Origin of the sequence: Caballeronia sordidicola (assembly GCF_001544455.2) — a bacterium.
GTDB classification, from domain to species: domain Bacteria; phylum Pseudomonadota; class Gammaproteobacteria; order Burkholderiales; family Burkholderiaceae; genus Caballeronia; species Caballeronia sordidicola.
The window spans coordinates 114,951-172,621 of the sequence record NZ_FCOC02000012.1 but is presented as its reverse complement, the minus strand read 5'-3'; the positions used below and the strand labels follow the sequence as shown (position 1 = coordinate 172,621).

Sequence of the window (57,671 nt, the reverse complement as noted above, 5' to 3'; positions counted from 1 at the left end):
CGAAGCGCGTGTTCTTCTCGCTCTGCGACGGCTATTTCGGCTTCGGGGAACGCAGCCGCGAATACCTGATGTCGCTCGGCGCGAAGCAGGAGAAGATTTTTATCCCCTGCCAGGCCGCAGCGCTGCCGCGCTCGTTCTCGCCCGAGCGCGCGCTGTCGGACCGGATGCATTACCGGGCGGGATCCAAGCCTATCTTCGTCTACGTGGGACGCTTGTCGCCGGAGAAGGGTATTGGCACGCTGATCGAGGCATTCCGGGGCTTGAAAGAACGCATTCCCGACGCCTTGCTGCGCATTGTCGGCACCGGTCCAATGGGCGACGAACTCAAGGCCAAGGTAGCGGACCTGGGCCTCACGGATTCGATCACGTTTCTTGGCAGCCTGCAGGACGAGCCGCTCTCGGTCGAGTACTTCAGCGCGACCTGCATGGTGTTGCCAAGCATGAGCGAACCGTGGGGTCTCGTTGTCAACGAGGCGTTGAGCCATGGCTGCCCGTCGATTGTGAGCGAGAGTTGCGGATGCGTGCCCGAGCTGGTGATCGATGGTGTATCGGGGTATGCATTTCCGGCCGGCGACGTGCCTGCCTTGCAGCGCACGATGCTCAAGTCCATTGAAGCGTTCGCCGATACGGCCGGGACGGCCAGGCGCTGCATGGATGTGATCCAGCGTTTCGATCCGCCTTCGGCGGCTGCAAACATTGCAAGGGGCTGCGCAATGATGCTCAGCGACTGACTGCGGCAACCGCTTCTATTTTCACTCCAACAACCAAGAGAGCCACGCATGGTCCCCGCGGCGCACGCGCGCCGCGGCTAATCCCGTGAGTGATGTTTGCATAAATCCGTTTCGCCGGATTGCGCTTGTCCGGCGAAAGTGGAGGCACGATGAGAATCCTAATCTACGGGCTGAACTACGCGCCCGAGCTGACGGGTACGGGCAAGTACACCGCCGAGATGGCGGAGACGCTGCAGCAGCACGGCCACGAAGTTCATGTCGTGTGCGCGCCTCCGTACTATCCGGAATGGAAAATTGCCAAGGACTATTCGGCATGGCGCAACGCGTGCGAAACGCGCAATCATGTGCGGATCTGGCGTGCGCCATTGTGGGTACCTGCACATCCGAGCGGTCTCAAGCGCATGATTCATCTTGCTTCGTTTGCGGCGGCTTCATTGCCCGCGCTCCTGAAGCAGGCATGGTGGCGTCCCGACGTGGTAATGACCATCGCGCCGACCATGCTCAACGCGCCTGCCGCATTGATGCTCGCAAGAATGACCGGCGCTCATTCGTGGCTGCATATTCAGGATTTCGAAGTAGATGCTGCGTTCGAACTTGGTTTGCTGAAGAGCGAACGCGCTGGGCGGATCGCGCGATTCATGGAGCGCGTGTTGCTGCGTCGCTTCGACATGGTTTCCACGATCTCCGACAAGATGATCGAGCGTGCGATGACCAAGGGCGTGTCGTCTTCCAGGATCTTCCGGTTGCCGAACTGGGTCGACATCAGCGCGATCTATCCAATGCAGCGCCCGAACAAGTTTCGCGATGAACTTGCCATTCCGGAGCACGCAAAAGTCGTCCTGTACGCGGGCAACATGGGATCGAAGCAGGGCTTGGAAGTGCTTGCCGGCGCGGCGCAGGCGCTTGCCAAACGCGATGACATCACGTTCGTTTTCTGCGGCAACGGCGCGACGAAGGTCGATCTGGAGAAATGCTGCGAGAGCCTGAGCAATTGCCGGTTCATCGCACTGCAGCCGGTCGAGCGGCTCAACGAACTCCTCAATCTCGCCGATATCCACGTCCTCCCGCAACGCGGTGATGCCGCGGATCTCGTGATGCCGTCCAAGCTCACGGGCATGTTCGCCAGCGGTCGCGTAGTGATTGCAATGGCGCGTCCGGGCACGGAACTGTACAACGTGGTTTCGACGCGTGGCGTAGTCGTGCCGCCCGAGAACGTGGATGCGTTGGCGGCTGCTATCGAAGAACTGGTGGCCAACCCGGAACAACGTGCGGCGCTTGGCGCTGAAGGCCGTGTTTTCGCGGAACTGCATTTGTCGCCGGCGTGGGTATTGGGACGGCTTGACGACAAGTTGCGAGCACTCAGAGGAGACCGTGCGGGCGACCGGGTGGGCGCGCATGCGGTGGAGCGCATGGACGTCAAGACGGGAAATTCAGGGGCCGCTGCCACGCCCAAAGCGAGTGCTGCGGTGACGATGGTGGAGATCGAGAAGATCGATTGAAGCATTGCCAAACCATACGGCTCTCTTGCAAGCCGCCCGATGCATACGTTGCCGGGCGGTTTTTCCTTTGGCGCAGCTCGTTTTCGTTTTCAGTAAGGTGACTTGTAGATTTCCAGCGGTTTCTTCGCGGCCTTCACGCCGTTCGCGCCGTATACCGACTGGGCAGCGGCGTCGGGCGTCGCAACCAGCTTCCCGTTGGCGTCCCGCACGCGCGCACCGCGCTTCATGACGACCGTGCCCGGCTTGACGAATGACGCGTTGGTCTGCGCCGGGTCTGCGTTGTTGTTCATCATGTTCTCGGCGGAAGTGGTGGCGGCGCCTTGTTTCGCACCGTTTTTGGCTCCGTTGCCGTTGGCGTTCGGCGCCTGGCCGTAGGGGTCGGCATACCCTGCGTACGAAGAGGGACCTCCCAATAACTTGTCTTCAGCGGCATAGTCGCGCGCGCCCGCGTCGCCTGCGGCAGCATGGGCGCATGGCAACATGGACCACGCTGCACCAGCAACAAGCATCGCCAATACGCGATGCAATACATGACGACAGGCCAGCCGGTGAATGGATGATTTCATGACGCACTCCGATGTATCGCCGATATGAAGATTGATTGTTATCCCAAAGTTGCAGCGCTGTCGAGCGGCTGGCACCCCTTGTTTCAAGGTAGCAAATCTTTCGTGGGGCGGTCATGCGGATGCCGCCAAAAGTCTTTCCCTTGCGGCCATTAGTGGGCTGGCACACGAGAACCACAGCACTCATCGCCCATAATCGGTTTCATGCGGCGTTGCAATGCATTCGCCGCTACGGGCTCGGGGGCCGGCAATCATGCACAGAACAATCGACGAACATTGCATTGAAGAAGATGTTGCCAGGGATGCGGGCGTTCGCAACGCTGCGCCGGGCGCTGTATCGGCCCAATCGGACGGCGGCGCGCGGGTCATTGATCTTAGCCTTGCGGGCAAGGGCAATTACGTAGCGAAGCGCAGCACGCTTATAGAGCTTGTGTGGTTCTTCCTTGAAGCCGCAATCATCAATAACAAATTCATACCGGTGTCCGCCATACGTGTCTGGCTGTTGCGCCGCTTTGGCGCGCGCATTGGCACGGGTTGTCGCATGCCGCACCCGATCCGCGTGAAAGCGCCGTGGAATCTGCAAGTGGGTGACAACTGCTGGTTCGGCGTGAATGCGTGGATCTACAACCAGACATCGATTCGTATTGGCTCGAATGTCTGCATCTCACAAGACGCGTTTCTCACAACCGGTTCACACGATCTCGCGACGAACATGGATCTGCATGTCAAGCCGATCGTGATTGAAGACGGGGTGTGGATCACATCGAAATGCGTTGTGCAAATGGGCGTGACCATCGGTCGCTCGGCAGTGGTGACTCCACTGTCGGTGGTGCATCGGTCACTGGAAGCAGAGGGTGTATATGGCGGTAATCCGGTACGGTTTATCAGAAAGCGGTTTGATGCCTGAACCGAAACGGGGCCGCATTGAAGCATGAGGTGGTTCGCCGGGCCGGGCGCGTCGACCAGCGCGCTTTGGCCGCATGCGCCTTTATCTTGGCGGGTAACGAAGCGCGCGTCCTACGACTATTACACGCAGGTAAGGCTGGCATGAGCGCCTGAGCGCATGTGGATTGTTCGGACCCGCCTGGTGTTTCGTTAGATGAAAGATGGACGGCTTCTGTCCGGGCGTTGGCGGCACAGTGAACCGCGCGACGCGCCACGGCAGCGAAGCGTTTCAATAACGGGTGGCGACAGCGGATAAGCCGACAATACGATTGGGCGAACCGCTGCACACGAGAAGGAGCACGGGGAATGTTCATTGACAGCCGAAATGTAGAGCAGGGCGCGGTGGTGAAGACCACGGTCTGCATCATCGGGGCAGGCGTCGCGGGTATTACGCTCGCGCTCGAAATGGATAAGCACGGGATCGATACCGTCCTGCTTGAAAGCGGCGGCTATAAGCCAGACGACGCCACGCGCGATCTGTATCGCGGCGAGAACGTCGGTATTCCATACACCTATGCGGACGGCAGCCGCAGCCGTTTCCTGGGCGGCAGCAGCAATTGCTGGGGCGGGTGGTGCCGCCCGCTCGATTCATGGGACTTTGAAAAACGCGATTGGGTGAACGACAGCGGCTGGCCTTTCGGGCTCGACGAGTTGCGCCCATACTATGCCCGCACGCATGCGTTGCTCAAGCTTGGCGAAAACAATTTCGAACCTGCATATTGGGAAGCTGCCATTGGCCGTGATGATGTAAAACGTCATCCGCTGCCAAGCGGCACGGTGCGCGACACGATCTCGCAGTTCAGCCCGCCGGTGCGTTTTGGCAAGGTGTACAAAGCCGTGCTCGGCGCGTCGTCGCACGTGCGTGTGTTCCTCAACGCCAACGCAATGAACATAGGCACCGACAGCGAAGCGAAGCACGTATCGCAAATCGATGTCGGCACGCTGAGCGGGCGGCGCTTTTCCGTTTCCGCGAAGCTATTCATCCTGGCTACAGGCGGGATTGAGAATGCGCGCCTGCTGCTTGCGTCGAACAAGGTGCAGGCAGAAGGACTGGGTAACGGCAACGACATTGTCGGCCGCTATTTCATGGACCATCCGCGCACCATGCAGGGCAGCATCAAGTTCAAGAAGCCGTGGGCGCGCAACAAGCTTTATGACATCAAGTATCACTATCAGAATGCGTCGGTGTCGGCGCATGGGCAGTTCATCTCGTCTCAGTTCGCGCTGACGCAAAAGGTGCTCGAGCGCGAGCGTCTGCTCAATGCGCGCGTGTGGTTCTATTCGGTGTTTCGTGGCGAGAACACGGAAGGCGCGGAGGCGCTGATCCGTTGCAAGCAGGCTGTTTTGCAGAAGGATCAGCCTGGCTGGAATTTCTCGCAGGACCTGCTCACCATGGCAATGCATCCGGTCGATACCGCTTGCTTCGGTCTTGCACGGCTGTTGCAACCGCGTCCGCTTATCACCGACGTCAAGTTTCAGACCATCGTCGAAGCCGAGCCGAATCGCGATAGCCGCGTCACGTTGTCATCGCAGAAAGATGCGCTCGGCATGAATCGCGTGAAGGTCGACTGGCAATTGACCGAACTGGTCAAGCGCACGTTCGATCGTACCGTCACGCTGCTGGCGGAAGAAATGCAGCGCACGGGTGTGGCTGACGTTCAGCTTGATGAGCCGCTGGAAGGCAAGCCGTGGCCGGCGCAACTCGAAGGCACGTGGCATCACATGGGCACGACGCGCATGCATGATTCGCCCAGGCAAGGCGTGGTCGATCGCAACTGCCAGGTGCATGGCATGAGCAACCTGTATGTGGCGGGCAGTTCGGTATTTCCCACGGTCGGGGCGAATTTCCCGACCATCACGATCGCGGCAATGACCTTGCGGCTGTCGGAACATATTCTGAAGGCGTTGCGGGGCGAAGTTGCGCCGCTGGCATCGGTGACATCGATAGGGGCCGGCGCCGAGCGGCGCGTGTCCGTTTCCGAAGAGCCGATGCCGTTTGCTGCATCGTCGCTGCATGCGCCTTCGGATCTTGCCTTCATGGCGAAGAAGTAGGGCGGCTTGTTTGCCGGAAGGGGTGGTTGCCCTTTTGGTATTCGTAGCCGGGTTTTAGAGCCCGCCGGTGGGGACATCGGCGGGTTTTCTTTTTGTTTTGCGCGGCGCGTTTGGGGCCTGCTTCTTGGGGTTTGGTGCGGTTTGTTTTAGCTGATCTTTTTAGCACTGTTAGCCACTGTCCGTGGCGGGACTTCATTTCTTTTTCCAACGGCGAAAAAGAAACGAAGCAAAGAAAACGCCTTCCAACCGCCAATTCTTAAGTAGCCCGAGCGTGCAATTAAATCTGCTTGGGACTTCAAAAGAACCGTTGCCGCCATAACCACCAACACTTGAAACCCTCCCCCTCCGTATCCCTACATCCACACGCTTCGCCACCAGCGCTCTCGGGCAAGCACACAACCCAACGGAACCAGTTCGGCCAAACACCGGTCGCAGCGAAGCGTTGCGCGGGCCGCGCTTTCCTGTTTGAGGGCTACCCACACTGGTGGCGAAGCGTGTGGGTAGCTGGAAACGGAGCGGGAGGGGTTCAACTGTCCAGGGTTTTACGCTGAGCGTTCTTTTGAAGTCCCAAGCAGATATCAGTGCACGCTCGGTCCACTTAAGAACTAGCGGTTGGAATGCGTTTTCTTTGCTTCGTTTCTTTTTCGCCGTTTGGAAAAAGAAATGAAGTCCCGCCACGGACAGTGGCTAACAGTGCTAAAAAGGAACAACGAACAGGGAACGCGCGAAGCCCTCAAAAGCAGGACCCCCACCCCTACCCCCAGCGCCCCTCCTCGTGAATTTCAAACGCTGGCCCTTGCACAAAATTCACATCGAATTGCTGAAGTGCGTCGAACTGCGCCTCGTCCGCCACGTTGCTGAAGATCAACGGAATCCTCAACCGGTGCGCATACCCGACCAGCGGTTTAACAACAGAATCCCTCAACGCGGCCCCCGCATCCATCTTGATGAAATCAAGCCGCGCCATATCCGACACCGCCATGATCTGCCCCGCATTCGCCAGATTCCCCGCGACCTTGAACCCATACTTCTGGTAACTCTTGACGAGATACCCAAGAAACGTCCGATGCGCAACCGCCGCCGACGGCAACTCAATCACAACACGCGCCGGATTCAATCCGAACTCGATCAACACTGAAGAGAAGTGCTTGCCATGGTCGTACTTCACACTCTTCAGCAAGCGCTCATGAACACGCAAGAACAACAAGCCGGGCCGCTGCGCGCCAAAAAAATTGAACGCGTGCAACGCACGTGAAAGACGATCGAGCGCAACCAGCCGCGGGTCATCGTCGAGTTGCGCGAATGGATCGAACGGCGCACCACTAGCAGTGAGCGTCAACGCCTGGAAACCTAATTCATCGCCGAAACGCTCCGCACTTTCAACCGATGCCGTCAGCGACTGCGGCAAGCCTCGTGTGCTGATATCGAAAATAGGCTCGTAGGCGCTCGCCAGCGCGAAACCATCGTAGAACGCAATCGCGGATTCCGCACGCGCGCCCTCGCCCATGACAATGCGCGCGCCCGGAAACGGATAGTCCGAGGCGCGCAATACAAGTTGCTGAACAGTCGGCGCAGTCATCAGGTGAGGCTCTTTTGCAATGTAGCGTCGATGGTAGCAGTGCCACGCATGACGCTTTGCACAAAATCCACATATCGATATGCATCGGTATCAATGCGCGACTACATGCCTAGGGTTAACAATAGTTTTACGTATCGTAATTAGTTTTACCATGCGTAATCAATCACGACCGATCAGGAGACTCGCATGGCGGCTGAAAAGAAATTCGCGTCCCAAGCCGATCTGGCCGAAAAGAAGGTCACGTTCGAACGGCTTTCAGAACACGCGTATGCATATACGGCCGAAGGCGATCCGAACACGGGCATCATCATTGGCGACAACGGCGTGCTCGTCGCAGATACGCAAGCCACGCCCGTCATGGCGCAGGATGTGATTCGCCGGATCCGCGAAGTCACCGACAAACCCATCAAATACATCCTGCTCACCCACTATCACGCGGTGCGCGTGCTGGGCGCATCGGCGTACGGCGCGCAGGAAATCATCGCGAGCGAGGACACGTACGACCTGATCGTCGAGCGCGGCGAGCAGGACATGAAAAGCGAGATCGAACGGTTTCCGCGCCTGTTCAACGCGGTGGAGTCGGTGCCCGGCCTAACCTGGCCGACACTGACATTCAAGGGCGAAATGACGCTCTGGATGGGCAAGCTCGAAGTGAAGATCATGCAACCCGGCCGCGGCCATACGAAGGGCGACACGGTACTCTGGCTGCCCCAGGAGAAAGTGATGCTCTCGGGCGATCTGGTGGAATACGGCGCAACGCCTTATTGCGGCGACGCGTATTACCAGGACTGGCCGGCCACGCTCGATGCGCTCGCCGCGTTCAACCCGGAGAAGCTCGTGCCGGGTCGCGGCGCGGCGCTCAAGACGCCGCAGCAAGTGGCGGACGGCATTGCCGGGACGCGGGCGTTCGTGAGCGAACTGTTCAATCAGGTGAAACTCGGTGCGGCGGCCGGCAAGGATCTGAACGAGATCTACAAGCTGACGTACGCGGCGCTCAAGCCGAAGTTCGGCGACTGGGTCATCTTCGATCACTGTATGCCATTCGATGTCACCCGCGCCTTCGACGAAGCCACCCAGTATCGCGATCCGCGCATCTGGACCGCGCAACGCGACAAGGAAATGTGGCAAACGCTCGAAAGCTGAAACGATCATGGCTTTCGATAGCGACTTTCAGACGCCAAACTTCGAATATCGGCGCTCGGCGGATCAGGACGGCGATCCGCCGCTGCATCCGGTTGCCGTGATCGGCGCGGGACCGGTGGGTCTGGCAACGGCTATCGATCTGGCGCAGCAGGGCACGCCGGTCGTGCTGCTTGACGATGACCACGCGTTGTCGCCGGGATCGCGCGCCATCTGCTTTGCAAAACGCACGCTGGAAATTTTCGATCGTCTTGGTTGCGGCGACGCCATGGTGGCGAAAGGCGTGAGCTGGAATGTGGGCAAGGTGTTCCTGCAAAACGATCTGCTCTACACGTTCGACCTGTTGCCCGAAGCGGATCACGAACGGCCGGCATTCATCAACCTGCAGCAGTATTACGTCGAAGCATATCTGGCCGGTCGTGCTCGAGAGTTGCCCTCGCTCGATGCACGCTGGCAGAACAAGGTGACGGATATCACGCAGTCAAAAGATTGCGTGACGCTGCAGGTCGATACACCCGATGGCCCTTACACGCTGCATGCACGCTACGTCGTTGCCGCGGATGGCGCCCGAAGTCCCGTGCGCGCGCTGATGCATCTCGATACTCACGGCCGCACGTTCAAGGATCGCTTCCTGATCGCGGATGTCCGCATGAAAGCCGCCTTCCCGAGCGAGCGCTGGTTCTGGTTCGATCCGCCGTTTCATCCGAATCAGTCGGTGCTTTTGCATCGGCAGGCTGACAACGTCTGGCGTATCGATTTCCAGTTGGGCTGGGACGCCGATCCCATCGCGGAGAAGGCGCACGCGCGCGTGACTCCGCGCGTGCGTGCGCTGCTTGGACCCGACGTCGAGTTCGAGCTCGAATGGGTGAGCATCTACACGTTCCGATGCCAGCGCATGGACACGTTTCGCCACGGCCGCGTGCTGTTCGCGGGCGATTCCGCGCATGGCGTGTCGCCCTTTGGCGCGCGTGGCGCGAACAGCGGCGTGCAGGACACGGACAATCTCGTATGGAAACTGAAGTGGGTGATCGACGGTCTCGCGCCCGATACATTGCTGGACACGTATGCCACCGAACGCGAAGCCGCCGCCGATGAAAACATCCGCCACTCCACACGTTCGACCGATTTCATCACGCCCAAGAGCGACGTATCGCGTGTGTTTCGCGACGCCGTCTTGCGCCTCGCGAAGGACTGCGCGTTCGCGCGGCGGATGGTGAACAGCGGGCGCTTGTCGACGGCTTCCGTGCTGCACGACTCCCCGCTCAGCACACCGGATTGCGATAGTTTCGAATGTTCGCTTTTGCCCGGCGCGGTCGCCGCCGACGCGCCCATACGTTTCAACGGCCGCGACGACTGGTTTTTGCGGCACATCGGATCATCGTTTGTGGGTTTGCTGTTTGGCGAATCGTCGGACGCGCTCGCCGCGCTGCGCGATTTGGACCCTGGAATAAAGCTGGTTTTGATCGTGTCGGCGGGTTCGTTGGTCAAGGCGTGCGAGGAGATTGAGGTAATCGAAGACATCAAGGGTTTGCTCGCTCAACGTTTCGATGCACGTCCCGGCACGTTCTATCTTCTGCGCCCGGACCAGCACATTGCCATGCGCGCGCGTTGCCTAGAACCCCGAGCCGTGCGCAATGCATTCGCGCGCGCCACATGCGCCGTGGCTGAAACGCAGCCCGCATAATGAATGATCATTGAGCCATGCCATGCTTGACACCAACCTGCGCCTAGCCGATCCCGACGCCTTCTATGAAGCACTGATCGATATGCATCGCGATCTTGGCGACGACGAAAGCCAGCTCGTCAACGCAAAGCTCATCCTGCTGCTTGCAAACCACATTGGCGACATGAACGTGCTGCGCGAAGCGATGTCGATCGCGCGCCGCGACGTCGCGCAAGAACGTGAAGGGACAAATCCATGAAACCAGAATCGCCCGGCGTTTTTACTAGCCATACCGATGCAAGCCGCCATTATCAATCGGGCTTCGCCGCCGACTTCGCGACCGAGGCCCTGCCCGGCGCATTGCCGCTCGGACGCAATTCGCCGCAGCGCGTGAACTACGGTTTGTACGCCGAGCAGCTTTCGGGCACGGCGTTCACCGCGCCGCGCGGGCATAACCGGCGCTCGTGGTTGTATCGGATACGGCCGGCTGCCGTGCATCAGCCGTTCACGCAAATCGAAGGGCAGACCCGGCTGGTCGCGAACTTTGCCGACGTGCCGCCAACGCCGCCCAATCAGCTTCGATGGGACCCGTTGCCCATGCCTCAGGCACCGACTGATTTTATCGATGGCTGGGTGACAATGGCCGGCAATGGCGCCGCCGAGTCCATGCAAGGCTGTGCGATCCATCTGTACGCCGCGAACAGGCCGATGCAGGATCGCTTCTTTTATAACGCCGATGGCGAGTTGCTGATCGTGCCGCAAGACGGGCGCTTGTCCATAGCAACGGAACTTGGGCGGCTCGATATAGAGCCGTTTGAGATCGCGGTCATTCCGCGCGGCGTGCGTTTTTCCGTCACGCTTCCCGATAACAGCGCGCGCGGTTATATCTGCGAGAACTTCGGCGCGTTGCTGCGCTTGCCTGATCTGGGTCCAATCGGATCGAACGGTCTCGCGAACCCGCGCGATTTTCTTACGCCGCATGCATCGTATGAAGATCGCGAGGGCACATTCGAACTCGTCGCGAAGATGAACGGCGTATTGTGGCGCGCGGACATTGACCATTCACCGCTCGATGTAGTCGCGTGGCACGGCAACTATGCGCCGTACAAATATGATTTGCGCCTGTTCAATACCATCGGCTCGATCAGCTTCGATCATCCCGATCCGTCTATCTTTCTCGTGCTGCAATCGCAGACGGATACGCCAGGCGTGGACGCAATCGACTTCGTGATTTTTCCGCCGCGCTGGCTGGCAAGTGAGAACACATTCCGGCCGCCGTGGTTTCATCGCAATGTGGCGAGCGAATTCATGGGCCTGGTCCACGGCGTGTACGACGCGAAGTCAGAAGGTTTCATGCCCGGTGGATCGAGCCTGCACAACTGCATGTCGGGACATGGACCCGATGCCGGCACGTTCGAGAAAGCGTCGAACGCGGATACATCGAAGCCCGTGAAAGTGGGCGACACAATGGCGTTCATGTTCGAAACACGCACGCTGATCAAGCCAACGCGCTTCGCGCTTGAAACCGCTCAATTGCAGGCGCATTACTACGAATGCTGGCAGGGACTCGCCAGGAATTTCAATCCGGAGCAGCCGTAGGCGCGTTGCCTCAAACCGCCTGCCCGACGCCCATACGCCGCGCGCGTTTGTCGAGCGTTGCCGAAAGCAGTGTCAGGCCGAACGCGCCGCACGCCATTACCACGCCGACCCACGGCAACATGCTGAGCGACGCGCCCGCGCCTATTGCCATGCCGCCAAGCCACGCGCCCGTGGCATTGCCGAGATTGAATGCGCCCTGGTTCAGCGTGGAGGCAAGATTGGGCGCATCGCTCGCGCGATTCACAATCAACATCTGCAACGGCGGCACGATCCCGAACGCAAGCACGCCCCAGATGAAGATGGTGATCATCGCGGGAATCGCGGCGTGCATGGTGGCCGCGAAAATCGTTTGCACGACGATGATCGAAACCAGAAACGTCAGCAGCGAGCGCAGCAGTTTCCAGTCGGCGAGCTTGCCACCGAGCGTGCTGCCAACCGTCAGTCCAAGTCCGAATAGCAACAGCACGAGGGTGACCGCGTGCGGCGAGAGACCGGTCACGTCTTCGAGAATCGGCGTGATGTAGGTGAAGACAGAAAACAGGCTCGCCGACGCCAGCACGCTGATGCCCAGCACCATCAGCACTTGCGGATTCTTGAGCACCCTGAATTCGCGCAGGATGCTGGATTCGCGCATTTCGATGTGCTTTGGCAGGCAGACCCACAACGCGCCGGCAGCCGCGAGGCCGATCAGCGTCACGACCCAGAACGTGGCCCGCCAGCCGGCAGCCTGACCGAGCGCGGTGCCAAGCGGCACGCCGAGCACGTTCGCGAGCGTGAGGCCGGTGAACATCAGCGCAATGGCTTGCGCGCGGCGGTTCGGCGCAACGAGATCGGCAGCCACGACCGAGCCGATGCCAAAAAACGCGCCATGGCAAAACGCGGTCGCCACGCGCGCGGCCATCAGCACCCAATATCCTGGCGCAATGGCGCACAGCATGTTGCCGACAATGAACACGGCCATCAGGATCATCAGCGCTTTCTTGCGCGGCATTTTCGCGGTGACGATGGCGAGAATCGGCGCGCCGATGGTCACGCCGAGCGCATAACCGGACACGAGCATGCCCGCGGCCGGAATGGACACGCCGAGATCGCGCGCGACGTTGGGCAGCAAGCCCATGATCACAAATTCGGTCGTGCCGATGCCAAATGCGGCAATGGCGAGGGCAAGAAGGGGCAAAGGCATGGCGTGCGCGGGCTATGAGCCTGCCGGTCGCGCGTTATCGGGGTGAAGACGCTGGCTCGGGCGGGCTGAAGGGATCAAATTGTACCGAACGTTTTCGGGTTTGATCGGTGGAAACCCTGAGATTTTGAGTGCCGATTCAACGAGTTGGGATTTTTATCGGTTGAACGTGCATGTATGTTGCTTTTCCCCTTCGCCCGGTCTAGCTTGCGGAGTGCCATTTCCACAAGGATGTTCGATGAACCTATTCCGGATCGTTTTATCGCTGCTGTTTGCCGCCCTCACCGTATCTCACGCATTCGCCCAGGAAGCCGATTTGAGCGCCGGCCCTGTGCGCACTACGGCTGGAAGCGTGACATTCGTGCAGCAGGGAAATGGCATCGATGCGCAACTCAACGGCAACACCTTCGACCGGATCACCGCGCGCCGTATCGCGCATTTCGATGAGCCGTCCGGGGCGCGAATGATCGTCGAAGCCTTCGATGAAGGCGCGCCCGAACTCCTGCTTTACGATTTCACGAAGCGCCCGCCCGCGGTCGAGCGCCTGGGACGGCGCATGAAGCTCACCGGCGTGTTCTGGCAGCGCGACGAGGTCGTGCTCAAAAGCGCCGAAGGCTGGTACAGGTTCCAGCGCGGGACGTTGACCAGGCTCGTGTCATCGAAGACGATTTATCACTGAGGTTCGGGCCGCACCGCCATCACGCGCTCGCCCGCGATCACGAAAATCCGCTCGTTGCGGGCGTTTTCATTCACCTCATAACCGCCCGTGAACGCGCCGAACGCGGGCAGCACACCGGCATCGGCGGCGAAGCGGAAACACGGCAGGCGCACACTGTCGCGCCGGGCCGCCACGCGATACACCGGATGCTCATGCCCCGCGAGCGCGAATGCGCCCGCCACACGCTGCGGATAATGGCACAACGCCCACGGCCCGGTCCTGTAGGGCTCGTCCACAACTTCCATTTCCAGCGCCTCGGGCGGCCCGCCCGCATGGCGATCGTGATTGCCTTCCACCAGGATCAGCCGCAAGCCGGCATGCCGCAAACGCCATTCGGCAAGCGCGCCGAGCGTCGCTGCCGCGTGCGATTCCCGCGCGTGCAGCAGGTCGCCAAGAAAGATCACGCTGACAGGACGATGCATCGCGATCAACGCATCGAGCCGTGCGAGGGTCTCGGCGGTCGAACCTTCGGGCACCGGAATACCGCGCGCGCGAAATACGGCGTCCTTGCCGAAATGTGCATCGGCGATAAACAACGTTTTCAGCACCGGATCGAACGCCGCCCGCGCCGCCGATAAAACCAGCGCATTGCCGCCGACATCCACCGTCAACGCCTCGATCATCGGATGTTCGCCGCTTTTTCCAGATCGGCGAGCATGCGCGCCACACGATCCGAGAGTTTCTCAGTGCTCACCTTTTCGCGAAGCCGCGCGATGATCAGCGGAAACGCAAACGGCGTCGGCTTCTTCGGATGGGTGAGCGCCAGCCGGCTCGTGCTCATGGTTTGAAGCGCGGCGCGCATGCGTTCAAGTTCGAGTTCCTGCAACATCACTTCTTCCTCGGCCTGCGCGAGCAGCAGGTTGTCGCTGTCGTGCCGGCGAAAAACTTCATAGAACAATCCGCTCGATGCCTGCAATTGCCGCGCGCTTTTTTGCTGGCCCGGATGGCCCTGGAAAATCAGCCCGGACACGCGGGCGATCTCGCGAAAACGGCGCGCCGCGAGTTCCGACGAATTGAGGCTCGCGAGAATATCGTGTTCGAGATTATCGGGCGAAAAAAGCCCTTCCTGTATGAGCGTCTCCCAGTCGAACGGTCGCGCCGACAGCAACTCGAAACCGTAGTCGTTCATCGATATGGAGAACGTGCTCGGTTGATCGCGCGCGACCCGCCAGCCAATCAGCGACCCAAGGCCAATATGCGCCATGCGTCCCGCGAACGGATAACAGAACAGATGATGTCCCTCGCGCGAACGGATCATTTCGACCAGCAGCACGCCGGGCTCCGGCAACGCCGACCACTTCGCCTGCAGTTCCAGCAGCGGACGCACGGCCTGCATCTCGGGTTCGTCGTAGACGCCGTTGACGGCGCGCGCGAGCATCATCAGCGTGGCCTCGGCGAGTTCGGACGAAAGCGGCATGCGGCTGCCGGCCCATTGCGGCATCGCGCCGCGCGAGGATGTCGCGCGCTTCACGTAGGCCGTCATGTCGCGCACGCGGATGAGTTCGAGCGCGCGGCCGCCGAAGGTGAAGACGTCGCCAGGCTTCAGCCGCGAAATGAACGACTCCTCCATTGCGCCAATCCGGCCGCCCGTCATGTACGCCACGTTGATGGTCGCGTTCGCGACAATCGTCCCGACGTTGTTCCGGTGACGCCGGATCAAGTCTTCGCGCGGCACGCGATACACGCCGTTCGCGTCAGGCGTCACGCGATGAAAGTCGGGATACGCCGCAAGCGACGCGCCGCCGTGTTCCACGAACGTCAGCGCCCAATCGAATTCCTGCTGCGTGAGGTCGCGGTAAGCGTAGGTCGTGCGGACTTCGTCGAAGAGTTCCGGCGCCTTGAAGCCGCCGCCGATGGCGATGGTTACAAGATGCTGCACGAGGACATCGAGCGGCTTGTAGGGCATCTCACGGCCTTCTATGTGCCGTTCTTCCACCGCCCATCGTGCGGCGGCTGCTTCCACGAGTTCGAGCGCATGCGTGGGCACGATGGTCACGCGCGACGCGCGTCCCGGCGCATGGCCCGAGCGTCCCGCGCGTTGCATCAGCCGCGCGACGCCTTTGGGCGAGCCGATCTGGAACACGCGGTCGACCGGCAGGAAATCGACGCCAAGATCCAGGCTCGATGTACACACCACCGCTTTCAACTGGCCGTTCTTGAGACCGAGTTCGACCCACTCGCGGACTTCCTTGTCGAGCGAGCCGTGATGCAGCGCGATCAAACCGGCCCAGTCCGGCCGCAATTCCAGCAGCGCGCGATACCAGATTTCGGACTGCGAACGCGTGTTGGTGAAGACGAGCGAACTTCGCGCATGATCGATTTCGGCCGCGACCGGTTCGACCTGCCGCACGCCGAGATGACCGCCCCACGGAAAACGTTCGATGGTGCCGGGAATCAGCGTATCGACGATCAGCGTTTTCGGTTGCGCCCCGCGCACCGCGACGCGTGGTGTTTTCACGGGTGCGAGCAACGCGTCGCGGGCGAGGTCGAGATTGCCGAGCGTCGCCGATAAACCCCACACCTGCAATTCGGGCCGCCAGCGCGTGAGACGTGCGAGCGCGAGTTGCGTCTGCGTGCCGCGCTTGTTGCCGAGCAGCTCGTGCCATTCATCGACGACTACGAGGCGTACGTGTTTCATTTCATCGTCGGCATTCGCGCGCGTGAGCATCAGCGTGAGGCTTTCGGGCGTGGTCACCAGCGCCGAGGGCATGCGCTTGTTCTGGCGCGCGCGCTCGGCGGATTGGGTGTCGCCGGTACGCAAGCCAATGGTCCACGGCACCGCAAGCTCCGTCACGGCGCTCTGCAATGCACGGGCGGTGTCGGCAGCAAGAGCACGCATTGGCGTGATCCACAGGACCGTGAGCGGCGCGGCCGTCTTTTGCTCGCGTGCTTCGCTCGCGTAGGCCGCCAACGCGCCAAGCCATACGGCCCACGTTTTGCCCGCGCCCGTGGTCGCGTGCAGCAAGCCGCTCGAACCGCCCTGAATCTCCTTCCAAACCTCGCGCTGGAACGGAAACGGCTGCCATCCATTGCGTTCGAACCACGCGTTCAAGCGTGTATCGAAGGGCGTGTTTGCAGCGTCGGGATCGACCGTCATGGGCGCCGGCCGGAACAATTCGGCGACCGCATCCGCCTTCGCTTGCGCCGCGCGCGTTTTCGGCACGCGGCGCGGACGCGGCGCACGACGCCTGGCGTCAGCGGGCGTGCTCATGGTGCGACTCCATCGAGGAAACCCTTGAGCATGGCGAGCGTATCGGCGGCGTCGATCTGCTTGTCCGTGCGCCATCGCAACATGCGCGGGAATCTCACCGCAATGCCTGATTTGTGGCGCGGACTCGCCTGGATGCCTTCGAAGCCGATCTCGAATACGAGCGTCGGCGTGACGCTTCTCACAGGCCCGAATTTTTCGATGGTCGTCTTTCTCACGATGGCATCGACCTTGCGCATTTCTTCGTCGGTGAGGCCCGAATAGGCCTTTGCAAAAGGAACCAGCGTGCGCACGCCGTCGGCTTCATCCCACACGGCGAAAGTGAAGTCGGTGTATAGACTCGCGCGCCGGCCGTGGCCTCGTTGCGCGTAGAGAAGAACGGCGTCGATGGCATACGGCTCGATCTTCCACTTCCACCACGTCCCCGATGCCTTCGTGCGGCCGACGCCGTACATCGAATCGCGGCCTTTGAGCATCAAGCCTTCCACGCCGCGCCCGCGGCTTTCCTCGCGCAACGCGGCCAGTGCGTCCCAGTCGCCCGCACTCACCGCCGGCGATACCCGCAGCAAATCCACGGCGAGGTCGCTCGCCAATGCATCGAGTTGCGTGCGGCGGTCCATCAACGGCGTCATGCGCAGATCGCGGCCACCCGACTCCAGCAGGTCGTAGGCGAGAAACGTCGCGGGCGAATCCGCCAACACCTTCTTCGATAACGTCTTGCGCGTGATCCGCGGTTGCAGCCGTGCGAACGGCAAGGGTGTATCGGCGCCAGGTTCCCACGCGAGGATTTCGCCATCGATCACGGTGCCGTCGGCAAGCGCCTCGCCCAACGCGGCGATCTCGGGAAAGCGATCGGTGATCAGATCCTCGCCGCGCGACCAGAGCCACACGCGCCCGCCACGCTTCACGAGTTGCGCGCGAATTCCGTCCCACTTCCATTCGATAATCCACTCCGATGGCGACCCAAGCGTCGCCGGATCGGCCTGCAACGGATGCGCGAGAAAAAACGGATAAGGCAGGCCGATATCGCTTTCGTGCGGTGCGGCGGTTTCGTCGTCGGCGGAAGCTTCGGGGGCGATCAGCCGGAGATAGCGTGCAGCCGAAGGCGCTTGCCGCGAGTCGGTCCAGCCGACCATGCGTTGCGCGATGCGCTTGTGATCGACACCCGCAACTTCCGCCAGCGCACGCACCACAAGCTGGCGCGCCACGCCAACCCGAAAGCCGCCGCCAATCAGCTTGGTCAGCAAGAAGCGCTCGCCCCAGTCGAGTTCGTCCCAGTAGCCGAGCAAACGCGTACGGAGTTCGTCGGGGTCGAGGCCGCGCAAGGTCAGTACGCGCCCTTCGATCCATTGCGCGAGGCCGAGTTCGGACGTGCGTTCGGCCGGCGGCAGGATATGCGCGATGGTTTCGGCCAGATCGCCGACGGCCTGATAGGACTCGTCGAAAAGCCATTCGGGCAGACGGGCGCGCTCGCGGGCGAACTCGGTGAGCAGGCGCGTAGGCACGGACTGGCGCGGCTTGCCGCCGCTCAGGAAATACGACGCCCATGCCGCGTCTTCGGGTTCGGCCGCCGAGAAGTACGCGATCAGCGCTTCGAGTTTTTCTTTTGTCGAAGTCGTGCCGTCGAGTGCGGTGTATAACGCGGCGAAGCGCTTCATTGAGAAGCCGTGTCGGGTTCGGCCACGTCCGCTTCGATCGCGTCGTCGCCGTATTCGGTCGTGAATGCGCCCGCTTCGAGCCCTTGTTCGCGCAGCCATCGCACCATGGGTTCGATCTGGCCGTGCGTGACGATCACGCGCTCGGCCCCTGTCGCGCCAATGGCCATTTGCAAGCCTGGCCAGTCGGCGTGATCGGAAAGCACGAAGCCCCGGTCGAGCCCGCGTCGGCGGCGCGTGCCGCGCAGGCGCATCCAGCCCGAAGCGAAAGCGTCGCTATAGTCGCCGAAACGCCGCATCCACGTGCTGCCTTGCGCCGAAGGCGGCGCGACGACCAGCGCGCCCTTGAACACGCTCTTGTCCTTCGCGGCGATATCGCTGACAAGACGCGTCTCGGGCAACGCCACGCCCGACGCGCGATACGCCCGGTTCAGCGGTTCCACGGCGCCGTGGCAAAAAATCGGCCCAATACCGGCGTCGACTCCGGCGAGAATCCGCTGCGCCTTGCCGAACGAATAGCAAAACAGCACCGAAGCACGTCCTTCCGAGGCGTTATGCCGCCACCATGAATCGATGCCGTCGAAGATGACGCGAGACGGTTCCCATCGATAAATCGGCAAACCGAATGTGGACTCTGTAATGAAGGTATCGCAGCGCACGGGTTCGAACGCCGCGCAGGTCGGATCCGGGTCGACCTTGTAGTCGCCGGAGGCCACCCAGACGCGCCCGGCGTGTTCCACCCGCACCTGCGCCGAGCCGAGTACGTGGCCGGCGGGGTGCAGGGAGACGGAAACTCCATTTATGAGGAGCCGCTCACCATAGGGAATGCCTTGCAAATCAATACCGGGTAAACGGGAGAGCAACACGCCAACGCCCATTTCGGCTGCCAGATAGCGTGCGTGGCCAAACCGGGCGTGATCGGCATGGGCGTGCGTAATGATTGCCCGTTCGACGGGACGCCATGGATCGATAAAAAAATCGCCCGGTGGGCAATAAAGGCCTTCCGGCCTCGCGACAATCAGGTCTTTTGTTGTATCCAACCCGCCACCTGCCTGGAGAAAGCCAAAAACGGCCGAAAACAGCCGACGCAATTCAGCTCAAGCAGATGCTGTGCCTATTCAAAAACCGAGGCCATCGTCATAAAATCGTATTTGTATGACGAATACAAAATAAATATAAAATGTCCGTACTAATCAATTGACCGGTATCAAATTATCTTATTGAATTAAGTGATGTTATTGCACGCCCACTGAATGAACGAAATTAGAAATGAGTCTGATTACGCGGTGAACCGTCGAACCATGCTTTTACATTACCAAGGGTTGTATTTGCGATCTCGCTCAATGCTTCACGCGTGAAAAACGCCTGGTGTGAAGTAACGATCACGTTCGGAAAGGACAGTAACCGCGCAAGCACATCATCCTGCAAAAGATGATTCGAATGATCTTCGAAGAAAAGTCCGCCCTCTTCTTCATAGACATCGAGACCGAGATGACCTAGCTGGCCGCTTTTCAATGCATCGACAAGTGCGCTGCTGTCGATTAACCCGCCGCGTCCTGTATTGATGAGCATTACGCCGCGTTTCATCTGTGCGAGCGCGGCCGCGTCGATCAGGTGATATGTGGAAGGCAGAAGCGGGCAATGCAAGCTGACAATGTCGGACTGGGCCAGCAGCGCCTCAAGCGGCAAATATCGGGCTCCCGCTTCTATCAGGTCTGATGCGGGCGGTCCTGGATCGTGTGCAAGCAAGGTCATGCCGAAACCAGCCATGATTTTGCCGAAGACACGTCCAATGACTCCGGTGCCAATAATCCCGAGTGTCTTTCCGTGCAGATCGAAACCCAGCAAACCGTTAAGCGAGAAGTCGCCGTCGCGAGTCCGGGCATATGCGCGGTGCAGCTTGCGATTAAGCGTGAGGATTAATCCGGCTGCGTGTTCTGCTACTGCGTAAGGCGAATAAGCGGGCACCCGGACCACGCCGATTCCGAATCGCTTTGCAGCGTCCAGATCGACGTGGTTAAAGCCCGCCGAGCGCAGCGCCACCAGTTGAGTGCCGCCGTCGCGAAGCGTCCCAAGGACAGCTTCGTCGACGACGTCATTTACAAATGGACAGACCACGTTGCAACCGTGCGCGAGAACCGCCGTCTGCGCGTCGAGTTGCGATTCCTGGAACTGCAGGGTATAGCCGAAAGTCGCGTTTGCCTCGGTGAAGACGTCACGATCATATTGACGGCTGCTGAAGACGATCATGGAGATCGGCATCGAGTTGTAACCCCGCTTTAATGCAATGTTTCAGTTTCAATTAGCAATAGCGCTTGCCGGCGGCACCATCGAAAGCCGGGCCAGGATGCTGTCCGGCTGCTGCGGCACTCCAACTTCTCCGCCCGGGCCCATATGTTCAAGAGTGTAATCGATGAACGCACGGGTCTTGGCAGGCAAATACTGGCGCCCGGGATAAACAATGGACACCTTGACATCCGGGTCGTCGATTGCATAGTCGCTCAGCACGCGCACCATGGAGCCATCCGCCAGGTCGGCTGCCACAACGCCTTCGGGAAGGATTGAAATGCCCATGTGAGCGAGCGTGCCGAGCCGCACCATCAGGGCGCTGTTGACCGTATAGACGGGCGAGAGTGTGACCTGGTCAGCGCTGCTGTTGGTGCGATGACGGAAATGCCAGGTGGCGCTGCGCATCTCGCTTGGCAGTGCCACGAACGAATGATGAAGCAGGTCGGCAGGCGTGCTGGGCGAGCCGTGCTCTTCAAGATAAGCGGGCGTGGCGACTGGAATCAGCGTATTGGTTGCAACGGGACGTTCCACGAGCGCCGTGCTGGACACCATGAATGCGGTGACGATGCCCACGTCGAAGCCGTCCTCCACCAGATCGACGTGACGCTCGGACAGCGTCAGGCGCACATTGACTTTCGGATAAACCTGCCGGAATCCATCGATCAGCGGTGTCAGCGCCATCAACGACAATGATCCGGATGCAACTACGCGCAGTGTGCCACTGGGGTCTCCTTCTGTATGAGCGACCATCGATTCCAGATGATCGAGTTCTTCCAATAATGCGCGGCAGCCTTCGAGATAACGCGTGCCGGCTTCCGTAAGCGAGAGGTTGCGAGTCGTGCGATTGATAAGCCGGGTTCGCAGATGTGCTTCGAGCATGGCAATCGCGCGAGTAACAAGAGCGTTCGATACATCCAGTTGTTGCGCAGCTCTTCTAAAGCTTTCGGTTTCCGACACCCGCACGAAAACCCGCATTGCATGAATTTGATTCATCGTGTCTTACCTCTCAGTGTCCTGAATAACGTTGAACCGCATTGCGTATCACCCACGCATGCAGCGTTTTTTGATTCGGCGTCAATCGAATGCGTTGACGCAATGCGGATTGCACTTTCTTTATTTCTGGTTTGCATTCCGCATTAACGTAAGACTTTCACATTTGCGAAGTCATTGCAATGAAAAATTACACTTGCCCGGATTTTGGAATAGATCGTCTGATTTATGCATGTTTTTGATTCGAACCTTGACCCGCAGCGTTCTACTTTTGTCGCTTTACTAACAAATAGCGGTTATTTTTGAAGGAAACAACCGCTTTGGCAGGACCGTTGCCGCTTCCGGGTACGCAGAGTGAGGTAGGCTTCGTGTACGTTCCAAGTTGAATCGATTTAATGGCGTATGTTCGAGATTAAGTCTTCGCGACAATAGAACCACATAAAAAATCAAGTTATCGGAGCTTGACAATTACAAAAGCTGACGATAGCTCATCCAATTAATTTAACTTTAAAGGTGATAAGATAATTAACCGGATCCTTAATTCAATTGCTGCATGCATTTGATCGTTGCAAATCAATACGCAATCAAGGTGATAATTTCATGATCTGGAATCTTTTGGCGCGTCAACCCGAGATAGCTTTGTTCGCCAGTCTGGCAATCGGCTTTTTCATCGGCTCTTTCAAGCTGGGGCCCATACAGTTGGGCGGTGTCTGCGGAACCTTGATAGTCGCCTTGATCCTGGGTCAAAGCGGTGCGCGGCTTTCTCCAGATCTTAAAAACATCGCCTTCGCCCTGTTCATCTTTGCACTGGGTTTCACCGGAGGTCCACAATTCTTCGCGAATATCGGCCGGGGCTGGCGCTACGGGCTGCTTTCAATCGTGGAGATCGTTGTCGTGATCGGACTGGTGCTGGGCGCGGTTGTGTTGTTCAAGCTCGATCGCGGCACGGCAGCCGGACTGCTTGCGGGCGCCGCGACAGAATCCGCCGTGGTCGGCACGGCATCCGAGGTGATCGGCAAGCTGTCCTTGCCCGCCGCCGAAATCGCGCGGCTGCAGGCCAATATTGTCACGGCGTATAGCGTGAGTTACCTGTTCGGACTTGTCACCATCGTCCTGTTCGTGAGCCAGATCGCGCCGCTGATGCTGCGCGTGAACCTGCGCGACGAAGCCGAGCGCCTGTGGCGCAGCCTGGGCGGCGACAGCGCGCTCGCGGAAGGGCAGCAAGTCGCGGCGCCGTCGCTGGTGGCGCGTGAAGTCCGCGTGACAGGCGCGGCGCAGATGCGCGTCGACGCGCTGGAACAGCGCTTTGGCAATGAGATCACCGTCGGACGCGTCATGCGTGGCCGCTCGATAGTCAAGGCGCAGCCGGGTCTCGTGTTGAAGCGCGACGACCGCATTGTGATCGGCGGGCGCCGCGCCGCATTGGTGAACGCGCTGCCGTCCATTGGCGAGGAAGTCACCGGAAGCGACGTGGCGGACGTCTACGCCGAAACGCTCGACGTCATGCTCACACGGCGCGAAGTGCACGGCCTGACCGTGGCGCAGGTACGCGCCCGCGCAACCCCGGCCGATAGCCATGGCGTCTATATCTCGGCCGTCACGCGCCTCGACAGCACGATCCCCGCTCTGCCTGGGACGCAGTTGCATCGCGGCGACGTGCTGACGCTGATTGGCGCCGCCGAGGACGTCAGGCGCGGCGCGGCGAAGCTTGGATATATCGTGCGCGCGACGCTGAAGACCGATTTCGTCTTTCTTGGCATTGGCGTGATCCTCGGGATTCTCGTAGGACGTTTGAGCGCCCGGCTGGGCGATATCCAGATCGCGCTCGGCACGGGCGGCGGCTGTCTGCTGTCGGGATTGTTGTTCGGCTGGATCCGCTCGCGTTTTCCGCTGATCGGGTCGCTCCCTTCCGCCGCCGCGCAGGTGCTCAAGGACTTCGGGCTGTGCACATTTATCGCCGCGGTGGGTCTTGGCGCCGGCGCCGACGCGATTCGCCTCATCCGTGAATACGGCATTGCCTTGCCGGCGGCGGGCGTCGTCATCACGCTCGGGCCGGCGCTCGTTTCGCTCGCCATCGGCCGCTGGCTGCTCAAGCTGGAAGTGCCCATGCTGCTGGGCGCCATTGCGGGCCAGCAATGCAGCACGCCGGCAATCAGCGCGCTGGTTGGGGTGACAGGAAACGCAACGCCTGTTATTGGTTACACGATCACGTATGCGTTATCGAACGTGCTGCTGCCGCTGATGGGGCCGCTGATTGTCGGACTTGCGGGCAAGTTCGGGTAGGAAGTCTTTGAAAGGCAACGGGAGTGTGCGGTAAAGGCGTTGAAGCGGGAAGTCCGACGGTACACAAACCAGCGAGGGCATTATGGAATGGATACATCAGATTCTCACGAAGTCCCCGGAAATCGCTTTATTCCTGTCGCTTGCGGCGGGTTACTTCATCGGCCAGATCAACTTCGGGAAGTTCCAGCTTGGCGGCGTGGGCGGCTCGCTCCTGGCCGCGGTCGTGATCAGCCAGTTTGGCGTCCAGATCGATAACGGCGTCAAGTCCGTGATGTTCGCCATCTTCATCTACGCAGTCGGCTACGACTCGGGTCCGCAGTTTTTCAACTCCTTGTCGCGCAAGACGCTGCGCGAGATAGCAATGGCCGTGTTCCTGGCAGTTTCCGCATTGCTGACGGTGCTCGTGTGCGCGAAGCTCTTCGGGCTGAACAAGGGCATTGCGGCCGGGTTGGCCGGCGGGGCGCTCACGCAGTCGGCGATCATCGGTACGGCGGGCGATGCCATCGCGCGGCTCGGCCTGCCCGTGGCCGAGACCAAGTCCCTGCAATCCGATGTGGCGATCGCCTACGCCGTGACGTACGTGTTTGGGTCGCTGGGCGCGATCATCGTGTGCGTGAATGTGCTGCCGAAGTTCATGGGACAAGGCTTGAAGGAAGCGGCCGCCGAAGCCGAGAAGAGCTTGCTTGGCGGTTCTGTCGCGCATGGACCAGGACAGACGCCCGCCTTGCCGGAGCTGGTCGGACGCGCTTACCGGATCACCGGCGCTCCTGCTGGAAGCGTGACGGGCGGGGCTGCGGGCCGCACGGTCGCCGAGATCGAGCTGGCCGAGTCGGACATGATCACCATCGAGCGGATCAGGCGTGCCGGCAAGGCGCTGGAACCGCGTCCGGACGTGATGTTGCAGGCGAACGACGTTGTGCTCGTGGTCGGGCGGCGCGAGGTGATGGTCGCGGCGGCAGCGAATATTGGCGAGGAAGTAGCAGATACCGACGGCATCAGCGTGGTCATGCAGAACCGGCAAGGCGTGTTCACGAGAAAGGGCATGAATCACATGACGATCGCCGCGGTGCGCACGACGGTAGATCGCGATTTGCGCCATGGCGTGTTCGTGCAGGAGATCAAGCGTGCTGACCAGCCGTTGCCGATCCTGCCCGAAACCAAGCTAGAGCATGGTGACGTAATCACCTTCTACGGATCGCCGCAGGACACCAAGCGCGCCGTCGATGCAGCCGGTTACGAACTGCCCGTCACGAACAAAACGGACTTCATCTATATGGGTGTGGGCATTGTGTTGGGATTGTTGATTGGCTTGATCGTGGTGAATGTTGGCGGGGTGCCGCTGACGCTGGGTTCGGGCGGCGGCTGCCTGCTTGCGGGGTTGCTGTTCGGCTGGATGCGCGGCAAGCATCCGATGTATGGCGTCATGCCCTCGGCGGCGTCGCAGTTGATGAAGGACTTCGGGCTTGCGGCGTTCGTGGCGGCTGTCGGCTTGAATTCAGGCTTGCAGGCGGTGGTGACGGTCAAGCAAAGCGGCATGACCATTTTCCTGCTGGGTGTAGTCGTCACGGTTTTGCCGCTCATCCTGACCATGATCTTTGGCCGCTACGTCCTCAAATACACCAACGCGGCGCTTTTGGCGGGCGCGCTGACTGGGTCGCGCAGTGCGAACCCTGCGTTCGGCGCGCTGCTGGACAAGACCGAGAGTGCGGTGCCTACGGTGCCGTTCGCGATCACGTATGCGCTGGCCAATGTATTGCTGACGTTGCTGGGACCCCTGCTGGTGGGTCTCGTCTGATCAACATACGGATGCGTGCTGGCGAACGGACCATGTTTGCACGCATCCGTGTTGTAAATTATTGAACTGGCGCGCGCATCCGTGGCCCAACCAGACTTCAAGACCGTGTGAGATTTCCGATGACTTCGCAAAACAAAACCGTTCGACTTCTGTCCGGAGAACAGATCCCGGCATTGGGCCAGGGAACATGGGAGATGGGCGAAAATTCGCGCGTTCGTGGTGAAGAAATCAAGGCGTTGCAAACCGGTGTTGATTCAGGGCTGACGCTTATAGATACCGCCGAGATGTATGGCGATGGTGACAGTGAAAAACTGATTGCTGAGGCGTTGGGTGATCGCAGGGAGGAGCTGTTTATAGTCAGCAAGGTGTATCCGCACAACGGCAGTGAAACCGGCGTGAAGGCTGCATGCGAGCGAAGCCTGAAGCGGTTGCAAACTGACCGAATCGATTTGTACTTGCTGCACTGGCGCGGCGGTGAGGATCTTGAAGGCGTGATTGCGGGGTTTGAGAGTCTCAGGGCTGCTGGCAAGATTCGGCACTGGGGTGTGAGCAATTTCGACACCGACGACATGATCGAACTTTTTGCGCTTGAAAACGGCAACCGCTGCGCTGCAAATCAGATCTTGTACAACGTGGCGCGCCGCGGCCCGGAGTTCGACCTGCTACCCTGGATGCGTGAGAGAAGTGTACCCGCGATGGCCTACAGTCCGGTAGACCACCTGCGGCTGCCGAATCAAAGTATCTTGAACGATATTGCCGCGGCACGCGGTGTGTCGCCAATGCAAATTGCGCTTGCGTGGGTATTACGGCAACCGGAGGTCATCGCGATCCCGAAAGCGTCGACCGTAGCACATGTGATTGAAAATGCGGCGGCGCGGGACATTACGTTATCGGAGGAAGAACTGTCGCAGATCGACGCGCAATTCAAGCCACCGAAATCAAAGCGCTCGCTCGAAATGCTCTAGTGCGCAAGCGCGCGCGGAGCTTGCCCGAGAACGCTGGTGGCGAAGCGTGTGGATGTAGGGATACGGAGGGGGAGGGTTTCAGGTATTGGTGGTTATGGCGTCGAGGGTTCTTTTGAAGTCCCAAGCAGATATCACTGCACGCTCGGTCTCCTTAAGAATTAGCGGTTGGAAGGCGTTTTCTTTGCTTCGTTTCTTTTTCGCCGTTGGAAAAAGAAATGAAGTCCCGCCACGGACAGTGGCTAACAGTGTTAGAAAGATCAACGAACACGAAACGCGCAAAACCCAAAAAAGCAGGACCCTCGCCCAAAAACCTCACCGCGCGATAAACCCGCCATCAACAGGCAAAACAATCCCTGAAATCATGGCTGCAGCATTGCTCAAAAGAAAAAGCACTGGCGTGGCCACCTCATCGGGTTCAACAAACCGTCCCAAGGGAATAGCCTTCAAAGCAGGCTCCCTCTTGGCGGGTTCGCTCCAGGCCTTGACGGCCATTGGCGTAAGCGTGACGGTTGGATTAACGCTATTCACGCGAATCCCAAAAGGCCCAAGCTCTAGACACATCACCCGGGTAATGGAATCAAGTGCAGACTTAGAAGCACAATAAGCCAGATGCTCTTCGAGCCCGACCAACCCTGCCTGGCTCGAAACATTCACAATACTGCCGCGCTTGCCTGCTGCGATCATCGCGCGCGCGACTTGCTGCGCAACCAGCGCCGCACCGCGTGCATTCACTGCCATGACCTGATCGAAATCGGCGGCGGTGAAATCAATCGCTTTATCCAGCGCCGTCGTGCCGGAGCAATTCACAAGGCCATCGAAGGCATCGAGATTTTCAAAAGCTTCCGCTATCCGCACTGGATCGGAAACATCGAGAAGCAACGGCTCGCAGCCGGTTTCACTAGCAAGCGCATCCAACGCAGCCACATTGCGGCCGGCCGCGACCACCCGCGCCCCCGCAACACGCAACATGACGGCAATAGCCCGTCCAATCCCGCTCGATGCACCCGTAACCAAAACCGACTGCCCATTGAAATCGAAATGTGTTTGCATGATTCAACTTGCCTGCAAGCGATGCATGATGGGCTTCAAAGCCGGATAAAGATCGACATACACGCCAAAGCGTTCGGCGTACAACTTTTGACGCTGGGCATCGGGACGAGCGCGTTCCACCAACGTCACCCACCCTCCCTCGGCCGTCTCGCGCGTAATGAGGTTCGTGCCAAGAGCGGCAAGCAGCGCGGCGCCCATGGCGGCTTCGACCTCTTCTTCGATCGACCACACCGGATACCCCGTAACGTCCGCGATGATCTGCATCCAGAGATCGGAATGCGCCGCGCCGCCCACGACGATCAACTTCTCATCCAGCGACTGCGCACCGCGACGCCCCGCCTCCATGTTGTGCCTGAGCGCAAACGCCACGCCTTCCAGCACAGCCCGATACAACGTCGCACGAGTGTGATAAAGACTCAACCCGACGAACGTGCCGCTCGCCTTTGCGTCCCAAACCGGACTGCGCTCGCCCATCAGATACGGCAGGAACACAACGCCATCGGAACCGGCGGCTATTTTCGCCGCGGCCTCTTCAAGCAGCTTGTGCGGATCGCCATGAGCGGTTGCTTTCGCCGCTTCGGTCTCCGCATGGCAAAACTGTTCGCGATACCACGTGACCGACGCGCCCGCAGTGATCGCGCCGCCAAAGATATAGATGTCCTTCTGCGAGTTGTAGACATGCGGCATGCTGATCAGACCGTGACTGGCATCGACGTTCTGATTGATGTAGCCCCAACACATGCTCGTGCCGATCATCGCAACATGGTGGCCCGCGCGCGTGACGCCGGCAGCAAAAGTGGCGACGGCGGCATCCACGCCACCGGCAATGATCGGCGTATCGTTTGCAAGGCCAAGCTCAGCAGCACATTCAGGCAGCAAGCCACCCACGATCTCCGACGAATCCACGAGCCGCGCGGGCATCATTGAAGCGGGAATGCCAAGCATGTCCAACGCTTCTTGCGACCATGACCGCCTGGCGATGTCATACACACCGCCAATATTTCCGGCCGAACTATGATCGACCGCCAGTTCGCCTGTCAGTTCATGAACGATGTACGCGTTCGGCGGCAGGAAATAACGGGTCTTGCTCCATACATCGGGCTGATTATTCTTGAGCCATAGCATCTTGGTATAGCCGTAATAGCTGTCTATGCCATTGCCGGTTATCTGCTTGAGCCGCGTAGTATCGACAGTCTTTTCGACCCATTCCATTTCATGCGTCGCACGGCGATCCATCCAGATCAGACATGGATATAAAGGGCGCATTTCAGCGTCGACGGGAATGCCAGATCCGCCGTACAAGCTGCCTATGCAGACCGCCTTGATGTCGCTTTTGACGATGCCCTCGACAAGGGCTTTCGTCACGCAAGCCTTGATTGTCTTTTTCACGGCGTCGAGCCACACCGACGGCCACTGCTCCGCCCAAAGCGGCTTGGGCGTGTCGGGATGGTAAGCGCTCGAATGCTGCGCGACGATCCCGCCCTGCAGATCGACCAGCAAAGCCTTGGTGCTTTGCGTGCCTATATCGACGCCTATTACGTAAGAAGCCATTGCCTCGCTCCATGTCTCAAGATTTTCCGCGCGCTGACCCAGGCGGATTTATTGTGCGTGGTCTAGTTTAGCGCGGCTTCAACAAAACCTTGATCGAGTCGAGCGAATCCGCGACCTTGATTGCCTCATCCCATTCTTCCAGCGTAAAGCCATGCGTCACAATACCCTTGGATGTCACAAGGCCTCGTGCAAGAAGGTCGATGGCAATCGGGTAACAATACGGTCCGAGGTGAGCGCCGCGTACATCCAGTTCTTTGCGGTCGCCAATGATCGACCAGTCCACGGTTGTGTCGCTTCCGAACACCGAGAACTCGACGAAGCGCCCAAGCTTGCGAATCATTTCGAGTCCTTGCGATACACCAATGGGCGCGCCCGTTGTCTCGATGTACACGTCGCATCCATATTGATCCGTGATGGACTTGATGATCGCCAGACCATCTTCGTTCTTCGGATTGATCGTGATGTCCGCGCCATATTCCCGCGCAAGCGCAAGGCGCTCTTCCACCAGATCGATCACGACGAGCTTTCTAGGCGTCTTGAGATGCGCAACTTGCGTCATCATCAAACCCAGCGGCCCCGCGCCCGCGATCACCACAACGTCGTCAAGCTGTATATCGCCGCGATTCACCGTATGGATCGCACACGCCAACGGTTCGATGATCGCCGCATCTTCCAGTGATATGCCATCGGGAATCTTATGGACGATGGCAGTCGGTGGAATACGCATGTACTGCGCCATGCCGCCGTCCGCAACCTCGCGCTGAAAGCCGAAGATGTTATGCACTTCGCACATCCAGTACTGTCCGGACTTGCAATAGCGGCACTTGCCGCAAGGCACGATCTGCTCGGCGATCACGCGCTCGCCCAATTCCACGCCGAAATGTTCCGCCGCGCCATCGCCAAGTTCCTCGACATAACCAAAGAATTCATGGCCCGGAATGACGGGCGCTTTCACCCACGGACTAGGGCCGCCCCAAAACATCTTCGCGCCCGAATGACATTTGCAGTCGCTGGCGCAAATGCCGCATGCGGCAATGCGAATCACCAGTTCATTTCTCGCCGCCTTCGGCCGCTTGACCGTCTCGACGCGATAATCCTTGGGCGCATGACAGACAATGGCCGTCATGCTCAACGCTTCATTTGATGTGCTCATAGTGCGCTCGTTGTAGTCGTCGTGTTTAGCTGAGGAAATGCCGGTTTCCATTTTTCTATTCGTTATTCTTTAGTCACTTACGGCGGCGGTCCCGACTGATATAGATCGCTAGCAAGATGATTCCACCCTTGATCACGTTCTGCACATACGGATTCACACCAACCATATTCAAGCCGTTATTCAGTACGCCGAGCAACAGCGCGCCAATCAACGTGCCGACAATCGATCCGCGGCCGCCCGAAATGGACGTTCCGCCCATGACCACGGCCGCGATTGCATCGAGTTCGAAACCCACGCCGGCGTTCGGCTGCCCGCTCATCAGACGCGCGGTCAACACAATGGCGGCAAGCGACGACGTGAGCCCCGCCAATCCATAGACGATCAGCTTGACGCGCGCGACGCGTACGCCCGACAAACGCGTGGCGTCCTCGTTGCCGCCGATCGCGTAGACGTATCGCCCGAACGGCATGCGTTCCAGCAACACCCACGCAATGAAATACACCACGAGCATGATGACCACGGGCATTTGCACGCCAAGCACTTTGCCATTGCCAAAGAACGCGATCCAGTCGGGCAAGCCGTCGATTGGATAACCGCCGGTGTAGATCAGCGCAAGCCCGCGGGCCACGCCCATGGTCGCGAGCGTGACGATGATCGGCGGCATGCCCGCGAACGCCACGAACAGCCCGTTCGCCACGCCAAAGCCAAGCCCGACGGCGATGCCCACAACCAATGCCGCGACCGCATTCAGGCCCGACACCATCAGGCCCGCCGCAAGTGTGCCGGACAACGCCATGACCGATCCCACCGACAAGTCGATGCCGCCCGTCAGGATCACGCATGTCATGCCGACCGCGATGATCGCGTTGATCGACACTTGCCGCGCGATGTTCTCGATGTTGGCCGCCGACAAGAAGCTGTTGCTCGCGAACACCATCACCACGCATACGACGATCAAACCAACGAACGGATAAAAGATCGTCGATCGTTTGAGTCCCGCCCACGTGAAGCGCACGGGTGCGCCCGGCGATGCCGGATCAACGGTCGCGGTCTTGGGTTCCATCGATAATTTACTCATGGCTGACTCCCTGCCCGGCTGACGCACGGGCGGTGGTTGCGTGCGTCATGATTGCATTCGACGTGATCTCGTCGCCTTCGAGAATGGCTTCTATGCGGCCTTGCCGGAACACGGCCACACGATCGCTCATGCCAACAATTTCGGGCAGTTCCGACGAGATCATGATGATTGCGTAGCCCCGCTCGGTCAGCTCGCGCATCAGCATGTAGATCTCGGCCTTGGCGCCAACGTCGATACCGCGCGTGGGTTCGTCGAAGATCAAGATGTTCGCGTGGTGATTCAGCCATCGCGCGATCACGACCTTCTGCTGGTTTCCGCCGGATAACGTGGACACCTGCGTATTCATGGTCGGCGCCTTGACGCCCACGCGCTTCATGATCGCAGCGGTGGTTCGCGCTTCATTGCGTCTGTCGATAAAAAATCGCGCTTGCCGATACTTGCCAAAGTTGTTGATCGAGATGTTCTGCTTGATCGAGAAGTCCGTAATCAGACCTTCAGTCTTGCGGCTCTCGGGCAGGATGCCAATGCCAGCATCGAGAGAAGCCGCGGGATCGGCGAGCTTCATATCGGTCCCGTTGATCTTCACTTTCTTCACGTGCGCGGGATCGGCGCCAATCACCGCAAGCGCTGTTTCCGTGCGCCCCGACCCGACCAATCCGGCAAAGCCCAGAATCTCGCCTTCACGCAACGCGAACGCATTCGTGGGACCGTCCTTGTCGATCTGCAATGCCTCGACATCGAGCACGGTCTTCGCGCTCGCGCGCGGCGCGGGCTTTGGCGGAAAGCTGTTCTCTATCTTGCGTCCGACCATCATCTCGACAAGGCGGCTGACGTCCGTATCGGCGACGGCTGTATCGCCCACATACTGGCCGTCGCGCAACACCGTGATGCGGTCGCACACTTCAAAGATTTCATCGAGGTGATGCGAGATGAAGATCATGGCCACGCCTTGCGTCTTCAACTCGCGCATGATGACAAAGAGATGTTCCGCTTCCGAAGGCATGAGCGTTGCAGTGGGTTCGTCCAGGATCAGGATGCGCGCCTCAAGCGACAACGCCTTGCCGATCTCGATGAACTGCTGCTGCGCCACCGACAGTTCGCGAATCGGCACGGACAAGTCGACATCCACTTTCAGCCGCGCGAAAATCTCCGCTGCCGAACGCCGCATGGCTGCGCGGTCCAGCAAGAATCCTTTCTTCAGTTCGCGGCCGAGAAAGATGTTCTCGACCGCGTTGAGAAACGGAATCAGGCTGAATTCCTGGAACACGATGCCAATCCCGGCCGCGACTGCATCGTGATAATCCGCGAACGCGCGGGTCTCGCCGTTGAGCGTGATCGTGCCTTCGTCGGGCTGATATATGCCGCTCAGGATTTTCATCAGCGTGGACTTACCCGCGCCGTTCTCGCCGAGCAGCGCATGCACTTCGCCGGCAGCCACGTCGAGATGAATGCCCTGCAACGCCTTCACGCCGGGAAAGCTCTTCGTGATGTTGTCGAGTCTGAGAATGGAGTTCATCGTGCTCACCTGCCGGAACGTGTCTCGGGACAATGCTTTTGAAACCCGCTTACCAGCTAAAGCCCTTGGCGTTGCTCTTGTCGATCATCTTCACGTCGATAGGAATCGCCTTCGGCACATTGGCGCCCCACTTCTTCGCAAGCGCAATGCCAATTGCAATGCGCACCTGATCGCGCGGAAATTGCGCCGACGTTTCAATGAACTTCGAGTCCGGTTTCTGCATGGCCGTGATCGCCTCCGGCGCACCGTCCACGCTCGTCAGCTTGATGTCCTTGCCCGACGCTTCGATAGCGGCCAGCGCGCCCATCGATCCACCATCGTTCACACTGAACACGCCCTTCAGATTCGGATGCGCCTGGATCATGTTCTCGGTGACCGATAACGCGGTCGCGCGTTCCTGCTTGCCGTTCTGTGTATCGACGATCTTGATGTTCGGGAACTTCGCGAGCGCCGCCTTGCAGCCGCGCACGCGTTCGAGAATCGGCACGACCGGAATGCCGTCGAGGATCGCCACTTCGCCCGTGCTGCCGAGCGTCTTGCCCAGGTATTCGCACGACATGACACCGGCATCGTAATTCTTCGATCCCACGAACGAGTCCACCGGGCCGTTCGCGTTGGCGTCCACCGCGACCACGACCACGCCCGCTTTCTTCGCGGCGTTCACGGCTGAAACAATGCCGGTCGAATCAGTCGGATTCACCAGCAGGATGTCGATTTTCTTTTGCAGCATGTCTTCAACGTCGCTGACCTGCTTGCTGACGTCGTGGTGCGCGTCGGTCACGACAACCTGTGCCCCGATGGACGCGGCCGCTTCGTTCAACGCCTTCTGCATGGAAACGAAATACGGATTGTTCAACTCCTGGAACGTCATGCCGATCTTCAATGGCTCGGCGGCCTGTGCGCCCGCCACTGAAAGCGCTGTGGCGAGACCTAACGTAGCGAGGGCGAGTTTCTTCGGGAAAGCGAAAGCGTGCATGGCTGTCTCCATCTCTTGTTGATTGGACTTGGGTACGTCGTTGGAACACTCGAACCGCGAGGACGAGTTCGCCCGGCGCGGTGCTTTTTCAAGCACCGCGTTACACGGTTTTCTCAGGAAAGTAAGAAGGCGCTAGCCGAATGCTTCGAGCGCCGGCTCGGCCTCGGACGATTCAGTTGCACTGGCAGCATTGAGCTGCTGGTAAGCGCGCCATCGCGAAGGCGACATGTTCTTGAGCAACAGGAACTGCCGGTTGAAATTGGACAGGTTGTTAAAGCCGACCTGATAGCAGATATCGGTGATATTCAGTTCTCCCGACATCAGCAACTGGCACGCGAGATTGATGCGCAGACGGTTCACGTATTGCACGAACGGCAAGCCCGTGTGCCGGCGGAAATATCGCGAGAATGCGCTCGCGCTTTGCCCCGCGAGTTCGGCAAGTTCCGTTTCGCGCAGTTCCTGCGACAGGTTCTTGCCAATATAGGAAAGCACATGATTGATGCGCGCCTCCGCATAACGCGCCGGGTCCGCACGATACGCGGCGCTCGCGAGCTTGACGGGATTGGCGCTCTGCACGAGCAGATCGAGCAGCGCCAGAAACAGCGTGATGCGCCGCATGCCTTGCGCGCTCAACATCTCGCGCATGATCGGTTCGGCCGCCGCGCCCGTTTCCGGCGTGAACAAAACGCCCCAGCACGATGCATCGAGCAGGGATTCCACGCGCTTCAGTTCGGGAAACACGTCGATGGCGCGCGCCACGAACTCCGCATCGAATTGCAGGATCAGACAGCGTTCGTTCACATGGTCGCCGGGCGGCACGTCGCTGACCCAGTTGTGCGGCAAGTTCGGTCCCATCATCACCAGATTGCCCGGCACGAAACTGCCGATGTGATCGCCAACGAAGTATTTGCCCGTGGTCGTGGTGATGAGCTGGATCTCGTACTGCGGATGGAAGTGCCAGCGCACGGTGCGGTAAGGGTAACCATGCGACCAGACTTTGAATGACTCGTCGCGCGCCACATCCACGAGTTCGAGATCGGGCTGGACGATGTTGGCACGACGCGCGGTAGTGCGTGCCGCACGGCAGTAGCCGCATGCGCCGCATCGACATGTCGTGTCATTCAAAATGGTGTGCATCTTGTCTTCCTCCTGACCCGCTGCTTTTTTCTGGCCGCGTTCGCGATGTACTCACGAGGATGCCTCGCGCCGTGCCATGACCGAAAATTAGCCTTGCCGCGGGTATTTCACCACTGAAAATGGAACTGCTCCCCGATACTTTTTTGCATTCGGGTAAGTCCTGATGCCGGAAAGAGTCAAAATTTGTGCATAGCAGCAGCGCGTTTTCACCGCGTTAAATGCTGCGGAGCGCCTTGACTTTCATCGAATCGAATACGATCATTCGCTCACAGAACGAGCAAATGATCGTGGTGACGGCAAGTGGCGTCAGCCAGAACCCGCCACGGCACGAGACACAGCACCGCGCCCCAAGCACAACCCACGGCGCATCCAGATCAGAGGAAGACACCATGACGTCCGAAAACCAAACAACCGCCGATGTGATCCTGCACATCGGCGCGGGTTCTTTTCACCGTGCGCATCAGGCGTGGTATCTGCACCGCCTGATTGAATCGGGCGATACGCGCTGGTCGCTGACCGTCGGCAATATTCGCGGCGACATGAATGCGGTGCTCGAAGCGCTGGCCGCCCAGAACGGCACCTATACGCTCGAAACCGTCACGCCGCAGGGTGAACGCAAGTACGAGACCATCCGTTCGATCAAGAAGGTCGTGCCGTGGGCCGCGGACCTGGACGCGCTGGTTGCGGCAGGCGCGGCGCCCGAGTGCAAGATCGTATCGTTCACGGTGACCGAAGGCGGTTATTACCTCGACGAACATCACAAGCTCGATACAGCCAATCCCGATCTCGCCGCGGACCTGAAAGGCGCGCGCACGACCATCTACGGCGCGCTCGCCGCGATTCTGGATGCCCGCATGAAGCAGAACGCAGGCAAGGTGACGCTGCAAAACTGCGACAACCTGCGCAGCAACGGCGACCGCTTCAAGGCGGGCATGCTCGAATTCCTGCAGTTGCGCGGCGAAACGGCATTGCGTGAATGGATGATCGCGAACACAGCGTGTCCAAACGCGATGGTCGACCGCATCACGCCGCGCCCCACGCCGGATGTGCGCGAACGCGTGCTGGCCGCTACCGGTTTCGACGACAAGGCGCCCGTCATGGGCGAAGCATTCATTCAGTGGGTGATCGAGGACGCGTTCATCGCCGGACGTCCCGCCTGGGAAAAGGTCGGGGCCGAAATGGTCGACTCTGTGCATCCCTACGAGGAAGCCAAGATCCGCATTCTCAACGCCACGCATAGCTGCATTGCCTGGGCGGGAACGCTGATCGGCTATCAATACATCCACGAGGGCACGCAGGACGCGCAAATCCGCGCACTCGCCGATGACTACGTCACGCAGGACGTGATCCCGTGCCTGTCGCCAAGCCCGATCGACCTCGCAAAGTACCGCGATGTCGTGCTCGACCGCTTCGTCAATCCGTATATTCAGGACACGAACCAGCGCGTGGCCGCCGATGGTTTCTCGAAGATCCCGGGGTTTATCGCGCCGACGTTGCGTGAATGTTTCGCACGCAAGACCGATCCGGACGCGACCGCCATGCTGCCCGCGCTGTTCTTCCGTTTTCTCGAACGCTGGCACGAAGGCAAGCTGCCGTACGCGTATCAGGACGGCGTGATGGACGCGGCGAGCGCGCACGCTTTCTTCGAAGCGGCCGATCCGGTGAAGGCTTTCGTCGCGGACAAGCTACTTTGGGGCAGCCTTGCCGGGAGCGCTGATCTCGAACGCGTGCTGCGCGCGGCGCTGGACCGAGTCGACGCGTGGCTTGCAAAGCGCGCCTGAGCGTCCCACATTTCATACCCCCGTCCGGTGTTATGCCAATGGCGCAACACCGGCAGCGGCGCTACATTAGCGCCTCCGGTTTTCTCCGCTTCAAGCCTTCAACAAGGGTTCGTCCATGTATTTAGGCATCGATCTCGGCACCTCCGAAGTAAAAGTCCTGCTGCTCGCGAGCGACGGCAGCGTAGTGGGCACAGCGGGTACGCCATTCACCGTATCGCGCCCGAAACCGCGCTGGTCGGAGCAAAACCCGCTCGACTGGTGGGACGGCACGCGTGCCGCCCTGTTCGCCCTGCGCGATAAATTCCCGGAAGAGTTCGCGCAGGTTCGCGGTATCGGCTTGTCGGGACAGATGCACGGCGCCGTGCTGCTCGACTCCGAAGACCGCGTGCTGCGTCCCGCGATTCTCTGGAACGACATGCGCAGCGACAAGGAATGCGACGAGCTGACGCAAACCGCGACGGAGTTGCATGCAATCGCTGGCAATCTCGCGATGCCCGGCTTCACCGCGCCCAAGCTGCTGTGGGTGAAGCACAACGAGCCGGAGATTTTCAACCGGACGGCATGCGTGTTGTTGCCAAAGGATTATCTACGCTTGCATCTGACAGGCACGAAGGTGTCCGACCCTTCAGATGCAGCCGGAACCTTATGGCTCGATGTGGCCCGCCGTGACTGGTCGGACGAACTGCTCGCCGCGTGCAGCATGACGCGCGCGCAGATGCCGGCGCTCGCCGAGGGCAGCGAGCCGTCGGGCACGCTGCTGCCGGAACTCGCCCGCGAACTCGGTTTGCGCGATGGGGTGATCGTCGCGGCCGGTGGCGGCGACAACGCGGCGAGCGCGGTGGGTATCGGCGCTACGGAACCGGGCGATGGATTTTTATCGCTGGGAACGTCGGGCGTGTTGTGCGTTGTCGGGGATCGCTTCCGGCCCAATCCGGCGTCCGCCGTGCATGCGTTTTGTCACGCCATTCCGGACAGATGGCATCAGATGAGCGTGGTGTTGTCGGCGGCGAGTTGCTTGCGCTGGGTCTGCAAACTGACCTCCACCGACGAACCCACGCTCCTCGCCGAAATCGAGGCGCTCGATCCTGCTGCGCTGGAAATCGCGCCGCTGTTCCTGCCGTATCTCAGCGGTGAACGCACGCCGCACAACGACCCGTACGCGCAAGGCGTGTTCTTCGGCATGACGCACGCGACCGATCGCGCGTTGCTCGGTTACGCGGTGCTCGAAGGCGTGACGCTGGCGCTGACCGATGGACTCGACGCATTGCAGGCAGCCGGCACGGAAGTACACGCGTTGTCGCTGCTGGGCGGCGGCGCGCGCAGCAAGTACTGGGGCCAGTTATTGGCTGATGCCCTCAACACGCGCACGCGCACGCATGGCGGCGGTGAAACCGGCGCTGCATTGGGCGCGGCGCGTCTCGGCTGGCTTGCGGCGGGCGGCGACCCCGCTGTCGTGCTCGCAAAGCCGCCGGTGAAGGATGAATTCGTGCCGAACCCGGCGCGCCACGCAATCTTGCGGCAGCGGCTGAAGGGTTTCCGCGAGCTTTATCAGCATGTAAAACCGTTGTTCGATCCGGCGCGGCCGCGCCTCGCCTGACAATTCGGCGCAGAAGAATTTCAACAAGCTCTGCGCGCCGGAGCGTGCACAATATCGATCAATCCGCGCGCCTCCATGGCGCGCGTTTCTACATGTGTATTCGATATAAACGACCTGACATCGAGCTCCCGTGCCCAAGTCCAATGAAAAACTCGATCTCGCCACCCGCGCCGCGTGGCTCTATTACGTCGCGGGAAACACGCAGAATGAAATCGCGGAGAAGCTGCAGATTTCGCGGCCCGTCGCGCAACGCCTCGTTGCGTTCGCGGTGGAGAAGAACCTGATCCGCGTGCGCGTGGACCATCGCGTGGCGGATTGCTTGTCGCTGGCGGCGCAGTTATCGAAGCGCTACGGTTTGTCCATGTGCGAGGTCGTTCCTATCGATGGCGACTCGCCCGAGCAGGTGGACCGCAAGCTCGCGGTCGCGGGCGCGCAAGTCATGGAACGTTATCTCACCGATGAAAAACCACTGGTCGTCTCGATCAGCAGCGGCCGGACGCTCAAGGCCGTGGTTGCGCAAATCGGGCAACTGGAGCGGCCGCAGCACCGGTTGGTATCCATGGTTGGAGCGATCGCCCAGGACGGCTCCTCGAACCGCTACGACGTCGCGCAGCACCTTTCCGAGAAGACCGGCGGCAAACATTTCATGCTGCCTGCACCGTTGATGGCCGATAGCCGCGCCGAGCGTGCGCAGTGGGTCAATCACCGGTTGTACAGAATCGTGGATGCATTGTCCGAGAACGCCGATGTGGCGTTCGTTGGTATCGGCAACATGGGGATCAACTGCCCGCTGCACGAGGACGGGTTTATCACGACCGCCGAAGTCGAAGAGATGATGGAAGGCGGCGCGGTGGCAGAACTGCTTGGATTGCCTATAGATGCTGAAGGTGTCAGGGTGAAATCGACGACCGGCGAGCGCGTGACGAGCTTGCGGCTCGATACGCCGCCGAAGCGCCCGACGATCGGCTTTGCCGGCGGAATGAGAAAGCGCGCTGCGGTAATTGCGGCGTTGAAAGGGAAATGGCTGTCGGGGTTGGTGACGGACGAGTTATGCGCGCAGGCTGCGTTGGAGGCTTGATTTCAAGGCTCCAAATGCGAAAACACCCGGACATGTCCGGGCGTTTTCGTGTGAGCGCACAAAAAAATCAAGCCGCCGACAACACCTCCACAATCTTCCGTTGATACGCAATCCCTTCGGCATTGAACAGATGACAATGCTCGGGCATGGCGCCGAGCTTGAGCACTTCGCCACGCGAATGGCGCTCGAGCGGCGGAATCCGGGCGATGATCCCATCCGGCGCCACCGATGACTCCGCGTACAGATAAGCGGCATCGCCAAGCGATTCGACGGCCATTGTCTTCGCCGATACACCGTGCTCAACCGTCGCCGCCGTCCCCGCATGCAAATGCTCGGGACGAATGCCGATCATCACGGCATCGCCAACCCTGGCGTTACCCGGCTCAACGGCGGCAAGCTGCGTCTCACCCGTTGCATACTTCACGAGCACGCCATCGCTTAGCACCTGCGTGACTTCGCCATTGAAAAAATTCATCTTCGGCGATCCAATGAACCCCGCCACGAACTTGTTCTGCGGCGCGTGATAAAGCTGGTTCGGCGTGCCGACCTGCTCCACATTCCCCGCCGACAACACCACGATCTTGTCCGCGAGCGTCATGGCTTCGACCTGATCGTGCGTCACGTAGATCATGGTCGTCTTCAACTCGTCGTGCAGGCGCGCAAACTCGAGGCGCATCTTCACGCGCAATGCGGCGTCGAGGTTGGACAGCGGTTCGTCGAAGAGGAACACTTTTGGCTTGCGCGTAATCGCCCGGCCGATAGCCACCCGCTGACGCTGCCCGCCCGACAATTGCTTAGGTTTCCTGTCGAGCAAGTGATCGATGTGAAGAATCTTCGCGGCTTGCTTGACCGCCGCGTCGATTTCCGGCTTCTTCGTGCCGGCAAGCTTCAAACCAAACGCCATGTTGTCGTAGAGCGTCATGTGCGGATACAACGCGTACGACTGGAACACCATCGCAATGCCGCGCTTGGCGGGCGGCACGTCGTTCACGCGCACGCCGTCGATAGTCAGGTCGCCGCCGCTGATATCTTCCAGGCCGGCGATCATCCGCATCAGCGTGGACTTGCCGCAACCGCTTGGCCCCACGAACACGACGAACTCACCGTCGGCGATATCGAGGTTCACGCTGCGAATCACTTCGGTTTCTTCGTAGCGCTTGTTGATGTTGCGCAGATTCAGGCTTGCCATGATGGAGTCTCCGTCTTTAACTTCGCTTTGTTTTCTGCGAGCACGAGGCTCAGGGCAGTTCAAAGCTTGCGTTTTGCAGCCACTGCTCGACAAGCGCGGGGAGCTGTCCCATTTCGTCGAACACGACACTTGCGCCAGCACGTTTCAGCGCATCGATTTGTCCTTCACTTGCATGACCGCCGCCCACGAAACCCAGCACCGTCATGCCCGCCGCCGAGGCGGCCGTCACGCCGGTCACGCTGTCTTCCACCACCACGCAACGCTCGGGCGCGACCCTGAGCGTGCGCGCAGCCGAGAGATACACGTCGGGCGCGGGCTTCGGGTTCGGCACGGTATCGGCGCAAAAAAGACGTTCGCCGAAAAAACGCACGAGACCCGTTCGGCTCAGCACGGCTTCCACGTACGACGTAAAGCTGTTGCTTGCGCAGGCCTTGCGCAGCGCGATACCGGCAAGGGCCGCCTCGATGCCATCGACCGCCGGCGCTTCCACCGCCGACGCTTCCACGACAGCGCGGATCGCATCGATCTGCGCGGCGTCGAGCGACTTGCCGAGTATGTCGGCCGAGCGCCTGAGCACCGTTTCAATCCGCAAACCAAGCAACGGCGTGACGATAGGTTCAGCGTCCACGCCAGGCCATAGCGCCTCGATTTCCTGCACGAGCATGCGGCCCGCAATGGCTTCGCTGTCGATCAGCACGCCATCGCAATCGCATATCAGCAAGTGGTCGTCGTGGGCAGCGGCTGCAATGGATGCATCCGCCGCGCCGGCTTGGGACAAATTCAAGTTCACTGTATCGGCCTCTATAGTGCTGCGGGTGCTACTTCACTGCGCCGAAGGTCAGGCCGCGCACGAGTTGTTTCTGCGACAGCCAGCCGACGATCAGGATGGGCGCCACTGCCAGCAACGACGCCGCCGAGAGCTTGGCCCAGAACAAACCTTCCGGACTCGAATAAGACGCAATGAACACCGTCAGCGGCGCCGCGTTCGAACTCGACAGGTTGATGCTCCAGAACGCCTCGTTCCAGGACAGGATCACGAGCAACAGCGCCGTGGACGCCAGCCCCGGCAGGGACATCGGCATGAGCAGGTAGACGATTTCCTGCCACGTCGCCGCGCCGTCTATGCGCCCTGCTTCCAGAATGTCGCGCGGGATCTCGTTGAAGTACGTGTACGACATCCACACGGCAATCGGCAAGTTGATCAGCGTATAAACGATGATCAAACCCCATACCGTATCGAGCATGCCGGTGTTCTTCCACAGCAGGTAGATGGGCACGAGCACGCCGACCGAAGGCATCATCTTCGTCGACAGCATCCACAGCAGAACCTTCTGCGTTTTCTTGGTCGGGAAGAACGCCATGGCGTAGGCGCACGGCACGGCGAGCAACAAGCAGATCACCGTGACGCCAACCGAGATCAGGATTGAATTCCACGCGAACGCAAAATAGTTGCTGCGCGCAAAGACCTCGCGGAAGCTATCGAGCGTAGGCGTGAAAATCAGCGACGACGAATATGCCTGCTGCTCCGTCTTGAACGCCGTGATGGTCATCCAGAAGATCGGGAAAAACAGCAGCAGCGCGAACAGCCACGCAATCACGCCAAGCACGCTGCGCTTGAGCGTATCCAGGATAGGCACGGACGTTGTTGCGGTTACGGGATGGCTCATGATTCGTACTCCCCTTTCAGGTTCTTCGCGAGCATCCGCACGAGGAAGAACGCCACGATATTCGCCAGCACGACCGCCAGGATGCCGCCCGCCGAAGCCAGGCCAACGTCGAACTGTTGCAGGCCGAGCGAGTAGATCAGGTAGGACAGGTTGGTCGTCGCCGTGCCTGGACCGCCGCCGGTTGTCGTATAGATTTCAGCGAAGATCGACAGCAGGAAAATGGTTTCCATCATCACGACCACGGCAATCGCGCGCTTCAGGTGCGGCAGCGTGATGTAGAAGAACATCGAGAACGCGCCCGCGCCGTCAATCCGCGCCGCTTCCTTCTGCTCCTGATCAAGCGACTGGATTGCAGTGAAAAGAATCAGGAAGGCGAACGGCAGCCATTGCCACGCCACGATCAGGATCACCGCAAAAAGCGGATATTCGCCAAACCAGTCGATCGGCTGCATCCCTAACGATCGCATTGCCGCAGCAACCAGGCCATACACCGGATGCAGGATCATGTTCTTCCAGATCAGTGCGCTAACGGTGGGCATGACGAAAAACGGCGCGATCACGAGCAAGCGTGCAACGCCCTGCCCAATGAACTTGCGGTCGAACAACACAGCGAGCAGCACGCCGCCGATTACCGTGATTCCAAGCACGGAGCCAATCAGCACCAGCGTATGAACAATCGACGGACCGAACGCGGGATCGGTTGCAAGGAACTCGTAATTATCGATACCCGCGAACCCTTTGACATCCGGATTCAGCAAGTTGTATTTCGAGAACGAATACCAGATGGTCATCGCAAGCGGAATGGCCATCCACAAGAACAATACGGCGGTCGACGGCGTGATCAGCCAGCGCACCGACTTCGCGCGTTTCTTGTCGCGCTCGGCCGCGGACTCCGCGTATGTATTCGATATGGGGGGATTAAGTTGACTCATGGTCGTGTCACCTCTCGATGAAGCGCAGGCCGCGCGCGTGGACTCTTCCGTGGAAAGAGCGGCGCGGCCTGCTGTACTGCATTAGGCACCAGGAGCGTGGGCCTCGACTGCCAGAGAACTTGCTTTACTTCTGATAACCGGCCTGCTTCACTGCACGGTCGGCGGCTGCGTTACCCGCTTTCAGCGCTGCGTCCACGGTCGTCTGTCCCGCAACCACGCCGGCAATCGACTGGCCGACCACCGTACCGAACGACTGGAATTCCGGAATGCCGACGAACTGAACGCCGGTGTACGGAATCTTCTTCGCCGATGAATCGTTCGGGTTCGCCGACTCGATTGCATTCAACACGAAGTCGCCAAACGGCGCGGCCTTCTTGTAGTCAGCGTTCGCGTACGTCGACTTGCGCGTGCCCGGAGGAACCGATGCCCAGCCTTCGTCCTTCGCGGCCAACTGAATGTATTCCTTCGATGTCGCCCACGTCGCGAACTTCTTCGCGGCATCTTGCGACTTCGACGTCTTCGGAATGGCCAGCGACCAGGACCACAACCAGTGCGAGCCCTTCGGCGTCACGGCGACCGGCGCGGCAGCAAAGCCAATCTTGTCCGCCACTTGCGATTGCGACTTGTTATAGAGCATGCCGGCTGCAACCGTTGCATCGATCCACATCGCGCACTTGCCCGAAGACATCAGCGTCAGGTTCTCGTTGAAGCCGTTCGAGCTCGCTCCCGGAGGACCGTCGTTCTTCAGCAGGTCGGAATAGAACGTGATCGCCTTGTGCCATTCCGGCGTATCGAGTTGCGCCTTCCAGTTCTCGTCGAACCAGCGGCCGCCGAAGGTGTTCACGAGCGTCGATACGAACGCCATGTTCTCGCCCCAACCTGCCTTGCCGCGCAAGCAGATGCCGTACTGGCCTTTCGATTTGTCGGTGAGCTTGTCGGCGAATTGCTTGATCTGGTCGTAGGTCGGCTGATCCGGCATCTTCAGGCCAGCGGCGTCGAACAGATCCTTGCGGTAATACGTCATCGAGCTTTCGACGTAGAACGGCAGCGCGTACAACTGGCCGTTGTACGAGAGGCCATCGCGTGCGGTCTTCACCACGTCGTCGAGATCGTAGGCAGCCGGAAGATTCGTCATCGGCACGAGCCAGCCGCGCTTGCCCCATTGCGGCGCTTCATACGTGCCGATCGCCATCACGTCGAACTGGCCGCTGTTCGTGGTGATGTCGGTGGTGGCGCGCTGACGCAGCACGTTTTCTTCGAGGATGACCCACTTCAACTGGATATCCGGATTGGCTTTTTCGAACGCCGGCGACAGCTTCTTCAACTCGATCATGTCCGGGTTGTTGAGTGTCGCAATGGTCACGGTCGCCGCCTTCGCAGCAACCGGCACAAGCGCGGCCGCAGCGAATGCGGCGCACGCGAACGAACGCATCGGCAGGTTTTTAAGGGTGAATGTGGCGCGTTTCATGTTGTTTCGTCTCCTTTATCGTTAGCACGGCGCTCGTGCTGCGGGCTTCTTTGACGCGTCGATCATCGGTTGATCGGATTGATACGGGCTACTACGTACTTTCTGGTACTCGTGAAACTCGAATCTGATACGGGCGGTTGGGAGCCGCCCGCCTGCCTAGCTCATCCAGTTGCCGCCGTCGACATTCAATGTCTGCGCGGTGATGTAGTCCGAATCCGCCGATACCAGGAACAAGGCCGCGCCCGTCAGATCGTTCGGCAGGCCCATGCGTCCAAGCGGTACGGCTTCGCCAACCAGGCGCTTCTTCTCGCCGAGCGGACGGTTTTCATATTTGGCGAAGAGCGCATCGACGGTTTCCCACATGGGGGTGTCGACCACGCCTGGCGCAATGCTGTTCACGTTGATGCCGTGTTGCGCGAGACCGAGCGCCGCCGATTGCGTGTAGCTGATCACGGCGGCTTTGGTTGCGCAATAGTGGGAAACTAGCGCCTCGCCGCGACGTCCTGCCTGCGACGACATATTCACGATCTTGCCGCCGCGGCCTTGACTAACCATTTGCTGCGCGACAAGTTGCATCAGGAAGAACATGCCTTTCACGTTCACCGCGAAAAGGCGGTCGAAGATGTCCCAGGATTCGTCGAGGATCGGGCGCATGTCGAAGAGCGCCGCGTTATTGAACAAGATGTCGATGCCGCCGAATTTGCCGACAGTCGAGGACACAATGCGCTCCAGGTCATCGCGCTGGGTGACATCGGCTTTTACTGCCAGCACCTTGCCCGCGTAGTCCGAAAAACGCTGCGCCAGTTCGGCTTCGTCTTTCAGATCGACGACGACAACTTTCGCGCCCTCGTCCAGAAATCGTTTGGTGACCGCTTCGCCAATCCCGCTGGCCGCGCCCGTCACGATAGCTACCTTGTCCTGCAATTTCACGGTTGTCTCCGGTTCGTCTTTGACCGACTTCGCACTGTGCTGCGCGCGCGATCCTGATCGCCCGATACCGAGCGAACGCTCTGCGCGCGATCATTTGCTCTCTGCGTGGTCGAATGATCGGTGACGAGTGAGACGGTGTCAAGGCGCGTTGCCATGTTTCGATGCTGCGGCGCGCAAAGCGGCCGAAAACTGCGGGAAAACCCCAACCGGCGCGGCTTTGCGCGGAGTGCGGCTTATCCCGGAAACGCCTGGAGAGGTTTCAGCAGTATGTCCGTGGATGCAAAATACAGTGATACGTTATATCATCGCGAGCGATTTGAGCGAGGCCGCTCAAGCAGCATTCCAATCGCAGTTCCCGTCATCCACATTTATCCAGGAAACACCATGAGCAAGCTTGCCGCCGCTTTATTGACCTGCGCCGCCCTTTTCTCTGCGGGCTTTGCTGGCGCTGCTGACGCGCAAACAGCGGCCGCTGGCACCGTCGCGGTGGTCGCGGCCGAGAATTTCTACGGCGATGTCGTGCGGCAACTCGGCGGCAATCACGTTCAGGTCACGAGCATCCTGAGCAATCCGGACGAAGATCCGCATCTCTTCGAAGCCAGCCCGAAAACCGCGCGCGCGCTGCAGAACGCGGCGCTTGTCGTGTATAACGGCGCCGACTACGATCCGTGGATGGACAAGCTGCTGGCGGCATCGAAGGGAAAAGGACGCACGACGATCGTCGCGGCTCAACTGACAGGCAAGAAATCCGGCGATAATCCCCACCTTTGGTACGACCCGGCCACCATGCCGACGGTCGCGAAAGCGGTGAGCCAATATCTGGTCCAGGCGGACCCGGCGCACAAGGCCGATTACGATACACGCTTGAACACGTTCCTGAACTCGCTGAAGCCCATCGATACCCGGGTTGCTGCGCTCAGGAGCCAGTTCAAGGGCGTGCCGGTAACGGCAACGGAACCGGTGTTCGGCTATATGTCGGATGCGATCGGCCTGGACATGCGCAACGCCCGTTTCCAGCTTGCCGCAATGAACGATACGGAACCGAGCGCGTCGGATATCGCCGCATTCGAAAAGGATCTGCGCGAGCGTCAGGTGCACGTGCTGATCTATAACAGTCAGGCAACGGAAGCATTGACCAAGCGCATGCTGAAAGTAGCTCATGATTCACACGTGCCGAGCATCAGCGTCACCGAGACGTTGCCCGCCGGCAAGACCTTCCAGACATGGATGACGTCGCAGCTCGACGCATTGTCGGCTGCGCTGCAGGGAAAGACACGATGATTGTTCGGGTTGGCTGGAAGTTCGAGGATGCGTCCTGATGACGACATCGATCAAAGCGAGCGCGCTTACCGTCGAGCACGTCACGCTTGAACTCGGCGGCCGGCCGATCCTGAAGGACGCGAGCTTCAGTGTCGAGGCGGGTGAGTTTATCGGCGTGCTGGGGCCGAATGGCGCCGGAAAGACCACGCTCATGCGCGCGATGCTCGGCTTGCTGCCGTTATCGAAAGGCGCGATTCGCGTGAACGGCGCGGCGGTCGTACGCGGCAATGCGTCGATTGGTTATATGCCGCAGATTCGCAGCGGCCTTGCCGGCCGGCGCGTGCGTGGCCGCGATTTTGTCGCGATGGCGGCGGACGGCCATCGCTGGGGTTTGCCGCGTGCGAGCGCGGCGGCGAACGCGGATGTGGATCGCGTGCTCGATCTGGTCGATGGCCGCGCGCTCGCCGCGCGTCCGTTGTCGGAACTGTCAGGCGGTGAACGCCAGCGCTTGCTGCTTGCGCAATGCCTGCTCGGCGACCCGAAGCTTTTATTACTCGACGAACCCCTGATCAGCCTCGATCCGCGTCATCAAACAGGCGTGGTCGATCTCGTGCGCCGCGTGCAGCGCGAGCTTGGCATCACCGTGCTGTTCTCGGCGCACGAGCTCAATCCGCTGCTCAACTCGATTGATCGCGTGCTGTACCTCGGCAATGGCCGCGCGGCGCTTGGCACTATCGACGAAGTCATTACGAAGCCGGTTCTTTCGCAGCTTTACGGATCGCCCATTGACGTCATGCGCGTGAACGGCCGCATTTTTGTCATGGCCGGCGACGTGGAAGTCGACAAGCTCGATCACGCGCACGAAGACGGTCCCGACGGTCATTCGCATTCCCACGACCACGATCACAGTCACGCTCATCACCACTCCGGAACGCATTCCCACGATGTTTGAATACGAGTTCATGCGCAACGCCTTCGCGGCGTCGGGAATCGTCGCGGTGCTGGCGGGCATTGTCGGATACTTTCTGGTGCTGCGCGGGCAGACCTTCGCGGGTCACGCGTTGTCGCACGTGGGTTTTACCGGCGCGACCGGCGCGGTGCTCGTGGGTATCTCGCCGCTCTGGGGCATGGTCGGTTTCACGCTTGTTGCAGGCGTCGGCATGGGCGCGCTCGGCGAAAAGCTGACAGGACGCGATGTCGCCATTGGCGTGATCCTGTCTTTATCGCTCGGTTTCGGGTTGTTGTTTCTGCACTTCTTTACCGCCTACGCAAGCCAGGCGACCGCGCTGCTGTTTGGCAACGTGCTTGGCGTGAGCCATGAAACGCTGGTGGTGCTGGTCGGGCTCGCCGTTGTCAGTCTCGGCGCACTGGCCGTAATCATGCGGCCGTTACTGTTCGCGTCGCTGCAGCCGGAACTGGCTGAGGCCAAAGGCGTTTCGCTGCGGCTCGTGTCCGTATTGTTTCTCGCGATCACGGCGCTGGCGGTGGCGGCGTCGACACAGATTGTCGGCGTGCTGCTCGTGTTTGCGCTGATGGTCGGCCCGGCAGCAGCGGCACAAAACGTGTCGACGCGATTGTCGACCGGTGTTGTGCTGGCAGCGGTTTTCGCGCTCGGGCAAGCGTGGGTTGGGTTGACGCTGGCGTATTACACCGACTGGCCAACCAGCTTCTGGATCACGATGCTGGCCGCAGGGGTTTATGGGGTGAGTTTGCTGGGAAGGAAATAAAACATGCCGATGGGTATATACTTTGGTATCTACCCAGTGTGGGCATTGCGATGAAACAGACAGCGAAACTATTTATCAACGGCCGTAGCCAAGCCGTCAGATTACCCGCGGAATATCGATTCGATGGCGACGAAGTTTTCGTGCGCCGTGATCCGGAAACCGGTGACGTGATTCTTTCGCGCAAACCGACGAACTGGAACAGTTTTATCGAGGCACTCAAGGCCACCGAGGTTCCCGACGACTTCCTAGATGCTAACGAGCGCAATCAAGGAACACATCGGCAAGATCCCTTTGATGGATGGAACGAGTGAAGCGATACATGCTTGACACGAACACGGTCAGTCACCTGATCAAGAGACACACGAGCGTCATGCCGCGACTCGAAGCCGTATCCATCTCAAGCGTTTGCATCTCCGCCATCACAGAGGGAGAACTGTTATTTGGATTGGCAAAGCGTCCGGACGCAATAAAGCTGCGACGGAGTATCCACGAGTTCCTGCTACGCGCGAACGTTCTGCCATGGGACACCTTGGCAGCCGAAGAATACGGAACGCTCCGTGCCGAACTAGAACAACTTGGAAAGTCACTCGCGCCAATGGACCTGCTCATCGGCGCCCACGCCCGCTGCGTTGATGCCGTTCTGGTTTCGAATGACAGAATCTTTCAACATGTACCGAACCTAAAACTCGAAGATTGGACCGAGTAGAAACGGACTTGCCTCACCCACACAGCGTCCGCGCATGAAACGCCACGTGCTCGCCAATAAACGTCGAGATAAAGTAATACCCGTGGTCATAGCCTTCGTGCCGGCGCAGCGTCACAGCCTGCCCCGCCGCCTTCGCCGCCGCCTCGAAACGCTCCGGATGCAATTGCGTGGCGAGGAAATTATCGGCGAGACCCTGGTCGATCAAAATCCCCGCTTCAAACTTCGCCTTTGCGCTTTTCACCAGTTCGCTCGCGTCATAGTGCTTCCACGCTTCCCGGTCATCGCCCAGATAACCTGAAAACGCCTTCTCGCCCCACGGACAATGCGAAGGCGCCGCAATCGGCGCAAACGCCGACACCGACTTGTAGATATCCGGATTCCTCAGCGCCAGAACCAGCGCGCCGTGACCGCCCATCGAATGGCCGAAGATGCCCAGGCGGTCTTCACGCACGGGCAATTCCGCGAGAACGGCCGTGCGCAATTCCTGCGTCACATACGAGTACATCCGATAATTCCGCGCCCAGGGTTCCCGCGTGGCATCGACATAAAACCCCGCGCCCACGCCGAAATCCCACGCGTCACTTTCGTTCGGCACGCCGGCGCCGCGCGGACTGGTATCGGGTGAGATCAACGCAATGCCGTGCTCAGTCGCATAGCGCTGCGCGCCGCCCTTGATCGCAAACGTCTCTTCCGTACACGTAAGCCCCGCGAGATAAAACAACGCGGGCACCTTGGCGTGCGCGGCTTGCGGCGGCAGGAAAACGGAGAATCGCATCGGCAAGCCGATGGTTTGCGAGTCGTGCTTGTAAATCCGCTGCACGCCGCCAAAGCAGCGATGTTCTTCCACGAGTTCCAGCATGGCTTGGTTCCTTTTCAGCGAGACGTTCCACGCAATCAATACAACACGACCGAACGAATCGACTCTCCCTTTTTCATCAGGTCGAAGCCTTCGTTGATGCGCTCGAGCGGCAGCGTGTGCGTGATCAGATCGTCGATGTTGATCTTGCCTTCCATGTACCAATCCACGATCTTCGGCACGTCAGTGCGTCCGCGCGCGCCGCCGAATGCCGAGCCTTTCCATTCGCGGCCGGTCACGAGCTGGAACGGACGCGTCGAGATTTCCTCCCCCGCCGCCGCCACGCCAATGATGAACGACTGTCCCCAGCCTTTGTGCGTGCATTCGAGCGCCTGACGCATCACCTTCGTATTGCCGATGCATTCGAAGGAATAATCCGCGCCGCCATCGGTGAGTTGCACGATGTGATCGACCACGTTCGGCACGTCGTTCGGGTTGATGAAGTGCGTCATGCCGAACTTCTTCGCGAGTTCCACGCGACCCGGATTGATATCCACGCCGATGATCTTGTCGGCGCCCACCATCTTCGCGCCCTGGATCACGTTCAGGCCGATGCCGCCCAGCCCGAACACGACCACGTTCGCGCCCGCTTCGACCTTTGCCGAGTACACGACCGCGCCCACGCCCGTTGTCACGCCACAGCCGATATAGCAGATCTTGTCGAAAGGCGCGTCTTCACGAACCTTCGCCACCGCGATTTCCGGCACGACGATGTAATTCGAAAACGTCGATGTCCCCATGTAATGGAACAGCGGTTTCCCGTCGATGGAAAAACGCGATGTCGCGTCCGGCATCAAGCCACGGCCTTGGGTGGAACGGATGGCCTGGCACAAGTTGGTCTTGCGCGAGAGGCAGAATTTGCACTGGCGGCATTCGGGCGTGTAGAGCGGAATGACGTGATCGCCTTTCTTCAAGGTGCCAACTCCCGGCCCGACATCGACGATCACGCCCGCGCCTTCATGCCCCAGAATTGCCGGGAAGATGCCTTCCGGATCCGCGCCCGAAAGCGTGTAGTAGTCGGTGTGGCAAATGCCCGTTGCCTTCACCTCGATCAGCACTTCGCCGGCGCGCGGCCCTTCAAGATCGACTTCCTCGATGGTCAACGGCTTTCCGGCTTCCCATGCAATGGCTGCTTTCGTCTTCATGTGTCCGACTCCTTTCTGTGATCGTTGATTCAGGTTTTCTTCGGGCTGCGTTCAGACTACGTTCAGGACTTCGTAGCATGCGCCCATGGTGTGATAGTCGACCTTGCCGGCCGGGCTTTTTTCGTCGCTGTACTTCGTGTTGTCGCGCGCAAGGATTCGATACCACGCGCCCCATTTATGGTCCACGAAGTGCTCCCAGCTATAGGCCCACAAGCGCTGGTAATCGTTCCAGTAGCGGGTAGCGGCGGCTTCGTCGCCGTCGCGCCGGGTGCGGTCCGCGAGCAATGCGGCTGTTGCCAGTGATTCGGCCTGGACCCAGAAATACTTGTCTTCGTCGTAGAACTTGCCTTCCACGTCGAAGCCGTAAACCATGCCGCCGTGCTCGTGGTCCCACGAGCGTTCCATGGCTTGGTCGAAGAGTTCGCGGGCGCGCTTCACATGCCACGCTTCCGGACGATGCCGGTCCAGGATCAGCAGGAGCTTCGCCCATTCCGTCTGATGGCCCGGCTGGAATCCCCACGGCCGGAAGATGTTGGTCTTGTCGCCCTTGTTGTATTCCCAGTCCACCGACCAGTCCGGCTTGTAGTGTTCCCACACGAGACCGCCCGCCAGCGCGGCCTGACGGTTCACCATGTTGTCCGCAAGGAGCGCGGCGCGATCGAGATACCGCTCGTCCTTCGACGCCTCGAACGCGGCGAGCATCGCCTCGCAGGCGTGCATGTTGGCGTTCTGCCCGCGATAGTCCGACACCACCCAGTCCGCGCTGGCTTCGTCCTTGTACAAGCCGTGCGCCGCGTCCCAGAAGCGCGTTTCCATCAGGTCCCACGTTTCTTCCAGGTACGCGCGCGCTTCTTCGAAGCCCGCTTCGAGCGCCTTCGCGTAGGCGAGCACGACGAATGCGAGACCGTAGCAATGATTCGTGCCGTCGGTGACTTCGCGGCCATCGAGCGTCCACGCATAACCGCCGGTTTCCGGATTCCGATGAAACTCGCGCAGATATTCAATGCCATGCCGCACGCCGCCGCGATATTCATCGAGGCCGAAATGCTTGTACGCCATTGCATAGGTGAAAACGAACCGCGTGCTCGATACAAGGTGCCGCGTCCGCCGGTCGTAGATTGCGCCGTTGTCCTTGTAGAAATGGTAGAAACCGCCCGCCGGATCCATGCAATGCGGGTGATAGAACGTCATGGTGCGCAACGCGTGATCGAGCAGGAACTCGCGCGAGCGGAAATCGGGAAAAGGTGTCTGGGGCTTGGCGGTATCGGACATTTGTATGAGGTCTTCGTACTTCTTTAAGGACACGTGCGGCGATAGTTTAAGCGCAGGGCGCAATCGCGTTTTGCCACCCGCAAAAATCGCATGAAAAACCCGGTTGCGGCGGGTTTACCCCGTACGCCCGGCATGCTGTCGAAAAATGGACTATGCGCGGCCGCAGATAGCCATCATAACCACGCCTTGCATCGAGGCGCCCTCGTTCGCGCGACGCGAATCGTTCTTCGCCCGCCAGCCAACGCTTCGCCGTGGAAGACGCAATGTTAAGCCACACGCGCCATATCAGCCCGGCTAAGAGGGCCATACGCCAACGTCGACTTGTTCTTGCTTTTTACGCCGCTTACCTTGAATGCTCGAACAAGACGCCGGATCACGGCAACCAGATTGCATGGGACCGGAGTCAGCGCTGAAGAGCCGGCTCCGGTCGACAATGGAGACAGAAAAGACATGGCATCAAACCCGGTTCATCCGTGCGACGAACGCTTGCCCGCCGCCCAGTTGCTCACATTAGGCATACAGCATGTACTCGTGATGTACGCAGGCGCCGTCGCCGTGCCGCTGATTCTCGGCGCGGCGCTCAAGCTGCCAAAGGACCAGATCGCGTTCCTGATCAGCGCGGACCTGTTTTCGTGCGGCGTCGCGACGTTGATCCAGACGCTCGGGCTATGGATCTTCGGCATCCGCCTGCCGGTCATCATGGGATGCACGTTCGCCGCCGTCGGGCCAATGGTCGCCATCGGCACGAATCCCAGCTTGGGCATTCTCGATATTTTCGGCGCGACGATCGCGGCGGGTGTGATCGGGATCTTTCTTGCGCCGATGATCGGAAAATTGCTGCGGTTCTTCCCGCCCGTGGTGGTCGGAACGGTGATCGCGGTGATCGGTTTGTCGCTGATGGGTGTGGGGATCAACTGGGCCGCCGGCGGTGTCGGAAATCCCGGATACGGCAACCCGGTCTATCTGCTGCTCGCGCTGGTCGTGCTCATGCTGATCCTGCTGATCAACAAGTTCGGACGTGGTTTCATCGCGAATATTTCAGTGCTGCTGGGAATCGTGGCGGGATTCGCGATTGCCATGTCGCTCGGACGCGTCGATCTGGACGGCGTGACGAGTGCACCCTGGGTCGGCGTGGTCTTGCCGTTTCACTTCGGCCTGCCGCACTTCGACCCGCTTTCCATTGCGACCATGGTCATCGTCATGTTCGTCACCTTCATTGAATCGACGGGCATGTTCCTCGCCGTCGGCGACATGGTCGAGCGCCCCGTCGATCAGGATGCGCTGGTACGCGGCTTGAGAGTCGATGGACTCGGCACGCTGATCGGCGGGATTTTCAACTCGTTTCCACATACATCGTTTTCGCAGAATGTCGGACTGATCGGCGTGACGGGCGTGAAAAGCCGCTTCGTCTGCGCGACGGGCGGCGTGATCCTCGTCGCGCTCGGGCTTTTTCCGAAGATGGCGCAAGTGGTGGCTTCAGTGCCGCCGTTCGTGCTCGGCGGCGCTGGCATTGTCATGTTCGGGATGGTCGCGGCGAACGGAATCAAGGTATTGTCGAAGGTCGATTTCGTGAAGAATCACCACAACCTGTTTATCGTGGCGGTGAGTATCGGGCTGGGACTGGTGCCGGTCGTTGCGCCGAAGTTCTTCTCGCAGTTGCCGCACGCGCTCGAACCGATTCTGCACAGCGGGATTCTGCTCGCGTCGGTATCGGCGGTGCTGCTCAATATTGTGTTCAACGGAGTGAAGAAGGAACGCGATGCAACGTGCGCCATCCGGCACGCCGGACGTGATTTCGATGGGACGGCGAAAGTGAAGCGGTGAGCCTGTGTGCGGCTCATATCCGCCATAAAACCGCAGCCAAAGCTGCGGTTTTTCCAACCAGTCCCAACAAGCGAATTACCCCGCCGATCCAACCGCTTTCCCTTCGGCATCGACTTGCGGTTTTGCAACCGGCATCAAATGCTGCACCGGCACGAGCTTCGCCGGTCCTGTCGAAACCGAACCCACGGTCGCAGCGGAAGCCGGAGCCGCCGTCGCAGGCGTCCCGATATCCCGGTAATCCGGTATCAAATCCGCTGGACGCGGCTGATCGCCCGCATGCTCGATCCACCCGCCGCCCAGCTCACGATACAAATCCACGAGGTTGGTCGCCCGGTTCAGCCGCGCGGTAATCAACAATTGCTGCGCGGTGTATAAATCGTCCTGCGCCGTCAACACGGCAAGGTAGCTGTCCACGCCGTTGCGATAACGCAGATCCGACAATTCCAGCCGGCGCGACTGCGATTTCGTGAACGATTCGAGCGCTTCAATCTGCTGATCGTACGTACCGCGCGCCGCCAAACCGTCCGCCACTTCGCGGAACGCGGTCTGAATCGCCTTCTCGTAGTTCGCGATCTCAATACGCTTCTGAATCTGCGCCACATCGAGATTGGCAATGTTCGCACCGCCCTCGAAGATCGGAATCGAAATCTGCGGCGCGAACGACCACGCAGCCGAGCCCGGCTTGAACAATCCGCCAAGCGACGGCGACAACGTTCCGAAGCTTCCCGTCAGGGAAATCTTCGGGAAGAATGCCGCGCGCGCCGCGCCGATGTTCGCGTTGGCCGCAAGCAGCGACTGCTCCGCCGACGCAATATCCGGACGCCGCACCAGCAGGTCGGACGGCAAGCCGGCAGGAATATCGGCGAGCAGGTTCTGGCTGTCGAGCGGCAAGCCGGCCGGCAGATCGGTCGGCAACGGCTCGCCGACCAGAAGCACCAGCGCATTTTCGGCCTGCGCCCGCAGGCGCATTTGCGACTGCAGGTTGGCGGCGGCCTGTTGCTGGACGCCCTGAGCCTGGCGCACATCGAGCTCAGAACCTACGCCGTTATCGAATTGCAGCTTCGTGATCCGATACGACTCGTCCGCTGTCTTCAGCGTATTGCGCGTGACGGTCAGCTGATCGTCTGCGGAAAGCATCGTCAGGTATTGGTCGGCGACTTGCGAGACGAGCGAGATTTCCGCCGCCTTGCGCGTTTCCGCCAGCGCGAAATACTGCGCCAATGCCTGATCCTTCAAGCTTTGAATGCGCCCGAAGAAGTCGATTTCCCACGATGCATTCACGCCAACCGAATACTGGTTCGAGATCGTCTGATCGAAGAACGACAGATCCCTCGGCGTGCGCTGCTTCGTTTGCGAGCCGACTGCATCGAGTGTCGGAAACAGGCCCGCGCGCGTGATCTGATACTGCGCACGCGCGGACGCGACGTTGAGCATGGATACACGCAAATCGCGGTTGTTCTTCAGCGCAATTTCCACGATCCGCTGCAAGCGCGCATCGGCAAAGAAATCACGCCAGCCGATGTCCACCGCCGGCTTCGTTTCCGCGCTGCGGCCATTTGCGTCGCCCGAGGTCGCGCTCGGCTGCTTGTCGTAGACGCCGCCCTGCGGGAACGTCTGGTCGACGGGCGCGTCCGGGCGCACGTACTTCGGCGCCATGGTGCAGCCAGCCGCGAACAACGCGACCGCTGCTGCTATCAAGGAGTGTTTTAGCATCTCAGTTTCCTTCCTTGGCCGGAGCCGGCGTGCCGCCGTGGTCATGATGCGGCGTGCCCTTGTCATGGCTGATTCTGCTGATCACCACGAAGAACATCGGGATCATGAAAATAGCCAGGAAGGTCGCCGTCAACATCCCGCCGATCACGCCCGTACCAATCGCGTGCTGGCTCGCCGAGCCCGCGCCGTTACTGATCGCGAGCGGCAGCACGCCGAGAATAAACGCCAGCGACGTCATCAGGATCGGTCGCAACCGCAGACGCGCCGCTTCCATGGCCGCCTCGACCGTCGTGCGGCCCTGCGAGCGCAAGTCGCGTGCGAATTCCACGATCAGAATTGCGTTCTTCGCCGACAAACCCACCGTGGTCAGCAAGCCGACCTGGAAGAACACGTCGTTTTCCAGCCCGCGCAAAGTTGCCGCAAGCAGCGCGCCGAGAATACCGAGCGGCACCACCATGATCACCGAGAACGGAATCGACCAGCTTTCATACAGCGCCGCGAGACACAGGAACACGACGAGAATCGAGATGCCGTACAGAATCGGCGCCTGCGAACCCGACTGGCGTTCCTGCAGCGACAAGCCTGTCCATTCGTAGCCAATACCGGCCGGCAACTTCGCCGCCATGGCCTCGATAGCCGCCATGGCCTGCCCCGTCGACTTGCCCGGACCTGCCGCGCCCTGGATTTCGACCGCGGAAATACCGTTGTAGCGTTCGAGTTTCGGCGAACCGAAGATCCACTTGCCCGAGCCGAATGCGCCGAACGGCACCATGCCGCCGGAACTGTTGCGCACATACCAGTCGTTCAGGTCTTCCGGGTTCATGCGGAACTGCGCGTCGCCCTGAATGTAGACCTTCTTGATCCGGTTATCGACGTCGAGGAAGTTGTTCACATACGACGAACCCCACGCAATCGAGAACACATTGTCGATATCCGCTGGCGAAACACCCAGCGCGCTCGCCTTCTCGCGGTCAATGTTCACCTTGAACTGCGGTGTATCGTTCAAGCCGTTCGGACGAACCTGCGCAACCGTTGGATCCTTCGCAGCCATGCCCAGCAACATGTTGCGCGCCTGGATCAGCGCGTCGTGCCCGACACCCGAGCGATCCTCCAGCTCGAAGTCGAAGCCCGACGCCGTGCCGAGTTCGGGGATGGACGGCGGATTCACCGGAATGACCATCGCGTCCTTGTAGCTCGCGAAGTGCCCGAAC

At 60.0% G+C, this 57,671-nt stretch carries 48 protein-coding genes (2 of these 48 cut by a window edge); 21 read left to right on the top strand and 27 right to left on the bottom strand.

The annotated features are described in order from the left end of the window. On the top strand, positions 1–731 hold the 3' portion of the coding sequence (locus AWB64_RS19430; protein ID WP_060857044.1) for a glycosyltransferase family 4 protein. It extends 412 nt beyond the left edge of the window; only the last 731 of its 1,143 coding nucleotides appear in the window; its start codon lies beyond the left edge, outside the window; it ends in the stop codon at positions 729–731. Between the two features lie 149 nt (positions 732–880). Beyond that, entirely contained in the window at positions 881–2,230 is a 1,350-nt protein-coding gene (locus AWB64_RS19425; protein ID WP_063493241.1) for a glycosyltransferase WbuB, read from the top strand. A gap of 89 nt (positions 2,231–2,319) precedes the next feature. Here AWB64_RS19425 and AWB64_RS19420 read toward each other — a convergent pair whose 3' ends face one another. Then, entirely contained in the window at positions 2,320–2,796 is a 477-nt protein-coding gene (locus AWB64_RS19420) for a hypothetical protein (RefSeq protein ID WP_060857043.1), read from the bottom strand. A gap of 250 nt (positions 2,797–3,046) precedes the next feature. On the opposite strand from AWB64_RS19420, the gene AWB64_RS19415 reads away from it, so the two are divergent. Continuing rightward, a complete protein-coding gene (locus tag AWB64_RS19415) occupies positions 3,047–3,700 on the top strand; it encodes a DapH/DapD/GlmU-related protein (protein WP_060857042.1) in 654 nt (217 codons plus the stop codon). Positions 3,701–4,044: 344 nt separating this feature from the next. Next, positions 4,045–5,790, top strand: a complete 1,746-nt coding sequence (locus AWB64_RS19410; protein WP_060857041.1) for a GMC oxidoreductase — start codon at positions 4,045–4,047, stop codon at positions 5,788–5,790. 754 nt (positions 5,791–6,544) lie between these two features. Here AWB64_RS19410 and AWB64_RS19405 read toward each other — a convergent pair. After that, the gene (locus AWB64_RS19405; RefSeq protein ID WP_060857040.1) at positions 6,545–7,369 is read right to left on the bottom strand and encodes an EAL domain-containing protein; all 825 of its coding nucleotides are present in this window, start codon (positions 7,367–7,369) and stop codon (positions 6,545–6,547) included. Between the two features lie 186 nt (positions 7,370–7,555). On the opposite strand from AWB64_RS19405, the gene AWB64_RS19400 reads away from it, so the two are divergent. Genes AWB64_RS19400 through hmgA form a run of 4 tightly spaced genes read left to right on the top strand, consistent with a single transcriptional unit; the run spans position 7,556 to position 11,771 of the window. After that, positions 7,556–8,512 (top strand): MBL fold metallo-hydrolase, encoded by a 957-nt coding sequence (locus tag AWB64_RS19400; protein WP_060857039.1) that lies wholly within the window; start codon positions 7,556–7,558, stop codon positions 8,510–8,512. A gap of 7 nt (positions 8,513–8,519) precedes the next feature. After that, entirely contained in the window at positions 8,520–10,193 is a 1,674-nt protein-coding gene (locus AWB64_RS19395; RefSeq protein ID WP_060857038.1) for an FAD-dependent oxidoreductase, read from the top strand. Between the two features lie 22 nt (positions 10,194–10,215). Beyond that, positions 10,216–10,431, top strand: coding sequence for a DUF2783 domain-containing protein (locus AWB64_RS19390; RefSeq protein WP_060857037.1), 216 nt, complete (start codon positions 10,216–10,218; stop codon positions 10,429–10,431). Further along, positions 10,428–11,771, top strand: coding sequence for a homogentisate 1,2-dioxygenase (gene hmgA, locus AWB64_RS19385; RefSeq protein WP_060857036.1), 1,344 nt, complete (start codon positions 10,428–10,430; stop codon positions 11,769–11,771). The genes AWB64_RS19390 and hmgA overlap by 4 nt, the downstream gene beginning before the upstream one ends. A gap of 10 nt (positions 11,772–11,781) precedes the next feature. Here hmgA and AWB64_RS19380 read toward each other — a convergent pair whose 3' ends face one another. Further along, entirely contained in the window at positions 11,782–12,954 is a 1,173-nt protein-coding gene (locus AWB64_RS19380) for an MFS transporter (protein WP_060857035.1), read from the bottom strand. 235 nt (positions 12,955–13,189) lie between these two features. Here AWB64_RS19380 and AWB64_RS19375 point away from each other — a divergent pair, with 235 nt between their 5' ends. Next, positions 13,190–13,630 (top strand): hypothetical protein, encoded by a 441-nt coding sequence (locus tag AWB64_RS19375; protein WP_060857034.1) that lies wholly within the window; start codon positions 13,190–13,192, stop codon positions 13,628–13,630. Here the strand turns inward: AWB64_RS19375 and pdeM are convergent. The 6 genes from pdeM to AWB64_RS19345 all read right to left on the bottom strand — a co-directional run bounded on the left by pdeM (position 13,624) and on the right by AWB64_RS19345 (position 21,814). Next, positions 13,624–14,292, bottom strand: coding sequence for a ligase-associated DNA damage response endonuclease PdeM (gene pdeM, locus AWB64_RS19370; RefSeq protein ID WP_060857033.1), 669 nt, complete (start codon positions 14,290–14,292; stop codon positions 13,624–13,626). The two genes, AWB64_RS19375 and pdeM, sit on opposite strands and share 7 nt — an antisense overlap. Continuing rightward, positions 14,289–16,880, bottom strand: coding sequence for a ligase-associated DNA damage response DEXH box helicase (locus AWB64_RS19365; protein WP_060857032.1), 2,592 nt, complete (start codon positions 16,878–16,880; stop codon positions 14,289–14,291). The genes pdeM and AWB64_RS19365 overlap by 4 nt, the downstream gene beginning before the upstream one ends. Beyond that, a complete protein-coding gene (locus tag AWB64_RS19360) occupies positions 16,877–18,535 on the bottom strand; it encodes an ATP-dependent DNA ligase (RefSeq protein ID WP_060857031.1) in 1,659 nt (552 codons plus the stop codon). The genes AWB64_RS19365 and AWB64_RS19360 overlap by 4 nt, the downstream gene beginning before the upstream one ends. Further along, positions 18,532–19,572 (bottom strand): ligase-associated DNA damage response exonuclease, encoded by a 1,041-nt coding sequence (locus AWB64_RS19355; protein WP_060857078.1) that lies wholly within the window; start codon positions 19,570–19,572, stop codon positions 18,532–18,534. The genes AWB64_RS19360 and AWB64_RS19355 overlap by 4 nt, the downstream gene beginning before the upstream one ends. 223 nt (positions 19,573–19,795) lie before the next feature. Continuing rightward, complete coding sequence (locus AWB64_RS19350) at positions 19,796–20,788, bottom strand: 2-hydroxyacid dehydrogenase (protein WP_060857077.1); 993 nt, start codon at positions 20,786–20,788, stop codon at positions 19,796–19,798. Between the two features lie 42 nt (positions 20,789–20,830). Then, positions 20,831–21,814: a LysR family transcriptional regulator gene (locus AWB64_RS19345; protein ID WP_060857030.1), complete on the bottom strand. Its 984-nt coding sequence runs from the start codon at positions 21,812–21,814 to the stop codon at positions 20,831–20,833. Positions 21,815–22,411: 597 nt separating this feature from the next. Here AWB64_RS19345 and aspT (AWB64_RS19340) point away from each other — a divergent pair. The 3 genes from aspT (AWB64_RS19340) (at position 22,412) to AWB64_RS19330 (ending at position 26,854) form a co-directional block, all read left to right on the top strand. After that, entirely contained in the window at positions 22,412–24,094 is a 1,683-nt protein-coding gene (aspT, locus tag AWB64_RS19340) for an aspartate-alanine antiporter (protein ID WP_060857029.1), read from the top strand. 82 nt (positions 24,095–24,176) lie between these two features. Beyond that, positions 24,177–25,889: an aspartate-alanine antiporter gene (gene aspT, locus AWB64_RS19335; RefSeq protein ID WP_060857028.1), complete on the top strand. Its 1,713-nt coding sequence runs from the start codon at positions 24,177–24,179 to the stop codon at positions 25,887–25,889. A 119-nt stretch (positions 25,890–26,008) separates the two neighbouring features. Beyond that, positions 26,009–26,854: an aldo/keto reductase gene (locus AWB64_RS19330; protein ID WP_060857027.1), complete on the top strand. Its 846-nt coding sequence runs from the start codon at positions 26,009–26,011 to the stop codon at positions 26,852–26,854. Between the two features lie 312 nt (positions 26,855–27,166). Here AWB64_RS19330 and AWB64_RS19325 read toward each other — a convergent pair whose 3' ends face one another. The 7 genes from AWB64_RS19325 to AWB64_RS19295 all read right to left on the bottom strand — a co-directional run bounded on the left by AWB64_RS19325 (position 27,167) and on the right by AWB64_RS19295 (position 35,315). Then, on the bottom strand, positions 27,167–27,904 hold the full coding sequence (locus tag AWB64_RS19325; RefSeq protein ID WP_060857026.1) for an SDR family oxidoreductase: 738 nt from the start codon (positions 27,902–27,904) through the stop codon (positions 27,167–27,169). Positions 27,905–27,907: 3 nt separating this feature from the next. Further along, positions 27,908–29,455, bottom strand: a complete 1,548-nt coding sequence (locus AWB64_RS19320) for an FGGY-family carbohydrate kinase (protein WP_060857025.1) — start codon at positions 29,453–29,455, stop codon at positions 27,908–27,910. A gap of 67 nt (positions 29,456–29,522) precedes the next feature. After that, a complete protein-coding gene (locus AWB64_RS19315; protein ID WP_060857076.1) occupies positions 29,523–30,608 on the bottom strand; it encodes an alcohol dehydrogenase catalytic domain-containing protein in 1,086 nt (361 codons plus the stop codon). Positions 30,609–30,681: 73 nt separating this feature from the next. Then, complete coding sequence (locus AWB64_RS19310) at positions 30,682–31,671, bottom strand: ABC transporter permease (RefSeq protein WP_244164120.1); 990 nt, start codon at positions 31,669–31,671, stop codon at positions 30,682–30,684. A 7-nt stretch (positions 31,672–31,678) separates the two neighbouring features. After that, positions 31,679–33,202, bottom strand: coding sequence for a sugar ABC transporter ATP-binding protein (locus AWB64_RS19305; protein WP_060857023.1), 1,524 nt, complete (start codon positions 33,200–33,202; stop codon positions 31,679–31,681). Positions 33,203–33,251: 49 nt separating this feature from the next. Then, a complete protein-coding gene (locus AWB64_RS19300; RefSeq protein ID WP_060857022.1) occupies positions 33,252–34,178 on the bottom strand; it encodes a substrate-binding domain-containing protein in 927 nt (308 codons plus the stop codon). Positions 34,179–34,310: 132 nt separating this feature from the next. Beyond that, positions 34,311–35,315, bottom strand: coding sequence for an AraC family transcriptional regulator (locus AWB64_RS19295; RefSeq protein WP_082850548.1), 1,005 nt, complete (start codon positions 35,313–35,315; stop codon positions 34,311–34,313). A 389-nt stretch (positions 35,316–35,704) separates the two neighbouring features. On the opposite strand from AWB64_RS19295, the gene dalD reads away from it, so the two are divergent. From dalD to AWB64_RS19280, 3 genes are all read left to right on the top strand, one after another. After that, entirely contained in the window at positions 35,705–37,096 is a 1,392-nt protein-coding gene (gene dalD / locus AWB64_RS19290) for a D-arabinitol 4-dehydrogenase (RefSeq protein WP_060857074.1), read from the top strand. 115 nt (positions 37,097–37,211) lie between these two features. Continuing rightward, positions 37,212–38,693 (top strand): xylulokinase, encoded by a 1,482-nt coding sequence (xylB, locus tag AWB64_RS19285; RefSeq protein WP_060857021.1) that lies wholly within the window; start codon positions 37,212–37,214, stop codon positions 38,691–38,693. Positions 38,694–38,823: 130 nt separating this feature from the next. Then, positions 38,824–39,771: a sugar-binding transcriptional regulator gene (locus AWB64_RS19280; protein ID WP_060857020.1), complete on the top strand. Its 948-nt coding sequence runs from the start codon at positions 38,824–38,826 to the stop codon at positions 39,769–39,771. A 67-nt stretch (positions 39,772–39,838) separates the two neighbouring features. On the opposite strand, the gene AWB64_RS19275 is transcribed toward AWB64_RS19280, so the two are convergent. The 6 genes from AWB64_RS19275 to AWB64_RS19250 all read right to left on the bottom strand — a co-directional run bounded on the left by AWB64_RS19275 (position 39,839) and on the right by AWB64_RS19250 (position 45,957). After that, entirely contained in the window at positions 39,839–40,960 is a 1,122-nt protein-coding gene (locus tag AWB64_RS19275) for an ABC transporter ATP-binding protein (protein ID WP_060857019.1), read from the bottom strand. Between the two features lie 49 nt (positions 40,961–41,009). Next, positions 41,010–41,708 (bottom strand): HAD family hydrolase, encoded by a 699-nt coding sequence (locus tag AWB64_RS19270; protein WP_060857073.1) that lies wholly within the window; start codon positions 41,706–41,708, stop codon positions 41,010–41,012. 70 nt (positions 41,709–41,778) lie between these two features. Further along, a complete protein-coding gene (locus AWB64_RS19265) occupies positions 41,779–42,627 on the bottom strand; it encodes a carbohydrate ABC transporter permease (RefSeq protein ID WP_060857018.1) in 849 nt (282 codons plus the stop codon). Beyond that, positions 42,624–43,559, bottom strand: coding sequence for a carbohydrate ABC transporter permease (locus AWB64_RS19260; protein ID WP_060857017.1), 936 nt, complete (start codon positions 43,557–43,559; stop codon positions 42,624–42,626). The genes AWB64_RS19265 and AWB64_RS19260 overlap by 4 nt, the downstream gene beginning before the upstream one ends. A 124-nt stretch (positions 43,560–43,683) precedes the next feature. Next, positions 43,684–44,991 carry an ABC transporter substrate-binding protein gene (locus tag AWB64_RS19255; protein ID WP_099050571.1) on the bottom strand — a complete coding sequence of 436 codons (1,308 nt, stop codon included), beginning with the start codon at positions 44,989–44,991 and terminating at the stop codon, positions 43,684–43,686. A 192-nt stretch (positions 44,992–45,183) separates the two neighbouring features. Continuing rightward, on the bottom strand, positions 45,184–45,957 hold the full coding sequence (locus AWB64_RS19250) for an L-iditol 2-dehydrogenase (protein WP_060857015.1): 774 nt from the start codon (positions 45,955–45,957) through the stop codon (positions 45,184–45,186). Positions 45,958–46,341: 384 nt separating this feature from the next. Here AWB64_RS19250 and AWB64_RS19245 point away from each other — a divergent pair, with 384 nt between their 5' ends. From AWB64_RS19245 to AWB64_RS19225, 5 genes are read left to right on the top strand one after another with little or no spacing between them, the layout of a single operon-like run. Next, positions 46,342–47,238, top strand: coding sequence for a metal ABC transporter solute-binding protein (locus tag AWB64_RS19245; protein ID WP_060857014.1), 897 nt, complete (start codon positions 46,342–46,344; stop codon positions 47,236–47,238). Positions 47,239–47,275: 37 nt separating this feature from the next. Continuing rightward, positions 47,276–48,169 carry an ABC transporter ATP-binding protein gene (locus AWB64_RS19240; RefSeq protein WP_060857013.1) on the top strand — a complete coding sequence of 298 codons (894 nt, stop codon included), beginning with the start codon at positions 47,276–47,278 and terminating at the stop codon, positions 48,167–48,169. Continuing rightward, positions 48,162–48,944, top strand: coding sequence for a metal ABC transporter permease (locus AWB64_RS19235; RefSeq protein WP_060857012.1), 783 nt, complete (start codon positions 48,162–48,164; stop codon positions 48,942–48,944). The genes AWB64_RS19240 and AWB64_RS19235 overlap by 8 nt, the downstream gene beginning before the upstream one ends. Positions 48,945–48,994: 50 nt before the next feature. Next, the gene (locus tag AWB64_RS19230) at positions 48,995–49,255 is read left to right on the top strand and encodes an antitoxin (protein ID WP_060857011.1); all 261 of its coding nucleotides are present in this window, start codon (positions 48,995–48,997) and stop codon (positions 49,253–49,255) included. After that, the gene (locus tag AWB64_RS19225; protein ID WP_060857010.1) at positions 49,243–49,650 is read left to right on the top strand and encodes a PIN domain-containing protein; all 408 of its coding nucleotides are present in this window, start codon (positions 49,243–49,245) and stop codon (positions 49,648–49,650) included. The genes AWB64_RS19230 and AWB64_RS19225 overlap by 13 nt, the downstream gene beginning before the upstream one ends. Before the next feature lie 13 nt (positions 49,651–49,663). Here AWB64_RS19225 and fghA read toward each other — a convergent pair whose 3' ends face one another. From fghA to AWB64_RS19210, 3 genes are read right to left on the bottom strand one after another with little or no spacing between them, the layout of a single operon-like run. Further along, the gene (gene fghA, locus AWB64_RS19220) at positions 49,664–50,509 is read right to left on the bottom strand and encodes an S-formylglutathione hydrolase (RefSeq protein WP_060857009.1); all 846 of its coding nucleotides are present in this window, start codon (positions 50,507–50,509) and stop codon (positions 49,664–49,666) included. 35 nt (positions 50,510–50,544) lie between these two features. Next, entirely contained in the window at positions 50,545–51,651 is a 1,107-nt protein-coding gene (locus tag AWB64_RS19215; RefSeq protein WP_060857008.1) for an S-(hydroxymethyl)glutathione dehydrogenase/class III alcohol dehydrogenase, read from the bottom strand. Between the two features lie 51 nt (positions 51,652–51,702). After that, positions 51,703–52,923, bottom strand: coding sequence for an AGE family epimerase/isomerase (locus AWB64_RS19210; RefSeq protein WP_060857007.1), 1,221 nt, complete (start codon positions 52,921–52,923; stop codon positions 51,703–51,705). 450 nt (positions 52,924–53,373) lie between these two features. Between AWB64_RS19210 and AWB64_RS19205 the strand changes: the two genes are divergently transcribed. Further along, on the top strand, positions 53,374–54,747 hold the full coding sequence (locus AWB64_RS19205; protein ID WP_060857006.1) for a nucleobase:cation symporter-2 family protein: 1,374 nt from the start codon (positions 53,374–53,376) through the stop codon (positions 54,745–54,747). A 75-nt stretch (positions 54,748–54,822) separates the two neighbouring features. Here AWB64_RS19205 and AWB64_RS19200 read toward each other — a convergent pair whose 3' ends face one another. Then, complete coding sequence (locus tag AWB64_RS19200; RefSeq protein WP_082850547.1) at positions 54,823–56,460, bottom strand: efflux transporter outer membrane subunit; 1,638 nt, start codon at positions 56,458–56,460, stop codon at positions 54,823–54,825. Position 56,461: 1 nt separating this feature from the next. Beyond that, positions 56,462–57,671, bottom strand: the 3' end of a protein-coding gene (locus AWB64_RS19195; protein WP_060857005.1) for an efflux RND transporter permease subunit. The gene runs 1,949 nt beyond the window's last position; 1,210 of the gene's 3,159 nt are visible here — the last part of the coding sequence; the start codon falls outside the window, past its right edge; its stop codon occupies positions 56,462–56,464.

What these genes read in the sequence shown, in the direction of transcription:
- AWB64_RS19295 (WP_082850548.1), bottom strand. Translation starts at nt 35,315, where the DNA reads ATGCACACCATTTTGAATGACACGACATGTCGATGCGGCGCATGCGGC.
- AWB64_RS19400 (WP_060857039.1), top strand. Translation starts at nt 7,556, where the DNA reads ATGGCGGCTGAAAAGAAATTCGCGTCCCAAGCCGATCTGGCCGAAAAG.
- AWB64_RS19395 (WP_060857038.1), top strand. Translation starts at nt 8,520, where the DNA reads ATGGCTTTCGATAGCGACTTTCAGACGCCAAACTTCGAATATCGGCGC.
- AWB64_RS19390 (WP_060857037.1), top strand. Translation starts at nt 10,216, where the DNA reads ATGCTTGACACCAACCTGCGCCTAGCCGATCCCGACGCCTTCTATGAA.
- AWB64_RS19205 (WP_060857006.1), top strand. Translation starts at nt 53,374, where the DNA reads ATGGCATCAAACCCGGTTCATCCGTGCGACGAACGCTTGCCCGCCGCC.
- xylB (WP_060857021.1), top strand. Translation starts at nt 37,212, where the DNA reads ATGTATTTAGGCATCGATCTCGGCACCTCCGAAGTAAAAGTCCTGCTG.
- AWB64_RS19360 (WP_060857031.1), bottom strand. Translation starts at nt 18,535, where the DNA reads ATGAAGCGCTTCGCCGCGTTATACACCGCACTCGACGGCACGACTTCG.
- AWB64_RS19410 (WP_060857041.1), top strand. Translation starts at nt 4,045, where the DNA reads ATGTTCATTGACAGCCGAAATGTAGAGCAGGGCGCGGTGGTGAAGACC.
- AWB64_RS19315 (WP_060857076.1), bottom strand. Translation starts at nt 30,608, where the DNA reads ATGAGCACATCAAATGAAGCGTTGAGCATGACGGCCATTGTCTGTCAT.
- AWB64_RS19320 (WP_060857025.1), bottom strand. Translation starts at nt 29,455, where the DNA reads ATGGCTTCTTACGTAATAGGCGTCGATATAGGCACGCAAAGCACCAAG.
- dalD (WP_060857074.1), top strand. Translation starts at nt 35,705, where the DNA reads ATGACGTCCGAAAACCAAACAACCGCCGATGTGATCCTGCACATCGGC.
- AWB64_RS19405 (WP_060857040.1), bottom strand. Translation starts at nt 7,369, where the DNA reads ATGACTGCGCCGACTGTTCAGCAACTTGTATTGCGCGCCTCGGACTAT.
- AWB64_RS19310 (WP_244164120.1), bottom strand. Translation starts at nt 31,671, where the DNA reads ATGGAACCCAAGACCGCGACCGTTGATCCGGCATCGCCGGGCGCACCC.
- AWB64_RS19265 (WP_060857018.1), bottom strand. Translation starts at nt 42,627, where the DNA reads ATGAGCCATCCCGTAACCGCAACAACGTCCGTGCCTATCCTGGATACG.
- AWB64_RS19275 (WP_060857019.1), bottom strand. Translation starts at nt 40,960, where the DNA reads ATGGCAAGCCTGAATCTGCGCAACATCAACAAGCGCTACGAAGAAACC.
- AWB64_RS19225 (WP_060857010.1), top strand. Translation starts at nt 49,243, where the DNA reads ATGGAACGAGTGAAGCGATACATGCTTGACACGAACACGGTCAGTCAC.
- AWB64_RS19210 (WP_060857007.1), bottom strand. Translation starts at nt 52,923, where the DNA reads ATGTCCGATACCGCCAAGCCCCAGACACCTTTTCCCGATTTCCGCTCG.
- fghA (WP_060857009.1), bottom strand. Translation starts at nt 50,509, where the DNA reads ATGCTGGAACTCGTGGAAGAACATCGCTGCTTTGGCGGCGTGCAGCGG.
- AWB64_RS19420 (WP_060857043.1), bottom strand. Translation starts at nt 2,796, where the DNA reads ATGAAATCATCCATTCACCGGCTGGCCTGTCGTCATGTATTGCATCGC.
- aspT (WP_060857029.1), top strand. Translation starts at nt 22,412, where the DNA reads ATGATCTGGAATCTTTTGGCGCGTCAACCCGAGATAGCTTTGTTCGCC.
- AWB64_RS19380 (WP_060857035.1), bottom strand. Translation starts at nt 12,954, where the DNA reads ATGCCTTTGCCCCTTCTTGCCCTCGCCATTGCCGCATTTGGCATCGGC.
- AWB64_RS19300 (WP_060857022.1), bottom strand. Translation starts at nt 34,178, where the DNA reads ATGCACGCTTTCGCTTTCCCGAAGAAACTCGCCCTCGCTACGTTAGGT.
- AWB64_RS19365 (WP_060857032.1), bottom strand. Translation starts at nt 16,880, where the DNA reads ATGAGCACGCCCGCTGACGCCAGGCGTCGTGCGCCGCGTCCGCGCCGC.
- AWB64_RS19305 (WP_060857023.1), bottom strand. Translation starts at nt 33,202, where the DNA reads ATGAACTCCATTCTCAGACTCGACAACATCACGAAGAGCTTTCCCGGC.
- AWB64_RS19215 (WP_060857008.1), bottom strand. Translation starts at nt 51,651, where the DNA reads ATGAAGACGAAAGCAGCCATTGCATGGGAAGCCGGAAAGCCGTTGACC.
- AWB64_RS19260 (WP_060857017.1), bottom strand. Translation starts at nt 43,559, where the DNA reads ATGAGTCAACTTAATCCCCCCATATCGAATACATACGCGGAGTCCGCG.
- AWB64_RS19330 (WP_060857027.1), top strand. Translation starts at nt 26,009, where the DNA reads ATGACTTCGCAAAACAAAACCGTTCGACTTCTGTCCGGAGAACAGATC.
- AWB64_RS19235 (WP_060857012.1), top strand. Translation starts at nt 48,162, where the DNA reads ATGTTTGAATACGAGTTCATGCGCAACGCCTTCGCGGCGTCGGGAATC.
- aspT (WP_060857028.1), top strand. Translation starts at nt 24,177, where the DNA reads ATGGAATGGATACATCAGATTCTCACGAAGTCCCCGGAAATCGCTTTA.
- AWB64_RS19230 (WP_060857011.1), top strand. Translation starts at nt 48,995, where the DNA reads ATGAAACAGACAGCGAAACTATTTATCAACGGCCGTAGCCAAGCCGTC.
- AWB64_RS19345 (WP_060857030.1), bottom strand. Translation starts at nt 21,814, where the DNA reads ATGAATCAAATTCATGCAATGCGGGTTTTCGTGCGGGTGTCGGAAACC.
- AWB64_RS19240 (WP_060857013.1), top strand. Translation starts at nt 47,276, where the DNA reads ATGACGACATCGATCAAAGCGAGCGCGCTTACCGTCGAGCACGTCACG.
- AWB64_RS19245 (WP_060857014.1), top strand. Translation starts at nt 46,342, where the DNA reads ATGAGCAAGCTTGCCGCCGCTTTATTGACCTGCGCCGCCCTTTTCTCT.
- AWB64_RS19375 (WP_060857034.1), top strand. Translation starts at nt 13,190, where the DNA reads ATGAACCTATTCCGGATCGTTTTATCGCTGCTGTTTGCCGCCCTCACC.
- AWB64_RS19325 (WP_060857026.1), bottom strand. Translation starts at nt 27,904, where the DNA reads ATGCAAACACATTTCGATTTCAATGGGCAGTCGGTTTTGGTTACGGGT.
- AWB64_RS19425 (WP_063493241.1), top strand. Translation starts at nt 881, where the DNA reads ATGAGAATCCTAATCTACGGGCTGAACTACGCGCCCGAGCTGACGGGT.
- pdeM (WP_060857033.1), bottom strand. Translation starts at nt 14,292, where the DNA reads ATGATCGAGGCGTTGACGGTGGATGTCGGCGGCAATGCGCTGGTTTTA.
- AWB64_RS19255 (WP_099050571.1), bottom strand. Translation starts at nt 44,991, where the DNA reads ATGCGTTCGTTCGCGTGCGCCGCATTCGCTGCGGCCGCGCTTGTGCCG.
- AWB64_RS19415 (WP_060857042.1), top strand. Translation starts at nt 3,047, where the DNA reads ATGCACAGAACAATCGACGAACATTGCATTGAAGAAGATGTTGCCAGG.
- hmgA (WP_060857036.1), top strand. Translation starts at nt 10,428, where the DNA reads ATGAAACCAGAATCGCCCGGCGTTTTTACTAGCCATACCGATGCAAGC.
- AWB64_RS19200 (WP_082850547.1), bottom strand. Translation starts at nt 56,460, where the DNA reads ATGCTAAAACACTCCTTGATAGCAGCAGCGGTCGCGTTGTTCGCGGCT.